Source organism: Actinomadura meridiana (assembly GCF_039537545.1).
In the GTDB taxonomy this organism is placed as follows: Bacteria; Actinomycetota; Actinomycetes; order Streptosporangiales; family Streptosporangiaceae; genus Spirillospora; species Spirillospora meridiana.
In genome coordinates this window covers 1-56,726 of record NZ_BAABAS010000005.1, presented here as the reverse complement: position 1 = coordinate 56,726, position 56,726 = coordinate 1, and the positions used below count along the sequence as shown (strand labels likewise).

Annotated in this window: 51 protein-coding genes and 1 pseudogene; 15 read left to right on the top strand and 37 right to left on the bottom strand. The window is 70.8% G+C overall.

The genetic code is table 11. The features are described 5' to 3' along the window. Nucleotides 1–185 precede the first annotated feature (185 nt). A complete protein-coding gene (locus ABD808_RS09460) occupies nucleotides 186–1,721 on the bottom strand; it encodes a DUF2079 domain-containing protein (RefSeq protein ID WP_344893104.1) in 1,536 nt (511 codons plus the stop codon). Between the two features lie 229 nt (nucleotides 1,722–1,950). Between ABD808_RS09460 and ABD808_RS09455 the strand changes: the two genes are divergently transcribed. Continuing rightward, nucleotides 1,951–2,289: a hypothetical protein gene (locus ABD808_RS09455; RefSeq protein WP_344893101.1), complete on the top strand. Its 339-nt coding sequence runs from the start codon at nucleotides 1,951–1,953 to the stop codon at nucleotides 2,287–2,289. On the opposite strand, the gene ABD808_RS09450 is transcribed toward ABD808_RS09455, so the two are convergent. From ABD808_RS09450 to ABD808_RS09425, 6 genes are all read right to left on the bottom strand, one after another. Next, on the bottom strand, nucleotides 2,286–3,437 hold the full coding sequence (locus ABD808_RS09450; protein WP_344893098.1) for an RNA-guided endonuclease InsQ/TnpB family protein: 1,152 nt from the start codon (nucleotides 3,435–3,437) through the stop codon (nucleotides 2,286–2,288). The two genes, ABD808_RS09455 and ABD808_RS09450, sit on opposite strands and share 4 nt — an antisense overlap. A 117-nt stretch (nucleotides 3,438–3,554) precedes the next feature. Beyond that, the gene (locus ABD808_RS09445; protein WP_344893096.1) at nucleotides 3,555–4,157 is read right to left on the bottom strand and encodes a PadR family transcriptional regulator; all 603 of its coding nucleotides are present in this window, start codon (nucleotides 4,155–4,157) and stop codon (nucleotides 3,555–3,557) included. A gap of 132 nt (nucleotides 4,158–4,289) precedes the next feature. Further along, entirely contained in the window at nucleotides 4,290–5,273 is a 984-nt protein-coding gene (gene ilvC / locus ABD808_RS09440) for a ketol-acid reductoisomerase (protein WP_344893093.1), read from the bottom strand. Nucleotides 5,274–5,351: 78 nt separating this feature from the next. Continuing rightward, complete coding sequence (gene ilvN / locus ABD808_RS09435; RefSeq protein WP_344893090.1) at nucleotides 5,352–5,876, bottom strand: acetolactate synthase small subunit; 525 nt, start codon at nucleotides 5,874–5,876, stop codon at nucleotides 5,352–5,354. Between the two features lie 5 nt (nucleotides 5,877–5,881). Further along, nucleotides 5,882–7,648: an acetolactate synthase large subunit gene (locus tag ABD808_RS09430; protein ID WP_344895334.1), complete on the bottom strand. Its 1,767-nt coding sequence runs from the start codon at nucleotides 7,646–7,648 to the stop codon at nucleotides 5,882–5,884. Between the two features lie 252 nt (nucleotides 7,649–7,900). Next, nucleotides 7,901–10,744, bottom strand: coding sequence for a putative bifunctional diguanylate cyclase/phosphodiesterase (locus ABD808_RS09425; RefSeq protein ID WP_344893087.1), 2,844 nt, complete (start codon nucleotides 10,742–10,744; stop codon nucleotides 7,901–7,903). Nucleotides 10,745–11,164: 420 nt separating this feature from the next. Here ABD808_RS09425 and ABD808_RS09420 point away from each other — a divergent pair, with 420 nt between their 5' ends. Further along, nucleotides 11,165–12,244, top strand: a complete 1,080-nt coding sequence (locus tag ABD808_RS09420; protein ID WP_344893084.1) for a PQQ-dependent sugar dehydrogenase — start codon at nucleotides 11,165–11,167, stop codon at nucleotides 12,242–12,244. 4 nt (nucleotides 12,245–12,248) lie between these two features. Here the strand turns inward: ABD808_RS09420 and gatB are convergent, their stop codons facing one another. The 11 genes from gatB to mnmA all read right to left on the bottom strand — a co-directional run bounded on the left by gatB (nucleotide 12,249) and on the right by mnmA (nucleotide 25,435). Continuing rightward, nucleotides 12,249–13,727: an Asp-tRNA(Asn)/Glu-tRNA(Gln) amidotransferase subunit GatB gene (gene gatB / locus ABD808_RS09415; protein WP_344895331.1), complete on the bottom strand. Its 1,479-nt coding sequence runs from the start codon at nucleotides 13,725–13,727 to the stop codon at nucleotides 12,249–12,251. Nucleotides 13,728–13,741: 14 nt separating this feature from the next. Continuing rightward, nucleotides 13,742–14,341 carry a hypothetical protein gene (locus ABD808_RS09410; RefSeq protein WP_344893082.1) on the bottom strand — a complete coding sequence of 200 codons (600 nt, stop codon included), beginning with the start codon at nucleotides 14,339–14,341 and terminating at the stop codon, nucleotides 13,742–13,744. Continuing rightward, nucleotides 14,326–15,549, bottom strand: a complete 1,224-nt coding sequence (locus ABD808_RS09405) for an AAA family ATPase (protein ID WP_344893079.1) — start codon at nucleotides 15,547–15,549, stop codon at nucleotides 14,326–14,328. The genes ABD808_RS09410 and ABD808_RS09405 overlap by 16 nt, the downstream gene beginning before the upstream one ends. Before the next feature lie 24 nt (nucleotides 15,550–15,573). Further along, nucleotides 15,574–17,058 (bottom strand): Asp-tRNA(Asn)/Glu-tRNA(Gln) amidotransferase subunit GatA, encoded by a 1,485-nt coding sequence (gene gatA / locus ABD808_RS09400; protein WP_344893077.1) that lies wholly within the window; start codon nucleotides 17,056–17,058, stop codon nucleotides 15,574–15,576. Further along, entirely contained in the window at nucleotides 17,058–17,357 is a 300-nt protein-coding gene (gene gatC / locus ABD808_RS09395; protein ID WP_344893073.1) for an Asp-tRNA(Asn)/Glu-tRNA(Gln) amidotransferase subunit GatC, read from the bottom strand. Before gatC ends, gatA begins: the two co-directional genes overlap by 1 nt. Before the next feature lie 103 nt (nucleotides 17,358–17,460). Then, on the bottom strand, nucleotides 17,461–17,808 hold the full coding sequence (locus ABD808_RS09390; protein ID WP_344893070.1) for a hypothetical protein: 348 nt from the start codon (nucleotides 17,806–17,808) through the stop codon (nucleotides 17,461–17,463). Between the two features lie 42 nt (nucleotides 17,809–17,850). Beyond that, nucleotides 17,851–19,986: a putative bifunctional diguanylate cyclase/phosphodiesterase gene (locus tag ABD808_RS09385; RefSeq protein ID WP_344893068.1), complete on the bottom strand. Its 2,136-nt coding sequence runs from the start codon at nucleotides 19,984–19,986 to the stop codon at nucleotides 17,851–17,853. Nucleotides 19,987–20,242: 256 nt separating this feature from the next. After that, the gene (gene ligA, locus ABD808_RS09380) at nucleotides 20,243–22,414 is read right to left on the bottom strand and encodes an NAD-dependent DNA ligase LigA (protein WP_344893065.1); all 2,172 of its coding nucleotides are present in this window, start codon (nucleotides 22,412–22,414) and stop codon (nucleotides 20,243–20,245) included. 50 nt (nucleotides 22,415–22,464) lie between these two features. Beyond that, the gene (locus tag ABD808_RS09375; protein ID WP_344893062.1) at nucleotides 22,465–23,481 is read right to left on the bottom strand and encodes a methionine synthase; all 1,017 of its coding nucleotides are present in this window, start codon (nucleotides 23,479–23,481) and stop codon (nucleotides 22,465–22,467) included. 25 nt (nucleotides 23,482–23,506) lie between these two features. Continuing rightward, nucleotides 23,507–24,322 carry an LLM class F420-dependent oxidoreductase gene (locus ABD808_RS09370; RefSeq protein ID WP_344893060.1) on the bottom strand — a complete coding sequence of 272 codons (816 nt, stop codon included), beginning with the start codon at nucleotides 24,320–24,322 and terminating at the stop codon, nucleotides 23,507–23,509. Between the two features lie 36 nt (nucleotides 24,323–24,358). Then, nucleotides 24,359–25,435: a tRNA 2-thiouridine(34) synthase MnmA gene (gene mnmA / locus ABD808_RS09365; protein WP_344893057.1), complete on the bottom strand. Its 1,077-nt coding sequence runs from the start codon at nucleotides 25,433–25,435 to the stop codon at nucleotides 24,359–24,361. Nucleotides 25,436–25,679: 244 nt separating this feature from the next. On the opposite strand from mnmA, the gene ABD808_RS09360 reads away from it, so the two are divergent. After that, nucleotides 25,680–26,837: a DUF695 domain-containing protein gene (locus tag ABD808_RS09360; RefSeq protein WP_344893054.1), complete on the top strand. Its 1,158-nt coding sequence runs from the start codon at nucleotides 25,680–25,682 to the stop codon at nucleotides 26,835–26,837. 249 nt (nucleotides 26,838–27,086) lie between these two features. Here the strand turns inward: ABD808_RS09360 and ABD808_RS09355 are convergent, their stop codons facing one another. Both ABD808_RS09355 and ABD808_RS09350 read right to left on the bottom strand, forming a co-directional pair. Further along, nucleotides 27,087–27,923, bottom strand: a complete 837-nt coding sequence (locus tag ABD808_RS09355; RefSeq protein ID WP_344893051.1) for a DUF1206 domain-containing protein — start codon at nucleotides 27,921–27,923, stop codon at nucleotides 27,087–27,089. Nucleotides 27,924–27,967: 44 nt separating this feature from the next. Continuing rightward, nucleotides 27,968–29,143: a cysteine desulfurase family protein gene (locus ABD808_RS09350; protein ID WP_344895328.1), complete on the bottom strand. Its 1,176-nt coding sequence runs from the start codon at nucleotides 29,141–29,143 to the stop codon at nucleotides 27,968–27,970. A 125-nt stretch (nucleotides 29,144–29,268) separates the two neighbouring features. Here ABD808_RS09350 and ABD808_RS09345 point away from each other — a divergent pair, with 125 nt between their 5' ends. Both ABD808_RS09345 and ABD808_RS09340 read left to right on the top strand, forming a co-directional pair. Beyond that, complete coding sequence (locus tag ABD808_RS09345; protein ID WP_344893048.1) at nucleotides 29,269–29,802, top strand: TetR/AcrR family transcriptional regulator; 534 nt, start codon at nucleotides 29,269–29,271, stop codon at nucleotides 29,800–29,802. 45 nt (nucleotides 29,803–29,847) lie between these two features. Next, nucleotides 29,848–31,059: an MFS transporter gene (locus ABD808_RS09340; protein WP_344893045.1), complete on the top strand. Its 1,212-nt coding sequence runs from the start codon at nucleotides 29,848–29,850 to the stop codon at nucleotides 31,057–31,059. 40 nt (nucleotides 31,060–31,099) lie between these two features. Here ABD808_RS09340 and ABD808_RS09335 read toward each other — a convergent pair whose 3' ends face one another. From ABD808_RS09335 to ABD808_RS09300, 8 genes are all read right to left on the bottom strand, one after another. After that, nucleotides 31,100–32,050 (bottom strand): electron transfer flavoprotein subunit alpha/FixB family protein, encoded by a 951-nt coding sequence (locus ABD808_RS09335; RefSeq protein WP_344893042.1) that lies wholly within the window; start codon nucleotides 32,048–32,050, stop codon nucleotides 31,100–31,102. A gap of 23 nt (nucleotides 32,051–32,073) precedes the next feature. After that, nucleotides 32,074–32,853, bottom strand: a complete 780-nt coding sequence (locus tag ABD808_RS09330) for an electron transfer flavoprotein subunit beta/FixA family protein (protein WP_344893039.1) — start codon at nucleotides 32,851–32,853, stop codon at nucleotides 32,074–32,076. Between the two features lie 159 nt (nucleotides 32,854–33,012). Continuing rightward, nucleotides 33,013–34,323 (bottom strand): protein kinase domain-containing protein, encoded by a 1,311-nt coding sequence (locus ABD808_RS09325; protein ID WP_344893036.1) that lies wholly within the window; start codon nucleotides 34,321–34,323, stop codon nucleotides 33,013–33,015. Between the two features lie 25 nt (nucleotides 34,324–34,348). Further along, entirely contained in the window at nucleotides 34,349–36,283 is a 1,935-nt protein-coding gene (locus ABD808_RS09320; protein ID WP_344893032.1) for a serine/threonine-protein kinase, read from the bottom strand. Between the two features lie 50 nt (nucleotides 36,284–36,333). Beyond that, the gene (locus ABD808_RS09315; protein ID WP_344893029.1) at nucleotides 36,334–37,176 is read right to left on the bottom strand and encodes a serine/threonine-protein kinase; all 843 of its coding nucleotides are present in this window, start codon (nucleotides 37,174–37,176) and stop codon (nucleotides 36,334–36,336) included. A 40-nt stretch (nucleotides 37,177–37,216) separates the two neighbouring features. Continuing rightward, entirely contained in the window at nucleotides 37,217–38,167 is a 951-nt protein-coding gene (locus ABD808_RS09310) for an acyl-ACP desaturase (protein WP_344893026.1), read from the bottom strand. A 212-nt stretch (nucleotides 38,168–38,379) separates the two neighbouring features. Then, nucleotides 38,380–39,147 (bottom strand): SDR family NAD(P)-dependent oxidoreductase, encoded by a 768-nt coding sequence (locus ABD808_RS09305; protein WP_344893023.1) that lies wholly within the window; start codon nucleotides 39,145–39,147, stop codon nucleotides 38,380–38,382. A 64-nt stretch (nucleotides 39,148–39,211) separates the two neighbouring features. Next, nucleotides 39,212–39,655, bottom strand: a complete 444-nt coding sequence (locus ABD808_RS09300; RefSeq protein ID WP_344893020.1) for an NADPH-dependent F420 reductase — start codon at nucleotides 39,653–39,655, stop codon at nucleotides 39,212–39,214. Nucleotides 39,656–39,670: 15 nt separating this feature from the next. Here ABD808_RS09300 and ABD808_RS09295 point away from each other — a divergent pair, with 15 nt between their 5' ends. Beyond that, nucleotides 39,671–39,805 carry a winged helix-turn-helix transcriptional regulator gene (locus ABD808_RS09295; protein WP_344893017.1) on the top strand — a complete coding sequence of 45 codons (135 nt, stop codon included), beginning with the start codon at nucleotides 39,671–39,673 and terminating at the stop codon, nucleotides 39,803–39,805. On the opposite strand, the gene ABD808_RS09290 is transcribed toward ABD808_RS09295, so the two are convergent. Then, a complete protein-coding gene (locus ABD808_RS09290; RefSeq protein WP_344893014.1) occupies nucleotides 39,792–40,574 on the bottom strand; it encodes an enoyl-CoA hydratase/isomerase family protein in 783 nt (260 codons plus the stop codon). The two genes, ABD808_RS09295 and ABD808_RS09290, sit on opposite strands and share 14 nt — an antisense overlap. Nucleotides 40,575–40,698: 124 nt before the next feature. Between ABD808_RS09290 and ABD808_RS09285 the strand changes: the two genes are divergently transcribed. From ABD808_RS09285 to ABD808_RS09275, 3 genes are all read left to right on the top strand, one after another. Continuing rightward, nucleotides 40,699–43,668, top strand: coding sequence for a DEAD/DEAH box helicase (locus ABD808_RS09285; RefSeq protein ID WP_344893011.1), 2,970 nt, complete (start codon nucleotides 40,699–40,701; stop codon nucleotides 43,666–43,668). Further along, the gene (locus tag ABD808_RS09280; protein ID WP_344893008.1) at nucleotides 43,668–44,444 is read left to right on the top strand and encodes an SWIM zinc finger family protein; all 777 of its coding nucleotides are present in this window, start codon (nucleotides 43,668–43,670) and stop codon (nucleotides 44,442–44,444) included. Before ABD808_RS09285 ends, ABD808_RS09280 begins: the two co-directional genes overlap by 1 nt. Nucleotides 44,445–44,563: 119 nt before the next feature. Next, complete coding sequence (locus ABD808_RS09275) at nucleotides 44,564–45,034, top strand: carboxymuconolactone decarboxylase family protein (RefSeq protein ID WP_344893005.1); 471 nt, start codon at nucleotides 44,564–44,566, stop codon at nucleotides 45,032–45,034. Between the two features lie 42 nt (nucleotides 45,035–45,076). Here the strand turns inward: ABD808_RS09275 and ABD808_RS09270 are convergent, their stop codons facing one another. Together ABD808_RS09270 and ABD808_RS09265 are read right to left on the bottom strand one after the other, a co-directional pair. Then, entirely contained in the window at nucleotides 45,077–45,961 is an 885-nt protein-coding gene (locus ABD808_RS09270) for an MFS transporter (protein ID WP_344893002.1), read from the bottom strand. After that, the gene (locus tag ABD808_RS09265; protein WP_425548906.1) at nucleotides 45,958–46,239 is read right to left on the bottom strand and encodes an FAD-dependent oxidoreductase; all 282 of its coding nucleotides are present in this window, start codon (nucleotides 46,237–46,239) and stop codon (nucleotides 45,958–45,960) included. Before ABD808_RS09265 ends, ABD808_RS09270 begins: the two co-directional genes overlap by 4 nt. A 132-nt stretch (nucleotides 46,240–46,371) precedes the next feature. Between ABD808_RS09265 and ABD808_RS09260 the strand changes: the two are divergent. Next, nucleotides 46,372–46,713: pseudogene (locus tag ABD808_RS09260) on the top strand (cupin domain-containing protein); the annotation flags it as partial. An 11-nt stretch (nucleotides 46,714–46,724) separates the two neighbouring features. Here ABD808_RS09260 and ABD808_RS09255 read toward each other — a convergent pair. Continuing rightward, the gene (locus ABD808_RS09255; RefSeq protein ID WP_344892999.1) at nucleotides 46,725–47,171 is read right to left on the bottom strand and encodes a VOC family protein; all 447 of its coding nucleotides are present in this window, start codon (nucleotides 47,169–47,171) and stop codon (nucleotides 46,725–46,727) included. 75 nt (nucleotides 47,172–47,246) lie between these two features. Between ABD808_RS09255 and ABD808_RS09250 the strand changes: the two genes are divergently transcribed. Next, nucleotides 47,247–47,924 carry a TetR/AcrR family transcriptional regulator gene (locus ABD808_RS09250; protein ID WP_344892996.1) on the top strand — a complete coding sequence of 226 codons (678 nt, stop codon included), beginning with the start codon at nucleotides 47,247–47,249 and terminating at the stop codon, nucleotides 47,922–47,924. 142 nt (nucleotides 47,925–48,066) lie between these two features. On the opposite strand, the gene ABD808_RS09245 is transcribed toward ABD808_RS09250, so the two are convergent. From ABD808_RS09245 to ABD808_RS09235, 3 genes are all read right to left on the bottom strand, one after another. After that, a complete protein-coding gene (locus ABD808_RS09245; RefSeq protein WP_344892993.1) occupies nucleotides 48,067–48,333 on the bottom strand; it encodes a Txe/YoeB family addiction module toxin in 267 nt (88 codons plus the stop codon). Beyond that, nucleotides 48,330–48,602, bottom strand: coding sequence for a type II toxin-antitoxin system Phd/YefM family antitoxin (locus ABD808_RS09240; protein ID WP_344892990.1), 273 nt, complete (start codon nucleotides 48,600–48,602; stop codon nucleotides 48,330–48,332). The genes ABD808_RS09245 and ABD808_RS09240 overlap by 4 nt, the downstream gene beginning before the upstream one ends. Nucleotides 48,603–48,896: 294 nt before the next feature. Next, nucleotides 48,897–49,331 carry a helix-turn-helix domain-containing protein gene (locus ABD808_RS09235; RefSeq protein ID WP_344892985.1) on the bottom strand — a complete coding sequence of 145 codons (435 nt, stop codon included), beginning with the start codon at nucleotides 49,329–49,331 and terminating at the stop codon, nucleotides 48,897–48,899. A gap of 343 nt (nucleotides 49,332–49,674) precedes the next feature. On the opposite strand from ABD808_RS09235, the gene ABD808_RS09230 reads away from it, so the two are divergent. Further along, entirely contained in the window at nucleotides 49,675–49,854 is a 180-nt protein-coding gene (locus ABD808_RS09230) for an ATP-binding protein (RefSeq protein ID WP_344892981.1), read from the top strand. Between the two features lie 52 nt (nucleotides 49,855–49,906). Here the strand turns inward: ABD808_RS09230 and ABD808_RS09225 are convergent, their stop codons facing one another. Further along, complete coding sequence (locus ABD808_RS09225; protein ID WP_344892976.1) at nucleotides 49,907–50,650, bottom strand: SDR family NAD(P)-dependent oxidoreductase; 744 nt, start codon at nucleotides 50,648–50,650, stop codon at nucleotides 49,907–49,909. A 96-nt stretch (nucleotides 50,651–50,746) separates the two neighbouring features. On the opposite strand from ABD808_RS09225, the gene ABD808_RS09220 reads away from it, so the two are divergent. Further along, on the top strand, nucleotides 50,747–51,355 hold the full coding sequence (locus ABD808_RS09220) for a TetR/AcrR family transcriptional regulator (RefSeq protein ID WP_344892972.1): 609 nt from the start codon (nucleotides 50,747–50,749) through the stop codon (nucleotides 51,353–51,355). Nucleotides 51,356–51,436: 81 nt separating this feature from the next. On the opposite strand, the gene glgP is transcribed toward ABD808_RS09220, so the two are convergent. Beyond that, a complete protein-coding gene (gene glgP, locus ABD808_RS09215; RefSeq protein WP_344892967.1) occupies nucleotides 51,437–54,031 on the bottom strand; it encodes an alpha-glucan family phosphorylase in 2,595 nt (864 codons plus the stop codon). Between the two features lie 111 nt (nucleotides 54,032–54,142). On the opposite strand from glgP, the gene ABD808_RS09210 reads away from it, so the two are divergent. Together ABD808_RS09210 and ABD808_RS09205 are read left to right on the top strand one after the other, a co-directional pair. Next, entirely contained in the window at nucleotides 54,143–56,161 is a 2,019-nt protein-coding gene (locus ABD808_RS09210) for an alpha-1,4-glucan--maltose-1-phosphate maltosyltransferase (protein ID WP_344892962.1), read from the top strand. Between the two features lie 80 nt (nucleotides 56,162–56,241). Beyond that, nucleotides 56,242–56,726 (top strand): alpha-amylase family glycosyl hydrolase (locus ABD808_RS09205; protein WP_344895326.1); only part of this gene is annotated, 485 nt, incomplete at its 3' end.

Below are 56,726 nucleotides of genomic sequence, written 5' to 3'. Positions count from 1 at the left end.
GGCGGCGGTCGCACGGTGTGATCGCGCGGGGTTCCCGCGCCGGCCACGGCCGTCACGGCTTTCTTCAAGTATCAGGCAAAGAGCGCCAAAAAGACAGAGGAATTTCGCCACAAGCTGCCTTCACCGGCATTCTGACCTCTGTTGCGATGATCGGTCACTTGGACAATGCGTCCAAAGATCGATGATTATGGTCGGGGCCGGTCCCGGGACGTGCGGTGCAGCACGACATAGCCGTCCCGCCGGAAGACCTCGCGGTATCCCCCGGCGGCCAGTTCCTCGACCCGCCGCCGCTGGACGGCGACGCTCGGGAACGGGAACTCCAGCCGTCCGACATAGGCGACGACCCAGGGCGCGCCGCGCGCCCGCTCGTCCCACAGCAGGACGCGGGCGCGTGCCGTCAGCGCCGGGCCGACGCCGTTGGCGGCCTCGACGAGGGCACCGTCCGGGATCGTGGCGGCGGCGGCGGACGCCGCGCGGGCCCGTTCGTTCGGCGCCCACAGCGCGGGGTCGGCCAGGTGCCGGTACGCGAAGAACGGCACACAGACGACCATCGCGACCAGGACCGCGGCGACGGGCAGGGCCGACGGTCTGCGTTTCAGGGCGGAGACCTTGCCGCGCAGCCGGGTCGCCCCGTCCACGGCCCCGAGGATCAGGACGGCGATGATGAACGCGTTGTAGTGGTAGTGCGGCTCCCACCAGTTGCTGAAACGGCTGTTCAGCATCCGTTCGGTCAGCAGAGGCAGCGCGGTCAGGGTCAGCGGCGACGCCAACGGCAGGAGCAGCAGCGGCAGGACGACGAGCGCCATCGTCAGGACCTTCTGCGGCGGGGTGCCGAGGACGGCCACGGCGTCCCACGGATGGGTCAGCGCGTGCACCGCCGCGTGCGGCAGGTCGGGGCCGAGCGACCCGTAGGCCCAGTAGTAGTCCTTGTCGCCGCCGAACGCCGCGATCACCATGCGGGAGCACACCCAGGTCGCGACGAGGCCGACCACGATGTAGGCGAGCCCGGCCCGCCGGTCGCCCCTCGGGAGCAGTTCCCGCGGCCTGCGCGGCCATCCGTGCCCGCCACGGGTGAGCAGGTACAGGCCGAAGCCCGCGAGCAGCAGCCCCATGTCCTCCTTGACCAGCAGAAGGAGGAAGGCCGCCACGGCCGCCTGGCCGCGCCGTCCCGCGTCGTAGCGCTCCACCGTGAGTGCCGACAGCAGTGGCACGAACGCGGCCTCGTGGAAGTCGAACGCCAGGGCCTCGGCGACCGGCCACGATAGGGCGTAGGCACCGGCGGCGCAGTACGCGGCGGACGCGCCGAGCCTGCGTTCGGTGAACCGCCAGATCGGCACGATCGCGAGCGCGAGCAGCACCGCCTGCGCGAGCAACAGCGTCGCCGGACCGTCGTGAATCCAGTACAGCGGCGCCAACAGAGCGAGAATCGGGGAGAAATGGTCGCCGAGGATGGAGAAACCGGGCCCGAACCCGTTGTGGACGCCCTTGACCATGGCGACCGGCAACTCGAACCGGCTGTAGGAGCGGACCGCCTGGTCGAAGATGACCAGGTCGTAACTTCCCGTCCGGAACGCGCGCAGCCGCATCAACGAGTACGCCGCGAATAGCGCGGCGCTCAGCGTGATCATCGCCGCGAGCGCCGTCCGGCGGCGTCCGGACCGTTCCCAGCGGCCGGCCGGAACGCGTTCGGCGCGCTCCTCGTCCGCAACCGCCTCAGCCACGCGCCGGACGCTACCACCGGCAACGGCGCGTGGCTGAGCCGACGCGGCCGACGCGGCCGATCCGGGCGGAGGGACCGGCCGCGCCGCGTCCGCTACCCGACCGCGCGGCGGGTCATCGGCAGCCGGCCCGAGGTGAAGATCCCGTGGGCGACGACCTCCACCTCGGGACACCCGGTGTCACCCCCGGCGTCGCATCTCCCCCAGGCATAAGGGCAAGACCTTGAGGGTGATGACGGGCACGCCGGGCAGGTCGGCGCGGACGGCCCGGCCCATCGCGTCCGGGTTCTGTATCGGCGTGCGGATGAGGGTCGTCCCCATGGGCAGCCGCGGCCGGTACTCGACCTGGTCCTGCCGGAAGTCGCTGGCGCCCCCGAGGGCCAGCGCGGTGATCCCGGCGACGGCGGCGGTGATCGCCGCGATCGCCGGGGCGGTGCGGGCGCGGTTGCGGGATGTTGAGGTCCTGGAAGACTCGACGTGCTCCCCGGCCTGGAGGCCGGGGATTCAGCCTGTGCCACATAGTGTGGCGCGTCTGTGGCTTCCTGTTTCGCTGGGTCCCGCCCTCCGCTAGGCGGCGGGTCTTAAGGTCCCTCCGCAGGCGTTTTGTCTCTCCGCCCGTCCGGCGGCGAGAATGTTGAGCGCAGCGTTCACATCACGGTCGTGGACCGCCCCACACGCGCACGTCCATGCGCGGACGTGCAGCGGCATCGACCCAGTGACCGTCCCGCACACCGAACACCGTTTCGAGGAAGGAAACCACCGGTCCACCCTGGCGAAGACCCGCCCGTACCGGGCCGCTTTGTACTCCAGCATCGCGGTGAACTGGGCCCACCCCGCGTCGTGCACGGACTTGGCCAGTCTTGTGCGGGCCAGACCAGACACCGCCAGGTCCTCCACGTAGACCGCTTGGTTGTCGCGGATCAGCCGTGTGGACACCCGGTGGTGATGGTCCCGCCGCGCGTCCGCCACGCGAGCGTGGATCCTGGCCGCCCGCGCGGCGGCCTTGCGCCGGTTGTTCGACCCTGCGGTCTTGCGGGACAGCGCCTGCTGGGCTTTGCGGAGCTTGCGTTCGGCGCGGCGCAGGAACCCGGAACTGGTGATCTTCCGGCCGTCCGACAGCACCGCGAAGTGCGTGAGCCCCAGGTCGATCCCGACCTCGTCAGCCGTCTCCGGCAACGGCTCGTCTGCCGTCTCCACGGCGAAGGACGCGAAGTACCGTCCGGCCGCGTCCTTGATCACGGTGACCGAGGACGGGTCGGATGGCAGGTCCCGTGACCACCGCACCGGCACGTCCCCGATCCTCGGCAGGCGCGGTCTCCCGCTCGGCGTGACCCTGAAGCGGGCGTTGCGGGTGAACCGGACCGCCTGCCGCCGATCCTTACGCGACCGGAACCGGGGCGCGGCGACCTTACGTCCCTTGCGCTCGCCCGACAGCGACGCGAACCAGTTGCGGTACGCGGCGGTCAGGTCCGCCAATGCCTGCTGCGAGACGACGGCCGACACCTCCGCGAGCCACGCCCGTTCGCTGGTCTTCTTCGCCTCCGTGATCACCAGCTTCGACAACTCCCCATCCGACAGGAACGGCAACCCAGCCTCGTACGCCTGACGGCGGGCGCGCAGGGCGTCGTTGAACACCACCCGCGCACACCCGAACGCCCGCGCCAACGACCGCTGCTGATCGGGGGTCGGGTAGAGACGGAACTGGTACCGGAGCCGCACACCCGCGACCCTACCAACAGTCAACAATCGGTTACGGACAATCACCGAATCGTCTGCCCTGAACCGAGTAGGTGCCGCCGCCGTGGTCGCGGGAGACGTCGCGGAGCGCGAGCAGGCTCATCGCCGCGCCTCCCCGTCGGCCCGCGCCGGGTGGGGCGCGGAGGCGGGTGGCGGGGGAACGGGCGGTGAGCCCGGTTCGGCCCGCGCGACGAACGACTCGCAGTGGTCCAGCCAGCGCACCTCGGCCTCGGCCTGGAAGATCATGGACTCCAGCACGAGTCGCCACGCGAGGTCCTCGGGACCGTCCGGCGCGGCGGGCGCGTCGGCCTTGAGCCGGGTGAGGTCCTGGAGGGCGCGCAGCGTGGCGGCGCGCTGGGCCTGGACAACGCCCGCGACGTCCACGCCCGGTGTGGTGACGGCCAACGCCAGCTTGATCGCGAGCTCGTCGCGGGGCCGGTCGGTGCGCGCGATCGGCGTGCCGAACCAGCGAAGGACGTCCGCCTCCCCCGCCGGGGTGATCCGGTAGACGAAGCGGCCCTCGTCGTCGGCGCCGACGCGGGTGACGAGGTCGTCGCGTTCGAGCCGGGACAGCGTGGAGTACACCTGCCCGATGTTGAGCGGCCAGGTGGCGCCCGTCGACGCCTCGAACTCGGCGCGAAGCTGGTAGCCGTAGCGCGGCCCCTGTGACAGCAGGGCGAGCAGGCCATGACGAATCGACATGCCTACCAAGTATGCATACCGAGCATGCTCCAGGCAATACCGCGTATGCACCAACGAGGAACGGCGTGCCGCCCCAGAGGGACGACACGCCGCGTGACCTCGGAGTCCGGGAATCGCCCCGGACGGAAGGGATCAGTCGTTGAGCCAGCTCATCATGGGCCGAAGCTCCGCACCGGTCTTCTCGATCGGGTGCTCGGCGAGCTCCTCGCGGTACTTGCCGAACTGCTTCTGACCGCCCTCGAACTCGTCCACGAGTTCCTTGGCGTACTGCCCGGACTGGATCTCGCCGAGGATCTTCTTCATCGCGGCCTTGGTCTCCGGCGTGATCACGCGCGGGCCGCGGCTGTAGCCGCCGTACTCGGCGTTGTCCGACACCGACCAGTACATCTTGGAGATGCCGCCCTCGTAGATCAGGTCGATGATCAGCTTCAGCTCGTGCAGCACCTCGAAGTAGGCGACCTCCGGCTGGTAGCCCGCCTCGGTCAGCACCTCGAACCCCGTCTTGATCAGCTCGGAGACGCCGCCGCACAGCACCGTCTGCTCGCCGAACAGGTCGGTCTCGGTCTCCTCGGTGAACGTGGTCCTGATCCCGCCCGCGCGCAGGCCGCCGATGGCCTTGGCGTACGACAGGGCCAGTGGCCAGGCGTTGCCGGACGGGTCCTTCTCCACGGCCACGATCACCGGCACGCCGCGTCCGGCGACGAACTGGCGGCGGACGAGGTGACCCGGGCCCTTCGGCGCGACCATCGCCACGTCCACGCCCTCCGGCGGCTGGACGAGCCCGTACCGGATGCTGAACCCGTGACCGAAGAACAGCGCGTCGCCCTCGACGAGCGCGGGCCGGATGTCCTTCTCGAAGATCTCCCGGTGGTGGTGGTCCGGGGCCAGCAGCATGATCAGGTCGGCCTCCTCGGCCGCCTCCGCCGGGGTGACGACGCGCAGCCCCTCGGCCTCGGCGGCCTCCCGGCTCGCCGATCCCTCGCGGAGCCCGACCCGCATGTCGACGCCGGAGTCGCGCAGGGAGAGCGCGTGCGCGTGCCCCTGGCTGCCGTAACCGATGATCGCCACGTGCCGGTCCTGGATCACGCTCAGGTCGGCGGCGTCGTCGTAGAACATCTCAGCCACAGTGCTGTTGCCTTTCGTTGGTTTCTGTGGGTTTGCCCGGGGGGCCGCGGGGGTCGTTCCCCGCACCGGCTACGCGCTGCGCTCGATGGCGCGCAGCGACCGGTCGGTGATGGACCGGGCGCCGCGGCCGATGGCCACCATGCCCGACTGCACCAGTTCCTTGATGCCGAACGGCTCCAGGACCTTGATGAAGGCGTCCAGCTTGTCGCGGTTGCCGGTGGCCTCGATGGTCACCGCGTCCGGCGCGACGTCCACGACCTTCGCGCGGAACAGCTGGACGATCTCCAGCACCTGCGAGCGCGTCTCGGCGTCGGCGCGCACCTTGACCAGCACGAGCTCGCGCTGCACGGACGCCGAATGATCCAGCTCGACGATCTTCAGGACGTTGATCAGCTTGTTGAGCTGCTTGGTGACCTGTTCGAGCGGCAGTTCCTCGACGTTCACGACGATCGTCATCCGGGAGATCTCCGGATGCTCGGTGACGCCGACCGCGAGGGACTCGATGTTGAAGCCGCGCCGGGAGAACAGCGCCGCGACCCGTGCCAGTATGCCGGGCTTGTTCTCCACCAGCACCGACAGTGTGTGCAGGCTCATCGGGGTCAGTCTCCGTTCTCCCACTCGGGCGCCATGTCCCGCGCGATCTTGATGTCGTCGTTGGTGGTGCCGGCCGCGACCATCGGCCAGACCATGGCGTCCTCGTGCACGACGAAGTCGATCACGACGGGCGCGTCGTTGATCTCCATGGCCTTGGCGATGACGTCGTCCACGTCAGCGGCGTTCTCGCAGCGCAGGCCGACACAACCGTACGCCTCGGCGAGCTTCACGAAGTCGGGGATCCGCTTGGCCGCGTGCCCGGCCTGGGGCTGGAGCTGCGTGTTGGAGTAGCGCGCGTTGTAGAACAGCGTCTGCCACTGCCGGACCATCCCCAGGTTGCCGTTGTTGATCACGGCGATCTTGACGGGAATGCCCTCGATCGCGCAGGTCGCGAGCTCCTGGTTGGTCATCTGGAAGCAGCCGTCGCCGTCGATCGCCCACACCGTGGTGCCGGGCGCGCCGACCTTGGCGCCCATCGCCGCCGGGACGGCGTAGCCCATCGTCCCGGCCCCGCCGGAGTTCAGGAACGCGCCGGGCCGCTCGTACTTGACGAACTGCGCGGCCCACATCTGGTGCTGGCCGACGCCCGCGACGTAGTAGGCGTCCGGACCGGCGATCTGCCCGATGCGCTCGATGACGTACTGCGGCGACAACGAACCGTCGTCGGGCGTGTCGTAGCCCAGCGGATACGTGTCGCGCCACGCGTCGAGCTGCCGCCACCAGTCGGTGTAGTCGCCCTTGTGTCCCGCCGCGTGCTCGTTCTGCACCGCGACGATCAGGTCGGCGATGACCTCACGGGCGTCCCCGACGATCGGGACGTCGGCGTGCCGGTTCTTGGAGATCTCCGCCGGGTCGATGTCGGCGTGCACGACCTTGGCGCGGGGCGCGAACCCGTCCAGCTTGCCGGTGACGCGGTCGTCGAACCGGGCGCCGAGCGCGACCAGCAGGTCGGACCGCTGCAACGCGCCGACCGCGCCGACCGCGCCGTGCATGCCGGGCATGCCCATGTGCAGCGGGTGGCTGTCGGGCAGCGCCCCCTTCGCCATCAGCGTCGTGACGACGGGCGCCCCGGTCAGCTCCGCCAGCACCTTCAGCTCCGCGGCCGCGCCCGCCTTCAGCACGCCGCCGCCGACGTACAGGACGGGCCGGTCGGCCTGGACGATCAGCCGCGCCGCCTCCCTGACCTGCTTGGAGTGCGGGCGGGTCACGGGCCGGTATCCGGGAAGCTGGAGCTGGACGGGCCACTCGAAGTCGACGGTGGCCTGGAACGCGTCCTTGGCGATGTCGACGAGGACCGGCCCCGGACGGCCGGTGCCCGCGATGTGGAACGCCTCGGCGATCGTCCGCGCGATGTCGTTGGCCTGGGTGATCAGGAAGTTGTGCTTGGTGATGGGCATCGTGATGCCCGCGATGTCGGCCTCCTGGAACCCGTCGGTCCCGATCAGCGAGGACGCGACCTGCCCGGTGATCGCCACGATCGGCACCGAGTCCATGTAGGCGTCGGAGATCGCGGTGACGAGGTTGGTCGCGCCGGGGCCGCTGGTCGCCATGCAGACGCCCACCTTGCCGGTCACCATCGCGTAGCCCTGGGCGGCGTGCCCCGCGCCCTGTTCGTGCCGGACGAGGATGTGCCGCAGCTTCGCCGAGTCGAAGAGCGGATCGTACGCCGGGAGGATCGCGCCGCCCGGAATGCCGAACACGGTATCGACGCCGACGTTCTCCAGCGCGCGGACCAGCGCCTGGGCTCCCGTCATCTGTTCGGTCGTCATGATGTGCGTTTCCTTGTGGGGAGAGATCTATGAGGAGGCTCGCCGGGCAACAAAAAACCCCCGCCGCCGTGAGGCGATCGAGGGGAGGCGCGCAGGTCGGAGAGCTTGGTCAGCCTGCGCGCCGACCAAGTACTACGAGAATGGCAAGGATGCTCTGCACGAGCCCCACTTTCGCCGATGTCGGGCCGCCGGTCAAATCCTTGGACACTTTGTCCCAGCATGTGAGACAGTGACGGCCGTGGCGGCGGCGGCCGGTCAGCCCGGGAGTGGCAGCGGGACGTCGCCGGACAGCGTGCGCCCCTTCAGGTTCGTGCGGACCAGCGACTCGACCCGCTCCGCCTCCATCGGACGCGCCACGAGGAACCCCTGGCCACGCGGGCAGCCCATCTCCCGCAGCAACTGGAGCTGCTCGGGCCGCTCGATGCCCTCGGCCACCACGGTCAGCCCGAGGTCGCTGCCGAGCCGCACGATCGTCCGGGTGAGCAGGGTCAGCGTCTCGTCCGAGCCGAGACCCGCCACGAACGACGGGTCGATCTTGATGATGTCGACGGGGAGCTGCCCCAGGTAGGCGAGCGAGGCGTAGCCGGTGCCGAAGTCGTCGATCGCGAGCCGGACGCCGAGGTCGCGCAGCTCCACCAGGCGCTCCACGTTCTGGCCCGCGTCCTCGACGAGGACCTCCTCGCGCACCTCCAGCGTCAGCGCGTGCGGCGGCAGCCCCGTCTCCTCCAGCGCCGCCGCGACCGACTCCACGAACCGGGGCGCGGCGATCTGCCGGGCGGTGAAGTTCACCGACAGGCCCACCGCCCACGAGTCGCCGCGCCACCGGGCGACCTCCCGGCACGCCTCCCGCAGCACCCAGCCGCCGAGCGGGATCATCAGCCCCGACTCCTCGGCCGGGCCGATGAACTCCTCCGGCGGCACCGACTCGGTGCCGCGCCGCCAGCGCAGCAGCGCCTCCACGCCCGTCACGCGGGACGTCGCGAGGTCGACCACCGGCTGGAACTCGATCGCGAACTGCTCCTCCGCCATCGCGCGTTGCAGGTCGCTGCCGAGTTCGAGCCGCCGGACGACGTCGGCGTGCATGTGCGGCGCGTACACCTCGACGCGGCCGCCGCCCAGCTCCTTCGCGCGGGCCATCGCCAGGTCGCCGTTGCGCATCAGGTCGGCGGCGGTCTGCCGGAGCCTGCGTCCCGCCTCGGGGCCCGCGCCGTCCGGCCGCTCCTCGTCGCCCGCGAACGCGATCCCGACACTCGCCGTCAACACGATCTGTTTGTCACCGACCTGATAAGGGTCGGCCGAAAGCACCCGCAGCAGGCGACCGGCGAGCTCGACTGTGGCGCGAGTCTCACGGTCGTCCGGCGGGATCTGGACGAGGACGGCGAACTCGTCGCCGCCCCACCGCGCCACCGTGTCGTCGGCCTGGACGTTCCCGCGCAGCCGCCGCGCCGCCTGCGCCAGCACCTGGTCACCGGCCGCGTGTCCGGACGAGTCGTTCACCGCCGTGAAGCCGTCGAGATCGACGAACACGACCGCGACCTCACCGGCGGACGGGTGCCGCGACAGCACCTCCCTGGTGCGTTCCTCGAAGTAGGACCGGTTCGGCAGGCCCGTCAGGCCGTCATGGAACGTCAGGTGCGCGACCTGCCGTTGCAACGCCGCCTGTTCGCTCAGGTCCCGCGTGGTGATCAGCAGGCGGGCCGAGGCGTCGTCCGAGCCGCTGTACCGGGAGATCGTGGACTCGGTCGGCAGCCAGGTGCCGTCCGCCGCCCGGACCCGGCACGACACGCGCAGGGCGTCCTGGAAGCCGTCCAGGCCCGCCTGGTCGTCGTCGAGGAACCCGGTGAAGACGTCCTGGACGCGCGGCAGGTCCTCCGGGTGGATGAGGTCGCCCAGCGGACGCCCGAGCAGCTCGTCCGGCGTGTAGTGGTAGGTGTGCAGGGCCCCGGCGCTGGCGTACTGGACTGTGGCGTCGAGGTCACAGATAAGGACCGCGTCATTAATGCTCTCGGTCAGGGCCCGGAAGTGCTCCTCGCCCGTCCGTACCGCGCGGCGCAGCGCGTCGTTCTCCCGCAGCAGGCCCGCGAGCCGCGCGATCAGCACCAGCGCCGCCGAGCCCGCCGTGATCGAGATGGCGGGTTCGAGGCCGTTCTCCCCCGTCACCGAGTGGCCCGCGATGAACATTCCGGCCGCGGCGGCGACCGCGGCGGGCGCGAGGCCCGGCCCGATCATGCGGCCGCACGGCTCGTCGGCCGCGTCGGGGGCGGTCTCGTCCTCGGGGATGTCGTCGACGGGCTGTTCGGGCTCGGCGGCCGGGCCCGTCCACGGCACCAGCAGCAGGAGCAGCAGCCCGGCGAGCCGCAGGATGTCGGACGGGTCGTCGGCCGGGCCGCCGCCGTCCAGCCGCACGAACGTCGCGACGATGTCGGCGACCGCGACGGCACTCAGCGCGCCGTAGCCCATCCACGCGAGGCGGCGGTGCCCACGCGCCGCGCCGAGGACGAACGGCAGCGCCCCGCAGATGAACACGATGTCGATCAGCGGATACAGCAGCTCAAGCAGGAACTCGTACGGCGACTCGCCCGACCGGTGGTAGAGCGCGCCGAACAACGCGACCCAGCCGAGCACGAAGAACGCGCTGGCGCAGACGTAGGTGTCGGCGGCGTACCGCAGCCACGCGCCCGCGTCGCGGGGCAGCCGGATCGGCGCGACCAGGCCGACGACCAGCGCCATCAGCGCGAACAGGTAGAAGACGTCGGGGACCGAGAGGGACAGCGCGCTGCGGGAGTGCCCGTCCGTCAGGGCGCTGCCGAGGGCGCCCAGGAACCAGGACGCGGCGGCGATCCCGTACCACCGCCATGACGCGCGCCAGACGCGGGTGGGCCTCGGGTCGTGGCCCGTGTCGGCGACGCCGTCCGGCAACCGGGCCGACAGCAGCAGGGACACCGCGGCGGCGCCCGCGGCGCCCACCTCCGCCCACGCGATGAAGGCGCGCCCGCCCCAGCCCAGCAACGAACCGGTGGCGTACAGCACGCCGACGACCGCGGCCATGGCGACCGGCAGCACGCGCGGCGGCACCCGCCTGGCGTTCTCGCCGCTCATCGCGCCGTGTCCCTTCCTGCCCCGGTGGAGCGCTCGGTCCCTGCATGCGCGGCCACGCGCCAGGGGAGATGACGGGTTCACGACCCTCACCGCACGGATAACGGTCGGAAGGCCCTGAATGGTGCCCCGCGCAGGGTCCGCGCGAAGCGGGGCGAATCACAGGGAGATTCGCCCGTTGGGAGCTCAGCTACGTTGCTGCGGTACGGGATCACCGTGACGCTCAATGTACGTTCGGTAGGTCACGGAGCGATTGAGGCTGAGCGTCCTCCCGGCGACAAACGACCTCGTCGAATACCGGTTTGGGTCGTCCGAAAGCGGATTCTCCCCGTTGCGCCACCTGCCCGGCATTACGCTGAGTGACCGCATCCGGGGGCGGGAACGGCGGGCCCCGCGGATCCGTATGATCAACCGGAGGCGCTCATGCGAAAGCACACCATCGTCCTCGCCGCGGTCGCGGTGCTCCTGGCGGCCTGCTCGTCGGACTCGTCCGACGGCGAGGGGCGCACACCGCCGCCGCCGACCACGACGTCCAAGTCGCAGGCCCCTGGTGAGACGAAGAACATAGCCACCGGGTTGAAGGTTCCCTGGGCGATCGCGTTCCTGCCCGGCGGGGACGCGCTCGTGACCGAACGGGACACCGCCCAACTGGTGCGCGTCAAACCGTCCGGGGAGTGGGAGCAGGTCGGCACGGTGCCGGGCGTCAAACCCGACGGTGAGGCCGGGCTGCTCGGCGTCGCCGTCTCCCCCGCCTACGCCACCGACCACCTCATCTACCTGTACTTTTCGACCGCGACGGACAACCGTGTCGTCCGCGCCACGTTCGACGGGCGTCTCGGCACGCCGCAGCCCATCGTCACCGGCATCCCGAACGGCCCGAACCACAACGGCGGACGCCTGGCGTTCGGCCCCGACAAGATGCTGTACATCACGACCGGCGAATCCGGAAACGGGAACCTTTCGCAGGACAAGAAGTCGCTCGGCGGCAAGATCCTGCGTGCCACGCCCGACGGGAAACCCGCCCCCGGCAACCCGTTCGGCACCCTCGTCTGGACGTACGGGCACCGCAACGTACAGGGCCTCGCCTGGGACGACAAGGGCCGCCTGTTCGCCACCGAGTTCGGCCAGAACACCTACGACGAGATCAACCTCATCGAGAAGGGCAAGAACTACGGCTGGCCCGAGGTCGAGGGCGTCGAGCACCGCGAAGGGTTCACCGACCCGCTGCTGACCTGGTCGACCGACGAGGCGTCCCCGTCCGGCCTCGCCTACGCGAACGGCTCCCTGTGGGCCGCCGCCCTCGCCGGGCGACGGCTCTGGCAGATCCCCCTCGACAACGGCGAGGTCGGCCGCCCCGTCGCGCGTCTCACCTCCGGCTACGGCCGCCTGCGCGCCGTCGTCCCCGCGCCCGACGGCACCCTCTGGATCAGCACCAGCAACCAGGACGGCCGCGGCGAACCCGCCAAGGGCGACGACCGGATCGTCAGCCTCCCCGTCCGCTGACCCGTCAGGTCAACTTCTCCAGGATCAGCTCGCGCGCCCGCCCCGCGTCGGCCTGCCCCCGCGTCGCCTTCATGACGGCGCCGACCAGGGCACCCGCCGCCGCGACCTTCCCGGCACGGACCTTGTCGGCCACACCCGCGTTCTCGGCGATCACCTGGTCGACAACGGACGCGAGTTCGCCCTCGTCGCTGACGACCTTCAGGCCCCGCTTGGCGACGACCTCGTCCGGCGTGCCCTCCCCCGCGAGGACGCCCTCGAACACCGAGCGGGCCAGCTTGTCGTTCAGCTCCCCCGCGGTGATCATCGCCTGGACGCGGGCGACCTGCTCGGGCGTGACGGGCAGCTCCGCCAGCTCCACACCCTGCTCGGTCGCGTGCCGCGACAGCTGGTTCATCCACCACTTCCGGGCGGACGTCGCGTCGGTGCCGTGCGCGATCGTCGCCTCGATGAGATCGACGGCACCGGCGTTGACGACGTCCCGCAGCTCCAGATCGGACAGCCCCCACTCCCCCTGGATGCGGCGACGACGCGCGGCCGGAAGCTCCGGCAGCGACGCGCGCACCTCGTCCACCCACTCCCGCGACGGCGCCATCGGCACCAGGTCGGGCTCGGGGAAGTACCGGTAGTCCTGCGCCTCTTCCTTGCTGCGCCCGCTCGTCGTCCTGCCGGTTTCCTCGTGGAAGTGCCGCGTCTCCTGGACGATACGGCCACCGTCCGACAGCACACCCGCCTGCCGCTCGATCTCCGACCGGACGGCCCGCTCCACGGACCGCAGCGAGTTGACGTTCTTCGTCTCCGTCCGCGTCCCCCACTCGCTCGCACCACGCGGCATCAGCGAGACGTTCACGTCACAGCGCATCGACCCCTGCTCCATGCGCACATCGGACACGTCCAGCGACCGCACCAACTCCCGCAACTCCGTCGCGTAAGCACGAGCCACGAACGGCGCCTTGTCCCCCGTCGCGACAATCGGCCGGGTCACGATCTCAACCAGCGGAATACCCGCCCGGTTGTAGTCGACCAGCGAGTACTCGGCCCCATGAATACGCCCGGTAGCGCCCCCAACGTGCAGCGACTTACCGGTGTCCTCCTCCATGTGAACCCGCTCGATCTCGACCCGATAGGTCTCCCCATCGACATCAACATCGAGATACCCGTCCACGCACAACGGCTCGTCGTACTGCGAGATCTGGAAGTTCTTCGGCATGTCCGGATAGAAGTAGTTCTTCCGAGCGAACCGACACCACTCCACGATGTCGCAGTTCAACGCGAGCCCGATCTTCACGATCCCCTCGATCGCCGCCCGGTTGGTCACCGGCAACGACCCGGGCAACCCCAAACACACAGGACAAACCTGAGTGTTCGGCTCAGCCCCGAACCCGGTCGGACACCCGCAGAACATCTTCGACGCGGTCCCCAACTCGATATGCGTCTCGATCCCCAACACCGGCTCAAACCGCGCCAGCGCCTCGTCGTACGCCATCACCGTCTCGACACTCACAGGTAATGCAGTCCTTTCAACGCGTCCGCCGTCCTGTCGTACCACCGCTTGTAGGCGGGGACGGTCTTCAGAACGTCCAGGCTGATGTCTTGTCCGAGCAACTCGAAGTAGTCAGCGGGCCTGTCCACCCCAGCCGGGCCCATGACCTTCTTCAGAAGCGCTTTCGGATCCTGTTCCTTCTCAACGTCATCCGGCAGGATGCCGATCTCGGCGCCCCGCACGCGGCGAAAAGCCTCCGCGTCGGCAAGCAACCAGGCCTCGGTCTCCCGTTTGGGGACGAGAACCACGGCGTGGTGCGGATTCTGCCCGATGTCGGCGGCCATCTCTTCCGCCTCATGAACCTCATGATGATCCGCGTGGACGAAAACGAGCTGGCATTGGCGGGCGAGCCTCGCGGCCGCCTCCCGGAATCTCTGCTTACCGTGCTTCTTCACGCAGACGGACCTGCGCGAGGGGAACACGTCGCAGTCGGCCGACGGGTTGGCGAGCAGGATCTCGTTGAGCTGCCGATCGATGACCGGAAGGAGGAAGTCGCAGTCGCTGTCACCCTCGGCGATCAAGCCTGGGCGTAGCGGTCGGCTCATGGCTCGCTCCACTCCACCACCGACAAGAACTCCTCCACGTCCCACGGACTCGTGAAGGTGCCAGGCTCCCCGTTCTCAGCCACCGGGAGCGCCCTCGTGACCTTCGATCGTCGTTGCCGTGCTCCCTCTACGTGCGTCACCGACTCGGTGAACACCAGGCCCTCTGCTTGCTCGGGCCAAAGCGCAGAGACCAGCGCGGGTGAGTGAGTAGTCAGCAAAACCTGGTGCGGCGATCGGAGAGATTCGTCCGCTCGAAAGTCCGGCAAGTCTCGGGTCAGGCGCCGCACCAGTTCCGCCACGCGACTCGGATGCAGGCCGTTCTCGACCTCCTCGATCGCCAGCGTTCCCATCTGTAGCGGATCGTGACGGGCCGCCAGCAAGCCCATGGCACGCAGCGTTCCATCCGAGAGCAGGCGGGGTTGGACCAACCCGGAACTCGCGAAGACGACATCGAAGTCGTACTCCTGGCGCCGCTCATCGAACAGCGGCTTGATCTCAGTCGCGCCTGGAATCACAGCCGCGAGATCGGCCTCGACCCGCCACAGCTCGTCCCACTCTCCTAGCCGGTGGAGGACCGCCGCAAGATTCCGCCCATCCGTCTCCAGCGGCAGCATGTCCGGACCTTCCGCCGGGCGCCGCATGTGCTTGGGCTCCAGGCTGAACGGGTGCCACCATCGCACTTCCAGAAGCAAATGTCGCCAGAACTGGCCCATACGCGGAAGTCCGTCTCCCGGCACCATCTGGATGAACGCCGGTTCACCGTACCGCTCGAGCGTGCGGCGCCCTTCCCTTAGTTCTCCAGCGGAGTTGACGGACACGCCACGTCGTTCCAGCCATGACAGCTCCTCAGGTGTGCTCACCCACGCGACCGATTCGCTGACTTCCGGCACTCCTGCGTTCTTCCTCAGGACCACGCGGGAACGAATGGGCACCGGCCCGAAACCTTGGACCCCTCCTATGATCATGTCGACAGTGATGGTGACGGTATTGACGGAGTCTCCATCGGCGAAGCGGTGGAACAAATCTGCGGCGCCCCCGCGGTCCTGGGCGATCAAGCCACGCTCGGGGCCGAACATCATGATGTTCGCGACGAGTTTGATGGCGTCGAGGAGGTTGGATTTGCCGCTGGCGTTGGGGCCGACCAGGGCCAGGAACGGCGGGACGTCGAGCTGGAAGTCCAGGAAGGACTTGAAGCCGTCTATCTCGATGCGGGTGATCACTGACGTTCCGCCGTTCCTGGTCGGCTAGAGGGCCGGGGCCTGGGACAGGAGGGGGGCGCCCCAGCGGTCTTCGAGGGCGCGTTCGACGGCGGCGCCCACGCGGTAGACGCGGTCGTCGCCGAGGACGGGGGCCATGATCTGGAAGCCGACCGGGAGGCCGTCGGAGAGGCCGCAGGGGACGGAGATCGCGGCGTTGCCCGTCATGTTGGCCGGGATCGTGCACAGGTCGGCCAGGTACATCGCGATCGGGTCGTCGGCGCGTTCGCCGATCGGGAAGGCGGTGGTCGGGGTGGTGGGCGAGACGAGGACGTCGACCTGTTCGAAGGCGGCCTCGAAGTCGCGCTTGATGAGGGTGCGGACCTGCTGGGCCTTGCCGTAGTAGGCGTCATAGTAGCCCGAGGAGAGCGCGTACGTGCCCAGCATGATGCGGCGTTTGACCTCGGGGCCGAAGCCCTCGGCGCGGGTCAGTGCCATGACCTCCTCGGCGCTGCGGGTGCCGTCGTCGCCGACGCGCAGGCCGTAGCGCATCGCGTCGAAGCGGGCCAGGTTGGACGAGCACTCCGACGGCGCCACCAGGTAGTAGGCGGGCAGCGCGTAGGTGAAGTGCGGGCAGGAGACCTCGATGACCTTCGCGCCGAGGGATTCGAGGAGGTCGACCGTTTCGGTGAAGCGGGCGGAGACGCCTGACTCGTAGCCGTCGCCCGCGAACTCCTTGACCACACCGATGCGCATTCCGTTGACGTCGGCGCGGCGGGCGGCGTCCACGACCGGGGGGACGGGCTCGTTGATCGAGGTGGAGTCCATCGGGTCGTGGCCGCTGAACGTCTCGTGCAGGAGGGCCGCGTCCAGGACGGTGCGGGCGAACGGGCCCGGCGTGTCGAGGGACGAGGCGAACGCGATCACGCCGTAGCGGGACGAGCCGCCGTAGGTGGGCTTCATCCCGACGATGCCGGTGACGGACGCGGGCTGCCGGATCGAGCCGCCGGTGTCGGTGCCGGTGGACAGGGGCGCCTCGTAGGCGGCGACGGCGGCGGACGAGCCGCCGGACGAGCCGCCGGGGACGCGGCCCAGGTCCCACGGGTTATGGGAGGTGCCGTAGGCGCTGTTCTCCGTGGACGACCCCATGGCGAACTCGTCCATGTTGGTCTTGCCCAGGATGACCAGGCCCGCCTCGCGGAGCCGGGCCGTCACGGTCGCGTCGTACGGCGGCCGCCACCCCTCAAGGATCTTCGATCCGGCGGTGGTGGGCATGTCCTTGGTGGTGAACACGTCCTTGTGCGCGACGGGGACGCCTGCCAACGGGCCGAGTGCCTCGCCCGCGGCGCGGCGTTCGTCCACCCGGCGGGCCTGCGCGAGGGTCGTGTCGCCGTCGACGTGCAGGAAGGCGTTCACGCGGTCGTCGACGGCGGCGATGCGGTCGAGGTGCGCCTGCGCGACCTCGACGGCGGAGACGTCGCCGGAGGCGAGCATTTTCCCGAGTTCCGCGGCGGTCTTGCCGACCAGTTCCATCACGCCTCCTCGTCCAGGATCCGCGGGACGCGGAAGCGCTGCTCCTCGGCGGCGGGCGCGCCGGCGAGGGCCTGTTCGGGCGACAGGCACGGGCGGATCTCGTCCGTCCGGTACACGTTGGTCAGCGGTAGGGCGTGCGAGGTGGGCGGGATGTCCTCCGCCGCGACCTCCTGCACCCGCGCGACCGCGGAGATGATCTGGTCGAGCTGGGCCGCGAGATGGTCGAGCTCGTCGTCGCGCAGCGCCAGCCGGGAAAGCCGGGCGAGGTGCGACACCTCGTCACGGGTGATGGCGGACATGAGAGAAACCGTTCCTGCGATGTCTGTGGGTTCACGGGCCATCCTATGGGCCACGCTCGCCTCCACCCGACCGGTTTTGCTTGGGCGCGCCGCCCGGCGGGCGTCACTCCTGCGGCGGTGCCTGCTGCCCGTACTGCTGCTGGCCGTACTGCTGGGGCTGGCCGTACTGCTGCGGGTACGGCTGTCCCTGCTGGGGGACGGCGCCCTGCTGGTACGGGAAGGTGACCTGCTTCGGCTTCGAGTCCGACAGTTTCAGGCCGGTCAGCGCGGCCCCGCCCATGACCGCGCAGGAGAGCATGATGAAACCGGCGCCGATCACCGTGGCCATGTCCTCGGACGTGATCTCCTCCCCGGAGTCCGCGGACCCCGAGTCGATGATCATCAGGAGCATCAGGCCCATTCCGACGAGCGAGACGCCGAACACCACAAAGCGAAGGGTGTTGTTGTTCATGGCCCGGAATCGTAGTGCTCGCGGGGGTTTCGCGGGTATGGGTCAGGCGGCCGGTTCGGGGGCGCGTTGGACGTGGCGGCGGAGCCAGTCGGTGGCGGTCTCGGCGTCCATCGGGCGGCCGAAGTGCCAGCCCTGGGCGGCGTCGCAGCCGATCTCGCGGAGCATTCCCGCGGTGGCCGGGTCCTCGACGCCCTCGGCGACCGAGCGCAGGCCGAGGGTGCGGGCGAGGTCGACGATGGAGCGGACGATGACGGCGTCCTCGGGCGACTCGACGAGCCGTCCCACGAACGAGGAGTCGATCTTGATCTCCTCGACCGGCAGCCGGTTCAGCCGGACGAGGGAGGAGTAGCCGGTGCCGAAGTCGTCCAGGCTGAGGGGGATGCCGAGTTCGGCGAGCGCGCCGACGGTGTCGGAGGCGTAGGCGGGCTCGTTCATCAGGATCCGCTCGGTGATCTCCAACTGGAGAGCGGCGGCGGGCAGGCCGCGGGCGAGCAGGCCCTCCTCGATGGTCTCGGTGAGGCCGGTGTCGAACAGGTCGCGTCCGGACGCGTTCACCGCGACCTGGACGGTGAGGTCCTCCCGCCACCAGGCGGCGGCCTGCGTGAGGGCGGCCTCCACGACATGGCGGGTGATCGAGCGCATCAGGTACGTCTGCTCGGCGACCGACAGGAACGACGCGGGTTCGAGGATGCCCCTGTCAGGATGGCGCCAGCGCAGTAGCGCCTCCATGCCGACGAGCTGGCCGTCCCGCAGCGCCACCTTCGGCTGGTAGAAGAGTTCGAGTTCGGAGCGGTCGACGGCGCGGCGCAGGTCGCCGAGCATGCGCAGCCGGGCCGGGGAGTTGCGGTCCTTGCGGGCGGAGTAGATCGCGACGCCGGAGCGGGCCTCCTTGGCGTTGTACATGGCGACGTCGGCGCGTTGCAGGAGCAGCTCGAAGTCGGGCGCGTGGTCGGGGAACAGCGCGATGCCGACGCTGGCCTCCAGATCGAACGACATGCCGTCGAGCCGGACGGGTTCGCTGAGCGCGGCGCGCAGCCGGGCGGCGACCTCGCGGGCGTTGGCCTCGTCGCGGACGGACGGCAGCAGCACCGCGAACTCGTCGCCGCCGAGCCGCGCCACGAGGTCGCCGGGACGGACGCTGTGCGTCAGGCGGTGCGCGACGATCTGGAGGAGGCGGTCGCCGGTGGGATGCCCGAGCGTGTCGTTGACCTCCTTGAAACGGTCGAGGTCGAGCAGGAACAGCCCGCAGCGGTGCTTCGGATCGTCGGTGGTCTTGCGCAGCCGCGACCCGATCCCGGCGCGACCGCCGCGCCGGGGGGCGGTCCGTTTCTCCGTGTCGCGTTTCTCGGCGCCGCGCGCTTCGGCGAGGGCCTCCTCGGTCCGGACGATCAGCAGCTTGCGGTTCGGGAGGCCGGTCAGCCCGTCGTGCAGGGCCTGGTGTTCGCGCCGGACCGACACCGAGGCGTTCAGGTAGACGGCGATGAACGGCAGCACGATCAGCGGGAGGAAGACGGCGGAGCGGTCCATGGCCACGACCATCAGCGGGGCCAGGCCGAGCAGCGCCAGGTGCACGAGGACCTGGTAGCCGAGGTCCCAGCGGAGCGCCTTGACCAGGGAGATCCGCTCGTGCAGCGCGATGGCGGAGCCGACGAGCGTGTCGTTGCAGAGGAAGTAGACGGTCCCGGCGAGCGCGACCGCGGGGAGGTCGGCGCCGTCCGGCACCCACGGGTCGGTGGGGGTCGCGACGTCGCCGAACAGCGCGAGGACGAGTTCGGCGGCGGCGAAGCTGAGGACGTACTGCGCGACGTTGAACGCGATGCGGTGCGGGGTGCGGCCGCGGAAGATGCCGCAGGTGATGACGGCGACGGCCTGGAGGGCGGCGGCGATCGGCAGCCCCGCGTACAGCAGCGCGGCGAACGAGAACGTGGTGGACGTCGTCGCCCCGTTGTGCCCGGTGGAGCCGGGCGTGACGATCGGCCGCAGCTCGCCGAAGATGATGAAGCAGGCGAGGATCCAGAACACCGGCATGCGGACGAGCGCGTCCAGGTCGGCGCCCGTCAGCCCGGTGAACGCGACGGCGCAGGCGACGCCGCCGAGCAGGATGACGGCGACGAAGTAGATCCACAACGGGGAGCCGCGGCGCGGTGCCGTGTTCCGCGTGTTGTTCGGGTCCTTCATCACATCCTCGGGGGGTTCGGGGGGCCGTTCCCCCGGCACCGGGCGTCCCCGCCCCCGGGGGACTCCCCCCGGGTGTCACGTCCGGAGATTCAGGTGTGGGTCGTGATGAGAGGGAGAGTACGACCTTCGCTCAACTTCGCGAAACCGTTTGGGCACGTTCCGTTATGCCCGGCCCCCGCCCGCTCCTCACCGTTGGGTAGTTAAAGTGTACCCCTGAGTAACGCGAACCTGGTGGCGACGTTTTGACCACGCGGGGTTATTCGTCGGCGCTCACGGTCACGTTTTTGGCCGCATCCGGCCCCTCGGCGAGCAGCACCCGGAACCCGTCCTCCGCCAGGACCGGTACGCCCAGCTTGACCGCTTTGTCGTATTTAGAGCCGGGGCTGTCGCCGACGACCACGAAGCCCGTTTTCTTGGACACCGACCCGGACACCTTGCCGCCGAGCCGCTGCACCGCCTCGGTCGCCGAGTCGCGACTGAAGCCCTCCAGCGACCCGGTGATCACCACGCTGACGCCCTCCAACGGACGCGGGCCCTGCGCGCCCTCGTCCTCCATCCGGACGCCCGCGGTCCGCCACTTCTCGACGATCTCGCGGTGCCAGTCGACCTCGAACCACGCCCTGATCGAGGCCGCGATCGTCGGGCCGACGCCGTCGACCGCCGCCAGCTCCTCCTCGGAGGCGGTCGAGATCGCGTCCATCGACCGCATCTCGCGGGCCAGGTCCTGCGCGGCCGAGGGCCCGACGTGCCGGATCGACAGCGCCACCAGCACCCGCCACAGCGGCTGCTGCTTCGCCTTCTCCAGCTCGTCGAAGAGGATCTCGACGGTCTTCTTCGGCTCGCCCTCCTTGTTGGCGAAGAAGGACACGACCTTCGGCTCGTCGGTCTTCGGGTCGATCTTGGACGTGCCCGTCCGCTGGTCGAGCACGAGGCTCCTGATCGGCAGCAGTTGCTCCACGGTCAGGTGGAACAGGTCTCCCTCGTTCTTCACCGGCGGGTCGGACGGCTCCAGCGGCTGCGTCAGCGCCGTCGCGCCGACATAGCCGAGCGCCTCGATGTCGAGCGCGTTGCGTCCGGCCATGAAGAACAGCCGCTCACGCAGTTGCGCGGGACAGTAGCGGGCGTTCGGGCAGCGGATGTCGGCGTCGCCCTCCTTCTCGTACGCCAGTTCGGTGCCGCACTCGGGGCAGGTGGCGGGCATCTGGAACTCGCGCTCGGACCCGTCCCGCAGCGCGGCCACCGGCGCCACGATCTCGGGGATCACGTCACCGGCCTTGCGCAGCACGACCGTGTCGCCGATCAGCACGCCCTTGCGCTTCACCTCGCTCGCGTTGTGCAGCGTGGCGCGCTCGACGGTGGACCCGGCGACCTTCACCGCCTCCATCACGCCGTAGGGGGTGACGCGGCCCGTCCGCCCGACGCCGACCTTGATGTCGAGGAGCTTGGTGTTGACCTCTTCCGGGGGGTACTTCCACGCGATCGCCCAGCGCGGCGCGCGGCTCGTCGACCCGAGCCGACGCTGCAACGAGAACTGGTCGACCTTGACGACCACGCCGTCGATCTCGTAGGCGGTGCCGTGCCGGTCGTCGCCGTACTCGGCGATGTACGCGCGGACGGCGTCCATCCCGTCGAGCACCCGGTAGCGGTCGCTGACCGGCAGGCCCCAGCCGCGCATCAGCTCGTAGGCGCCGGACTGGCTCTCGGGCTGCGTCCCGCCGCGCCACGCGCCGAACCCGTGGACGAGCATGCCGAGCGGCCGGTGCGCGGTGACGCGCGGGTCCTTCTGGCGCAGCGAGCCCGCCGCCGCGTTGCGCGGGTTGGCGAACGGCTCCTTGCCCTCCTCGACCTGCGCGGCGTTCACCTGCTCGAACCCCTCGACGGGCAGGAACACCTCGCCGCGGACCTCCAGCACGTCCGGCCAGCCCTCGCCCGCCAGCACGTCGGGGATGTCGGCGATGGTGCGGACGTTGTTGGTGACGTCCTCGCCGGTGCGGCCGTCGCCGCGGGTGACGCCCCGGACGAGCCGCCCCTTCTCGTAGGTCAGCGCGATCGCGAGTCCGTCGATCTTCAGCTCGCACAGGTAACCGGCGACCTCGCCGACCTCCCGGACGACGCGGTCGTCCCACGCCTGCAACTCGTCGCCGGTCATCGCGTTGTCGAGGCTCTGCATCCGCTCCAGATGCCGGACGGTCGCGAAGTCGGTGATGATCGGCGCGCCGACCCGCTGCGTCGGCGAGTCGGGCGTGACCAGTTCCGGATGGCGCGCCTCCAGGTCGTGGAGCTCGCGCATGCGGGCGTCGTACTCGGCGTCGGTGAGCGTCGGCTGATCGAGGACGTAGTAACGGTAGTTGGCCTCGTCGATCTCCCGGCTCAGCTCAAGATGCCGCTGCCGTGCCTGGCTGGGAACACCGTCGTCGCTCATGCTCATGCCCCCATTGTGGCCGCCACCACCGACAATATGGCCTGCGCCGCGCCTGGTCAGGCCGCCGCCTCATAGATCATCCGGGCGGTCTCGCGGCACCGTCTCAGCGCGGCCCTGACGTGCCGGGGCGACGCGCCCGCCAGCCCGCAGGACGGGGTGATCACGACCTGTTCGGCCAGCCGCGCGGGCGGGAACCCGAGCCGCCGCCACAGCTCCCGTACCGGATGGGCGGTCGTCTGGAGGGACGGCAGGACGGCGTCGGTCGCGGGCACCGCGCCAAGGAGAAGGCCCGTCCCCGCGTCGATCGTCTCCCCCATCGCGTCGTCGTCGCGTCTCGGGACCACGCTCAGATCGACCGAGATCGCCTTGGCTCCGGCGCCGCGCAGCAGCGCGTACGGGACGTTCCGCGCGCAGCAGTGGACGATCGGATAGGCCGCGTCGTCCGCCGAGACCGTCTCGATCACCGTCCGGAGCGTGTCCTCCGCGACGGGCGCCTCGACGGCGCGCAGGCGCGAGAAGCCACTGGCGGTCGGGACCGTCCCGGCAAGGACGGCGGGCAGGCTCGGCTCGTCGAGCTGGAGCAGGATCCGCGCGGCGGGCAGGCGGCGGCGGACGTCCGCGACATGCGCGGCGACGCCCTCGGCGAGCGAGGCGGCCAGGTCGCGGACGGCGCCCGGATCCTTCAGCGCCCGGTCGCCGTGCCGCAGCTCGATCGTCGCGGCCAGCGTCCACGGCCCGCACACCTGGATCTTGAACGGCCCGTCGTGGCCGCCCGCCTGCTCCTCCAGCGCGTCCAGGTCGCGGGCCAGATGGTCGTGGGACCGGAGTGTGTCGCGGCCCGGACGGTCGGAGAACCGCCAGCCGGACGGTTGCAGGTGCACTGGCATGTCGAGCAGCAGCCCGGCCGTCCGTCCGGTGAGGTCGGCGCCGGGGCCGCGCGCGGGCAGTTCCGGCAGATGCGGCAGCTCGGGCAGTTCACCCAGAACGACCCGCAGCGCCTCCGCCGGGTCATCGCCCGGATAGGACCCGACCCCGGTCGCCGTCCCCGTCTGCCAGGGGTAACTCGTCGTCACGGGTGGCACCCTACCGGCGCGGCGATCACGTCAGCTCGGCGAACCGGTCCAGGATGCGGAGGGACTCGTCCTCGGGTTCGGTGGGGAGCTGGAACAGCACCTCGTCGACGCCCGCGGCCTCCAGCTCGGCGACGATCTCACGCCTGTCGGGCGTCGCGAACACGGTGACCGGCACCGCGCGGCCCGCCCCTTCCCGCAGCTCCGCGATGTTCGCGACGAGATCGCCCGCGGCGCCGTAGATCGGCATCCACCCGTCGCCGAACTCCAGGACGCGGTCGAACGTCGTCGGCCCCGCGCCGCCGATCAGGACGGGCGGGTGCGGCTCCTGCACCGGCTTCGGATAGGAGAACACCGGGTCGAAGTCGACGAACTCGCCGTGGAACTCCGCCTCGTCCTTCGTCCACAACTCCTTCACGGCGAGCACCCGCTCGCGCAGCAGCCGCATCCGGGTCGTCGGGTCGGTGCCGTGGTTGCGCATCTCCTCCCGGTTCCAACCCGCGCCGATGCCGAGCGCGGCCCGTCCATCGGAGACCAGGTCGAGCGACGCGACCTCCTTGGCCAGCGTGATCGGGTCCCGCTGGATGATCAACGCGATGCCCGTGGCGACCCGCAGCCGCTCCGTCGCCGTCGCGGCGGCGGTCAGCGCGACGAACGGGTCGAGCGTCCGGTGGTAGTGGCGCGGCAGCTCGTCGCCGCCCGGCCACGGCGTCTCGCGCTTCACCGGGATGTGCGTGTGCTCCGCGACGTAGAGCGACGCGAACCCGCGCTCCTCAAGCGCCCGCCCGAGGGCCGCGGGCCGGATCCCGTCGTCGGTCACGAACGTCGACACACCGAATTCCACAACACCCTCCAACGTAAAGATCGTCCGATCGAAACCCTAGGCGGGGACTCGGACGGTGTCGGCGATCGTGGCCGAGCCCAGCACGCGGTCGCCGTCGTACAGGACGGCTGCCTGCCCCGCCGCGACACCACGGGCCGGGGCCGCGAGGCTGACGCGCAGCACGTCGCCGTCGACCTCGGCCGTGCAGGCGTGGACCTCACCGTGCGCGCGGAGCTGGACGTGGCACCCGAACGGCCCGTCCGGGACGTCGCTCAGCCACACCGGACGCTCGCCGGTGATCTCCCGCACGTCCAGGGACTCGCGCGGACCCACGGTCACCGTGTTCGTCACCGGAGAGATGTCCAGGACGTAGCGGGGGCGCCCGTCGGACGCGGGCGTCCCGATCCGCAGCCCCTTGCGCTGCCCGATCGTGTAGGCGTAGGCGCCGTCGTGCTGGCCCACCTCGGTGCCGTCGGCGTCGACAATCGGGCCGGGCGCCGTGCCGAGCCGCTCGGCGAGGAAGCCGCGCGTGTCGCCGTCGGCGATGAAGCAGATGTCGTGGCTGTCGGGCTTGTCGGCCACCTGGAGGCCGCGCCGCTCCGCCTCCCGGCGGATGTCGGCCTTGGCGGTGTCGCCGAGCGGGAACAGCGCGTGCGCGAGCTGCTCCGGCGTGCAGACCGCGAGAACGTACGACTGGTCCTTGGACTCGTCGACGCCGCGCCGCAGGACGCCGCCGTCCAGCCGCGCGTAGTGGCCGGTGCAGACGGCGTCGAACCCGAGCGCCATGGCGCGGTCCAGCAGCGCCGCGAACTTGATCTTCTCGTTGCAGCGCAGGCACGGGTTCGGGGTACGTCCCGCCGCGTACTCGCTGACGAAATCTTCCACGACGTCCTGGTGGAAGCGTTCGGCGAGATCCCACACGTAGAAGGGGATGCCGATCGCGTCGGCGGCGCGGCGGGCGTCCCTGGAGTCCTCCAGGGTGCAGCAGCCGCGCGCGCCCGTCCGGTACGACTGCGGATTGCTGGACAGGGCCATATGCACGCCGGTGACGTCGTGCCCGGCCTCGGCGGCACGGGCGGCGGCCACGGCGGAGTCGACGCCGCCCGACATGGCGGCAAGTACACGCAGAGCCATAACTCTTCGAGGGTACGCGCCATGGCCCGCGTCCCCGACACTATTTCCGGACGCGGGCGGACGCCATCGGAGGGGGCGGCCTTCCACGGGAAGAGCGGCGGCTCACGTAGGGTTTACGCAACGGGCATGGCCTCGCCGGATCTCCCGCCGAGCCCCCGCCATGCCGGCACATCCTCCAGCGACCTCATCGGCCCCGGTCATGAGGCGGTTCGGCCGCTTGACCACGACAAGGAAGAGACGACAGTTGGGAATCTTCCGTCGTCCGCGGGACACGTCCGCCGTGACGCCGCCCGCGATCAGCGAGTTCTGGGACTGGTGGGCGCAGGCCCGCCCGACGATCGAAGCGTCCCTGGCGTCCGGGCCCGACCGGCCCGAACCGGACCCGGCCGAGTTCGACACGGCCGACATCGACATGTCCGAACTCGACTCCGTCGACGTCGACGCCGCCGAGGCGGACGCGTCCGAACCCGGCGGCGGGCTGTCCGCGGAGGCGATGGAGGAGCTGTCGCGCCGCATCCACAAGATCAACCCGGGGCTGCTGTGGGAGATCGGCGGCGCGGAGGACCGCGCCCCGTCCCTCACCGTCACCGGCGGCGGGAACCCCGAGCTGCGCGGCATCACCGAACGCTGGGTGCGCGCCGCGCCGACCGGCCCGGCCGCCGCCGGATGGACGTTCCACCCCGCGCGCCAGCCCGACCCGGAGATGCTCGGCCAGGACCTCATCCTCGGCGACCACGAGTTCGACCTGGAGTACGTCCGGCTCGGCATGCGCGCCGACGCCGACCGGGCCCGCGTGCACCTCACCGCCTACCACCCCGACTTCCTGTTCGTCGCCGACGAGCAGCGGATCCAGGTCGCGCTGAACGTCCTGCACTGGGCCCTCGGCGAGGACGACGTCGCCCGCTGGGTCGGCGAGGTCTCGATCGCCACCGAGGCGCCGATCGACTCGCTGCCGCCGTCGATGCTGCCCTCGGTCGTCGAGCAGATCTCCGAACCGTTCTCCGAGCCCGCCTGGCTGACCGGAGAGGGCCGCACGCCGCGCGGCCACCCCGCCCGCCTCGGCGCCCGGTTCCCACTGCACCGCCAGGACTACCCGCTCTGCGACCTGCACGTGGCGATCAGCGTCCCGTACGCCAACAGCAACCCCGACCGGCTACCCGTCGAACCGTCGTCGGGCGCGCTGCGCGCCTTCGAGAAGAAACTCGGCAAACTCGGCGACCGCGCCGTCCTCGCCGTCCGCGAAACCGGCGACGGCCTACGCGTCTTCCACCTGTACGTCGACCCCGACTCAGGCGTCATCTCCGAACTCGACCAACTCACCGCAGGATGGGCCGAAGGCAAAGCAAAACTAGCCTCCACAAGCGACCCAGGCTGGAAAGCCCTAGCCCCCTACCAGCCCTAATCTCCCAGGGGGCTGTGTCTTCCCAGGGGGGCGACCCCCTGGAACCCCCGTTGGCGGGCGGTGGGCCCTTTTCGTGCGCCGCTGGGGCGGCTTACGAAAACGGCCCACCGCCCGTCGGGTCGCGCGACCTACGGCGCTGGGGCGCCTCCGGCCACGCGACCCGTGGACTCGATCTTGCGGTCATCAGACGCGATGGGGCGTGTTCGGTCACGCGACCCGTGGTTCGGTCCTGCGGTCATCGGACGCGCGTCAGGTTGGGCGGGTTGTGGGGTTGAGTTTGCGGTAGTGGGCTTCGCTCAGGCTGTAGAGGCCGAAGGTGAGGACTCCGGCGGCCAGGGCGGCCAGGCCCCAGGGGCCTGCGGGGGTTGTGGCGAATTCGCGGAGGGCGCCGTCCAGGCCCTTGGCCTTGTCTGGTTGGAAGGTCAGGGCGGCGTAGGCGAGGAAGGCGCCGACTGCGGCGGCGACCAGGCCACGGGACGTGTTGCCTATGACGCCGAACGGCTGGACGGCGCGTTGGGCGAGGCGGCCCATTCGGGCGGTTTCGAGTTCGTCCATGAAGGTGCGGCGGGCCGCGTTGACGATCACTACGGCGCCCCAGACCACGACCGCTGCGGCGATTGCCAGGACCAGCCAGCGGCCGCCTGGCTGCCCCATCAGGCGTGCGGTCAGGGTCTTCGACTGCTGGTCGCTGGATTTGCCCTGGTAGCCGAACTGGAACGCCAGCGTCGCCGCGCAGCCGGCCGCGTAGACGAGGGCGCGTCCGGCGGAGGCCAGGCGCTTGGTGGGGGCGTCGCCGTCTGGCACGGGACGGCCGTAGGCCGCTTCCGCGCACTGCCAGAGGGCCAGGGCGGCGAAACCGGCGACCATCAGCGCGAGGATCAGTTGGCCGCCGGGTTTGTCGGCGACGATCTGTAGCGCGCCCTTTCGGTCGGCCTCCGGGCCGCTGCCGCCGAAGGCGACCCGGAGGGCCAGCCAGCCGATGAGTAGGTAGAGGAATCCTCGCGCGATCAAGCCGACGCGGGACATGGCGTGAAACCAGGGGTGTCCCGCCGCTTGTTCGAGTCCGTTGCTCGTGTCCGTCGCCACGGACACGCCGTCCCCGTTCAAGGGACGGTCAAACACGGACAAAGTCAGCTGAGGCCCGCGCGGCGGGCGCGGTCCACGGCCGGGCCCAGGGCGTCGGCGAGGGTTTTGATGTCGGCCTCGGTGGAGGTGTGGCCGAGGGTGAAGCGCAGCGAGCCGCGGGCGTGGTCGGCGGGCGTGCCCATCGCGGTCAGGACGTGGCTGGGCTGCGCCACTCCGGCCGAGCAGGCCGAGCCGGTCGAGCAGGCGATGCCGCGGGCGTCCAGCAACATCAGCAGCGCGTCGCCCTCGCAGCCGGGGAAGGAGAAGTGCGCGTTGCCGGGGAGCCGGTCGGTGGGGTCGCCGTTCAGGATCGCGTCCGGGACGGTGGCGCGGACGGCGTCGACCAGCCGGTCGCGCAGTTCGGCGAGGCGGCGGGCCTCGGCGTCGCGGCGGGCCACCATGGCTTGGACGGCGGCGGCGAACCCGGCGACGGCGGGCGTGTCGAGCGTCCCGGAGCGGACGTCGCGTTCCTGGCCGCCTCCGTGCAGCAGCGGCACCGGGTCGAGGAAGACGGGCTCCTTGGGCTTGGCGAGCAGGAGCGCGCCGACGCCGATGGGTCCGCCCAGCTTGTGGCCGGTTATGGACAGCGCCTGCGCGCCGCTCGCCTCGAACGAGACGGGCAGCGCCCCGGCGGCCTGGACGGCGTCGGTGTGCAGCGGCACCCCGGCCGCGCGGGCGACGGCGGCCAGTTCGGCGACCGGCTGGACCGTGCCGACCTCGTTGTTGGCCCACATCACGGTGACGAGCGCCACGTCGTCGCCCGAGCCAAGCACGTCGCGAAGCGCCTCGGGGCGGACGCGGCCCACCGAGTCGACGGGCACCCAGTCGACGCGGGCGCCCTCGTGGTCGGCGAGCCACCGCGCGGAGTCGAGGACGGCGTGGTGCTCCACGGCGCTCGCCAGCACCCGGACGCGGGCGGGGTCGGCGGCGCGGCGGGCCCAGTAGAGGCCCTTGACGGCGAGGTTGTCGGCCTCGGTGCCGCCGGAGGTGAACACGACCTCGCTCGGCCGGGCGTCGAACGCCTCCGCGATGATCTCGCGGGACTCCTCGACGATCCGGCGGGCCCGGCGCCCCGCCGCGTGCAGCGAGGACGGATTCCCCAGTTCGCGCAACTCCGCCGTCATGGCCTCGACGGCCTCGGGGAGCATCGGGGTGGTCGCCGCGTGATCGAGGTAGGTCACCACGCCCACAACAGTATCCGCGCCCTTGCTGTTCCGTTCCGGGCGCCCGCCCGTACCGGGGGAATACGGCGGACCGGTACCGGGTTAGCGGCTCTGAACCGTCCAGCCGGTACAGTGAGCCGACCATGAAGAGAGATGTCCTCCTGGACGCCGCCGAGGCCGTCCTGTCCGAGCAGGGCACGCAGGCGCTGACCCTCAACGCCGTCGCCGAGCGGGCGGGTGTCAGCAAGGGCGGGCTGCTCTACCACTTCCCCACGAAGGAGTCGCTCGTCCGGGCCATGGTGGCGCGGACCATCGACGAGTTCGACGACCTGATCGCCTCCTACATCGACTCCTACGGCGACGGCGCCCCGGACGCCTACACCCGCGCATACGTCGAGGCCACGTTCGAGATCCTGACCGGCGACGCCCGCACGCACCGGCGCTGGTCGGCCATCACGGCCGCCGCGACCGGCCCGGAGCAGGCCGAGCCGTTGAACGAGGCGATGCGGCGCTGGCACACCCGCGATCCGGCGGGCGACTCCGACCCGTCCGCGGCGACGGTCGTCCGGCTCGCGGCCGAGGGTCTCTGGGAGGTCATGGGCCACGCGCCCGGCCTGTACGGCGAGGAACAGCTCGAAACACTGAAGCAGCGGCTCCTGGCGCTGCTGGACCGATAGCCCCCGATCTCCGTCCTGGAGCGTTCCACGAGAAAGAGGTGAGCCGTGCTGTTCCGCGCCCGTTCGGGGTCGTTCCTGACCTTCGCGGTGGCGGGGTTGATGACCGGGGTCTGGGTGTCCCGGATGCCCGCGCTGGCCGACAAGTTCGGGGCGAACGAGAGCGAGATCGGCATCGTCGTCCTCGTCTGGGGGCTCGGCGCGATCACGGCCATGCAGGCGCTGCGCGGCGTGATGGCCCGCGCCGGGAGCCGCGCCACCCTGCGGGTCGCGCTGCCGCTGACGGCGCTGTCGTACGCGGTGGTCGCGCTCGCCCCCACCTACGGCGTGCTGCTCGGCGCCGTCGTGGTGTTCGGCATGACGTTCGGCGTCACCGACATCGCGATGAACGCGCAGGGCACCGCTGTCGAGCGGGCGTACAAACGGCCGATCATGAGCGGCATGCACGCCGGGTGGTGTACCGGCGCGATGAGCGGCGGCCTGCTCGGCGTCGTGACGGCGGCGGTCGGGCTCGGGTTCACCACGACGATCCTGGCCGCGGCCCTGCTGACACTGCCCGCCAGCCTCGCGCTCGGCCGCACCTACCTGCCCGAGCCACCGGTCTCGGCGGCGACCGGGACGGGACGCGGATCGCACCGCCTGCCCGCCGCCGTGTACCTGATCGGCGCCCTCTGTTTCATCGCGTTCATGACCGAGGGGGCCATCGCCGACTGGAGCGGGCTGCTGCTGCACGACGGGATGGGCGCGAGCGAGGCCTTCGCGGCGGCGGGCCTTCCGACGTTCGAGCTGGCGATGCTGCTCGGACGGATCTTCGGCGACCGCGTCCGGACGCGCCTCGGCACCCGCAGGATGCTGGCCGGGGCGGGCGTCGGCACCGCGATCGGGATGTCCATCGTCGTGCTGGCACCCGTGCCCGCCGTCGCCATCGCCGGGTTCTTCGTCACGGGCGTGATGGTCTGCACGGTCGTCCCCACGACGATCTCGCTGGCGGGCACCGCGGCGCCGGACCGTCCTGCCGCCGCCGTCGCCCAGGTCGGCGCGATCGGCTACGGCGGACTGCTGCTCGGCCCCGTCGTGGTCGGGTTCCTGTCGGACGCCACGTCGCTGCGGCTGGGCGTCGGCACGGTCGTCGTGCTGGCCCTGCTCATCGCCGCCGGGGCCCGGTTCGTCCCGCTGCGGGAGGTCGCCGACGTCGCCGCGCTCGACGTGCCCGCACGGGCCGACGAGGGCGACACCCGGCCCGAGCCCTCGGCCGCCTGACCGCCCCGGCGACCTCGGTCGCCGGGGCCGAGCCTGACGGTCACTTCCGCTTGGTGATCTCCTCGGTGAGCTGCGGCGCGACGTTGAACAGGTCGCCCACGACGCCGTAGTCGACGAGCTCGAAGATCGGCGCCTCCGGGTCCTTGTTGATGGCGATGATGGTCTTCGAGGTCTGCATCCCGGCCCGGTGCTGGATGGCGCCGGAGATGCCGACCGCGATGTACAGCTGCGGCGACACGGTCTTGCCGGTCTGGCCGACCTGGAAGGAGTGCGGGTACCAGCCCGCGTCGGTCGCCGCGCGGGACGCCCCGACGGCGCCGCCGAGCGAGTCGGCCAGGCCCTCGATGATCGAGAAGTTGTCGGCGCCACCGACGCCGCGTCCACCGGACACCACGATCGCGGCCTCGGTCAGGTCGGGGCGCTCGCCCTTCTCCTGGACGACCTTCTCCACGACCTTCGCGGCCTTGTCGGCGTCCGAGAGCGTGACGCTGACCTGCTCCTCCGCCGGGGTCGCCGGGGCGGCCTCGGGGGCGACGGAGTTGGGCCGGACGGCGATGATCGGCGTGCCGGTCCGCACCCTTGCGTGCGCGACGACGCCGCCGCCGAAGATGGAGTGCTCGGCGACGAAGCCGTCGGTGACGTCCACGACGTCGGTGAGCACGCCGGACCCGGTCCGCACCGCGAGCCGTCCGGCGACCTCCTTGCCCTCGGCGGTCGCGGCGACCAGCACCGCCGCCGGGGACGACGCGGCCACGAGCTGCGCGAGGAGCGCGGCCTTCGGCGCGACGACGTAGGAGGTCAGCTCCTCGTCGGCGGCCACGTACACCTTGCCCGCGCCGTACTCGGCGAGCCTGTCCCTGCCGCTGTCGTAGCCGGGGCCTACCCAGACCGCGGCGGCCTCGCCAAGCCGGTTGGCCAGCGTCAGCAGTTCGAGCGTGACCTTCTTGACCTCACCGTCGACATGGTCGACGAGGACGAGAATCTCCGCCATCGTTCGCTAATCCCCTTCCCCGGTCAGACGAACTTCTTCGACGCGAGGAACTCGGCGATCTTCACTCCGCCGTCGCCCTCGTCGGTGACGATCTGGCCCTTCTCGCGCGGCGGGGCCTCGGCGAAGTCGACCACCTCGGTGGCCGCGTTCGCCAGGCCGACCTGGCCCGCGTCGATCCCCGCGTCGGCCAGACCGAGCGTCTCCACCGGCTTCTTCTTGGCCGCCATGATCCCCTTGAAGGAGGGGTAGCGCGGTTCGTTGATCTTCTCGATGACGCTGACGACCGCGGGCAGGCTGGCCTCGACCCGGTCGTAGCCGTAGTCGGTCTGCCGCTGCACTGTGACGGACGTCCCGTCGATCTCGACCTTGCCCGCGAGCGACAGCTGCGGGACGCCGAGCCGTTCGGCGAGCATCGCGGCGAGCAGCCCCGTCCGCGCGTCGGTGGACTCCGACCCGAGGATCACCAGGTCGAACCCGGTGCGGCCGAGCGCCTGCTGGATCGCGTAGGAGGTCTGGAGCGCGTCGGACCCGGCGAGCCCGTCGTCGATGAGGTGCACCGCCTTGTCGGCGCCCATCGCCAGGGACTTGCGGATGGAGTCGGTGGCCTTGTCGGGGCCCATGGTCAGGACGGTCACCTCGCCGCCGTGCGCCTCCTTGACGCGCAGCGCCTCCTCGATCGCGTACTCGTCGAGTTCGTTGATGACGCCGTCCGCGGCGGCGCGGTCGAGGGTGCTGTCATCGGACTTCAGCTTGCGCGGGCTCTCCGTGTCGGGAACCTGCTTCACCAGGACGACGATGTTCATGGCCGGTGGCCGACCTCCCCTGCATTCGGTTGGCCGCCGAGATCAGCGGCGTATTCGGTCTCACAGCCTGCCAAACATCCGAACGGGTTTCGGACTCGGGTCCCCGATTCGGCGTGCACCCCAGATGTTACTCGCGAGTAGGGGACGATCAAAACTCGTTCAGAACCGGTCGACGCTCGTCTGGAGCCGGTCCATCGTGCCCTCCAGCGAACTCTGCAACCCGTACATGGGCGAGAAGCTCGGGGTCAGCGTCAGCGCGCCGACCGCCGCCGCCAGCGCCAACGCGCCGAGGACCACGCCCGCGACCGCGATGTCGCGGGGCCGCCGCGCGACGGTCAGGAACATCCGCTCCAGTTGCCGACGGGGGCCGCTGACGCCGGGTGCCGTCCACAGCACCGCCGCGCCCGCCCCGGCGCCGAACGCGCAGGCGCTGAGCGAATCGATCTCGCCGCCGACCGCCGACACCGCGACGAGCCCGAGCGGCACGGCGACCGTGAACGCCGCCGCGTACGGGACGGTCAGCAGCGTCCGGCCGAGCGCCCACGCCCAGCCGCGCGCCGACGTCCCCGCGACCCGCAGCAACGTCACCGCGCCGACCGACAGCACCAGGCCCGCGATCGGGGCCATGATCACGATGCCGACCGCGATGACCACGACCAGGGCCGCGAGCAGCCGTGCCCATCCCCGCGCCACGGCCAGCCCGTGCGCCGCCGGTGCGAACGCGGGCGGCGGGACGGACTCCGACAAAGGCGGCATCGGTTGCGGCGCGGGCGGTTCCGGTGCGCGTGGCGCGGGTGGCACCGGGACCGGCGGACGCGGCGGCGCCTCGGGCAAGGTCAGGCGGGACGCGGCCTCGGCCAGATCGGCGGCCTCCGGGCGGGCGCCCGGATCGGCGGCTCGGGCCGCCTCGACCAGCGGGCGCAGCGCGGCGGGCAGAACGTCGACGGACGCCGCACGGTCGCCGGTGGCGGCGAACGTCACGGTCGCGGCCCAGGCGAGAACGTCTCCGGCGGCGTCGGCCCCGGCGGTCAGCGCGAAGTCGACGACGACGGGCGCGCCGTCCACGACCAGGACCGTCTCGGGGCCGAGGTCGCCGTGCGCGAGGCCGGTGCGGTGGATCGCGGCCAGCGCCTTGGCCAGCCCGGACGCCATCCGGCGCAGCGCGTCGCCCGCCATCGGCCCCTGCTCGGCGAGCGTCTCGGCCAGCGGCCGTCCTGGGACGAACCGGGACACGACATAGGGCGGGGACGCGGCGGCGTCGCCGTCCAGAACGTCCACCACGTAGGGGCTGAGCACCTCGCGCATCCGGTCGATGTCGGGGACGGCGCCGGGCGCGAGCAGCCGGATCGCCACGTCGCGGCCGTCGGGTCCGGCGGCCCGGTGGACGGCTCCGGGGCCCGTGTCGGCGCCGAGCCTGGACAGCAGCCGGTACCGGCCGAGGTGCGCCTGACCGTCGATCCTGCCGCTCATATCGGACGCCACCCTACCGACCGGGTCACCTTCCCGGCAGGTCGGACACGAGGTCGCGGACGTCGGCGCGCAGGCCCTCCAGGTCCTGGCTCATCCCGTCCAGCGGGGTCGTGTCGGGCGGCTGGTCCCGCGACAGCACGGCCAGCACGGCGGCGAAGACCCCGACGACCAGCACGCCCGCGATCGCCGCCCCGGTGCGCGGGAAGATCGCGCCCCAGATCCGGGCTAGTTGGCGCCGGGGCGCGCCGCTGCCCGGCGCGAGGCAGAGCAGCCCGATCACCGCCATGGCGGAGTACGCGATGGCGGACGAGGCGGTCATGTCCGACTTGGCGATGATCAGCACCCCGAGCATGATCAGCCCGGCGGCGACGCTGAGCGACGTCCACAGCACCGTGGACATCAGCGCGCCCGGCAGGTGCAGCGGCGTCCGGAACGCGGCGGCCACCGCGTCGCCGGTGCGCGGGCCGCGCCGCGTCTGCCGTCCCTCCATGCCCTTGGCGGCCTTGTCGGCCATGCGCAGGACGAACGCGCCCACGACCGTGACGCCGACGGAGAACAGTGGCGCGATGTCGGCGAAGGCGAGCAGCGCCACCAGGACGAGGAGGCTGAGCACCCGGTACCAGGCGTACGGCTTGCGGCGGTCGCGTTCCGCGCGGGCGCGGGCGTCGACGTCGGCGCGGGCCTGGTCGACGCGCCGCTGCCCCTGCTGGTCGTACGGTCCGGGGCCGCGCTGCACCGCGCCCGGCGGGGGCTGGTTGGGCGGGGGCGCGTAAGGCGGCGGGTATCCGGCGGACTGGTCGTAGGGGGCGGGCGGCGCGTAGCCGCGACCCTGGTACCGCTCGCCCGCCTTGTAGGGCGCGGGGCCCGGCGGCGGGACGGGCGGCGGCGCGGCGGGCGGAAGCTGCCCGACGAAGTCCCTCGGTTGCGCCGGCGCCGGAGGCAGCTGCGCGGGCGGAGGGCCGGGCACCGGGATCGCGTCCGAACCGGGCGTGGTGGGACGCGCCTCGGGCGGCGCCGGTGCGGGCGCCGGGAGCGGCATGGAGAACTGCCGGGAGTGGTCGGCCGCCGTCTCGTCGGGCGCGGGCGGCGTACTGACCGAGGGTGCGGCGGCGGACGGGTAGTGCCGGTCGACCCGCGTCTGGTCGGTGATGGTCGCTTCGATGTGGATGCGCCGGGCGAGCTGCACCAGGTTGACCGCGGTGGGACGTTCGGCCGGGTGGCGCGCCATCGCCGACCGCAGCACGGGCAGCAGCGGCTCGGGCACGCCGGCCAGGTCGGGCGTGCCCTGCATGATCTTGTAGAAGATCGACTCGAAGGTGCCGGAGCCGAACGGCGGGCGTCCGGTCGCGGCGTAGGCGACCGTCCCGGCCCAGGCGTGCACGTCCGACGGCGGGCCCGCGTCCTCACCCTCGATCAGCTCGGGGGCCAGGTAGCCGGGCGTGCCGATGACCATGCCGGTCGCGGTGAGCCGGGTCGCGTCGGCGGCCTGCGCGATGCCGAAGTCGATCACGATGGGCTCGCCGTCCACGAGCATCACGTTGCCGGGCTTCATGTCCCGGTGCACGATCCCGGCGCCGTGGATCGCCGACAGCGCCGCGCCGAGGCCGACCGCGAGCCGCTGGAGCGCGGGCCCGTAGATCGGGCCCGAATCCTCGACGACCTCCTCCAGCGTGCGTCCCGGCACGTACTGGGTGACGATGTAGGGCTGGTCGGCGGTCACGTCGGCGTCGAGGATCTCCGCGACGTTCGGGCTGTGCACCCGGCGCATCGAGTCGACCTCCCTGGCCAGCCGGCGGCGCGCGGTGGCGTCGCCCGCGACCGCGGGTCGCAGCACCTTGATGGCCACATCGCGCCCCTCGGGGTCGGCGCCGAGGTAGACGACGCCCATCCCCCCTTCCCCCAGGGTCTGGAGCACGCTGTAGTGGCCGATCTGGTCCCCGGACGTGACAGCTCCCCTCATCGTTTCCGAAACCCTACCTTCGCCGATCGTCCCCGAAATCGCATCGATCGTCAGGCCGCCGCACCGGATCGCCTGGTCACCGGGCCCCCGCCCACCGGTCCGCCCGAGGGTTTGTCGGCGAGCGCGCCCGCGAGCCACCGGGCGGTCGGACGCTGCGCCGGGTCGCGCCGGAACGCCGCCCGCAGCAGCCCCGCCAGCGGCTCGGGCACGCCGTCGAGGTCGGCCTGGCCGCGCAGGATGCGGAAGCACACCCCGTGCAGCGAGCCGCGCCCGAACGGCGGGCGTCCCGTCGCGGCGAACGCGACCGTCGACGCCCACGAGAACACGTCCGAGGCGGGCGCGGCGCGGCCGCCCTCGATCAGCTCGGGCGCCAGGTAGGCGGGCGTCCCCACGACCATCCCGCGCCTGGTGATCTGCTCGGCGCCCGCCTCGTGCGCGATCCCGAAGTCGATCAGCGTCGGCCGGTCGCCCAGCACGATCACGTTGCCGGGCGCGACGTCCCGGTGCAGGACGCCCGCGTCGTGGACGTCCCCGAGCGCGAGCGCGAGCCGCCGCGCGAACCGGACGAGCCGGTCATGGCGCAGCGGCCCGTACGCCTCGACGAGGTCGCCGAGCGGGCAGCCGGCCACGTACTGCATGACCACATACGGCCGCTCCGCCGTGATCGCCCCGTCCAGCAGGCGCGCGACGTAGGCGCTGCGCACCCGCGCCTGCGCCGACATCTCGCGGGCGAGCCGGCCGATCGCCTCCGGCTCCCCCGCCACCTCCGGGCTCAGCTCCTTCACCGCGACCTCGCGGCCGCTCGGATCGATCGCCAGGTGGACGATCGCCGTGCTCCCCCGGCCGATCTCGTCCAGCAACCGATACCCGCCCAGTCGCCGATGCGTCCCCATGCATCGTTTGACGCCACAAAACTGGCACTCGTTCCCGCCGTCAGCCCTTCCTGGCCTCCTGGCGGGCGCGGCGCTCCTCCCGGCGGGTCTCGAACTTGGTCGCCGAGGCGTCGAGCTGCGCCAGGAACTCGCCGAGTTCGTCGCGGGCCTTCGCGCCGTCGCCGGTGAACCCGCCGCGGTCGAAGATGTTCCAGTTGCGCAGCACGGGGATGAGGACGTCGTCGTGGTGCAGCCGCAGGTCGTAGATGCCCGAGTTGGCGATCAGGACGGACTTGCGGAGGAAGCCGTCGATGCTGTGACCGGGCATCTGGAACCCCTTGACGACGTCGGTGATCGCCCGCATCGTCGCGTCCGGCTCGGCCTCCAGCGCGGCCGCCATCAGGTTCCGGTAGAAGATCATGTGGAGGTTCTCGTCGGCGGCGACGCGGGCCAGCATCTGCTCGCACAGCGGGTCGCCGGACGCCCTGCCGGTGTTGCGGTGCGACACGCGGGTGGCGAGTTCCTGGAACGACACGTACGCCGCGCCGTGCAGGAACGAGTCGCCGTGGTCGGCGTCGTATCCGGCTTCCATGTGCTTCATGCGGGCGCGTTCCAGCGCGACCGGGTCGACCGCGCGGGTGGCGGTCAGGTAGTCGCGGATGACGATGCCGTGCCGGTTCTCCTCGGCCGTCCACCGGTTCACCCAGGTGCCCCAGGCGCCGTCACGGCTGAACGCGGTGGAGATGGCGTTGTGGTAGCCGGGCAGGTTGTCCTCGGTGAGCAGGTTGACGATGAGCGACTCGCGCGCTTCCGGGCTCAGCTTCGACTGCTCGAGCGACCACGGTTCGCCGTCCAGGGGCCCGTCGAAGTCGCTGCCCTGGCTCCACGGAACGTACTGGTGAGGGAACCATTCCTTGGCCATCGACAGGTGCCGGTTCAGTTCTTGCTCGACCACCGGCTCGAGGTCGATCAGGAGACCGTGCTTGAGCTTCTCTTCGGGGGTCAGGGACATGCGGTTCCTTCGCTGGACGAGGGCGGTCGTCTTGCCGGGCTCGCACCGCCGTGCTCGCGGCGCGAAAGGGGCTGCCAGCAGGTGGTACTTAACCTACGCAACCGTAGGTTCGATCGTCGCCAGTCCATGCGTGCCCCGTCAAGTCACCCCCGTAACAAGCGGGTGGCGCCGAGTTTTGTAGATCCGAGCAATAAACCGGGGTGAGTCGTTTGTCACCGACTGTCCGCTGCCTGCTGCCTCATCAGGTTCACCGCGGCCCGCAACAGCGGTCTCGGGACGAGCCGCAGCGCGGGAAACGCCGCCTTGTACTGCACGCCCGGGATGCACAGTGCGCGCCCGGCGGCCACCGCGTCCAGCCCGGCCCGCGCCACGTCGTCGCGGCGCAGCCACATCGGATGGGACGGGGCGTCGTCGTCGGTGCGCATGAACCCGGGGCACAGCGCGGTCACGTGGACGCCCGCGCCCGCGACCTCCGAGTGCAGGCTCTCGGAGAACGACGCCACGTACGCCTTCGTCGCCCCGAAGGTGGCGCAGCCGGGCGACGGCGCGAACCCCGCCATCGACGCCACGTTCAGCACCCCGCCGCGCCCGCGTCCGACCATCCCCGGCAGCGCGGCGTGGGTCAGCCGGACGAGCGCCGTCACGTTCAGTTCGACCTGGGCGAGATGGTCGTCGACGGGCGCGTCCGCGAACGCTCCAAAAGCGCCGTGACCGGCGTTGTTCACCAGAAGCTCGACCGGGTCCTCGCTCAGCCGCCCCTCGACCTCGGCGCGCTGGAAGGGGTCGGTGAGGTCGGCGGCCACCACCTCCACGGCGACGCCGTACCGCTCGACCAGTTCGCGGGCCAACTCGTCCAGCCGCGCGGGCCGCCGCGCCACGATCACCAGATCGGCGCCGCGGCCCGCGAGGAGGCGTGCGAAGCTCGCGCCGATCCCGCTGGTCGCACCCGTCACAAGGGCGGTGCGATACGCGTGTCGCATGGCCGGTGATGGTATCTGCCGATCTTTACGCACCCCGGCGGCTCGCCCAAGAAACTCCCGAAAGTCACCCGGATGTGACCTGCGGCTCGCTGCCGTCCCCGGCGTGCGCGGGCGGCGGCACCATGCGCGACGGGTCCTCGCCCGCGACCCACAGGCCGACCAGGAACGCCGTCGTCGCCTCCAGCAGCCCCGCCCGGTCGAGCCCGCCCCCGTCCATCGGCTCGCACCCGAGGTCGGCCACCAGGCCCCGGACGGTCGCGAGCGCCGCCGCGTCGTCCCCGCACAGCGGGACGCCGAGCGGCCGACCGCCGAACACCGGCGGCGTCATCCGCCACACGCTCTCGTGGCACAGGTTGAACGCCTTCACCACCCGGGCGCCGCTGGCGTCCGCCGCCCGCCGAGCGGCGGAGGGTCCGGTCCCAGTCTTCAGGTTTTCGAAGGGCGGTTCCATCGGATTGGTGCAGTCGATCAGCACCTTCCCGTCCAGGGGACCCGCCTGGCGCAGCACGTCCTGGACGCCCTCGTGCCGCGCGTCGAGTACGAGCTGACCGCGCCGGGCCGGGGTCTACTCGAACCGCTGTCCGCCCTTGGCGCCTGGACGGAACGCTACGCCGACGAGGTACTGGAAGCCCTGGACCAGCCGGTCAGCGGCCCGTGAACTTCGCCTTCCCCGGGCCCTCCTCCATGAAGCTGCGCATGCCCGCGGCCTGGTCCTCGGTGGCGAACAGCGCGGCGAACTGGGTGCGCTCGATCTCCAGGCCCGTCTCCAGGTCGACCTCAAGGCCCGCGTCGATGGCCTGCTTGGCGGCGCGCAGAGCGATCGCCGGGCCGCCCACGAACGTCGCCGCCCACTCCCTGGCGACCCGGTAGACGTCGGCGTCCGGGACGACCCGGTCGACGAGCCCCATCGCGAGGGCCTCGTCCGCGGCCACGTGCCGTCCGGAGAAGACCAGGTCCTTGGCCCTGGACGGGCCGATCAGCCGGGACAGCCGCTGCGTCCCTCCCGCGCCGGGCATGATGCCGAGCTGGATCTCCGGCTGCCCCACCTTCGCGCTCTCGCCCGCGACGCGGAAGTCGGCCGTCAGCGCCGTCTCCAATCCGCCGCCCAGCGCGTAGCCGGTGATCGCGGCGATCACGGGCTTGGGGATTCCGGCGAGCGCCCGCGCGAAGTCCTGGAGGAGCCGGGAATGGCCCGCCGACATCTGCGCGTACGACATCGGGGCCATCTCCTTGATGTCGGCGCCCGCCGCGAACACCTTCTCCCCGCCGTACAGGACGACCGCGCCGACGGCGTCGTCCTGCGTGACCTGCCGGGCCGCGTCGATCAGCTCCCGCTGCATCTGGGCGTTCAGGGCGTTCATCTTCGGACGGTCCAGCCTGATCGTCGCGATCCCGTCCTCGACCTCGACCCGTACGAACTCGCCCACGGCGACCCTCCTGCGCAATTCGGTGACGAACGCCACGAGCCTAGTCAGATGGGCACCCGGCGCCCATCCCCGGGACGGCCGTGGCGAGCCGTGACGTCAGAGGCTGCTGGTAGCTTCGGTGACCATGCTCGTCGCCCACGCCACCTGGCATGGCGGTGCGCTCTGCCTGTGGGCCGAACGCGCCGGTCCGCACGAGCTCTCACCGGACGTCCATCCCTTCGCGACATGTGATTTCGGCGGGACGTCGTATGAGCCACTGGTCCGTTCGGCGTTCCGGGTCGAGCTGACGTTGACGCTGCCGACCCTCGGCGACCATCCGTTGCCGTCCGCCGAACTGGGGCCCGAACCGGTCTCGCGGGAGCCGGAGCTGCGCCCGTGGCGGGTGCCCGCGCTCGTCTTGGAACCGTTCTCCGCCATGGCCCTGCTCCAGGCCGCCGAGGAGAGCGCGGACGTCGTCCCCGGCACCGACCTGCGTTTCCTGTGCCTGCTCGCGGGCGAGGCCGTCCATCTCACCGGGCGCGGCCAGGTGCTGCCCGCGCTGCTGCGCGAGGACGGCGACCTCGTGGCCCGCTGGCGTCCGGTGATCGACGACCCGGCCCGGTACCGGGCGCTGGCCCGCGCCATGCCCGCCGCCTGCCGCGCGGCCGACGGCGGGCGCCCCGCCGCCGAGGTGCTGCGCGAGGCCCTGTCCGGGCTGGTCGACACGGCGGTGCGCGGGGTGGTGCCGCATCCGCTGCTGCCGTCGCGGCGCAAGGAGGTCGACCGGGTTCCGCTCGCCGAACGGTGGGTGCTGGCGCTGACCGGCCCGTCCCCGCAGGTGGGGCGCGAACCGCTCGACGACCCGGACGACCTCATCGCCGAACTGGACGCCTGGTCCGCCGCCGCGCGCCGCCCGTCCGGCCCCCTGCGCGTCTGCTTCCGCCTCGCCGAACCAGAGGCCGACGCCGACTCCTGGCGGGTGGAGTTCGCGCTCCAGGGCACGGACGATCCGAGCCTGTACGTCCCGGCCGCGCTCGTCTGGGGCGGCGAGGTCACCTCGATCGCGAACGCCGAGGAGACACTGCTCACCGGCCTCGGCCGCGCCCTGCGCCTGTTCCCCGACCTGGCCTCCGCGCTCGACGGCCCCACACCCGGTGAACTGCCACTCGACACGGCAGGCGCGTTCCGTTTCCTCCGCGAGGCGGCCCCGATGCTTGCCGCCGCGGGGTTCGGCGTCCTGCTCCCCCAGTGGGCGGGCAAGACGAAGCTCGGCCTCAAACTGACGACGCGCAACGACGACCCCGAGGCGTCGTCCGGCGCGGCCGTGGGCTCGGGCCTCGATCTGAAGGCCATGGTCGACTTCCGCTGGGACCTCGCGATCGGCGACGACGACATCGACGAGGCCGAACTGGAGGAACTCGCCCGGCTCAAGACGCCGCTCGTCCGCCTGCGCGACCGTTGGGTCGAACTCGACGAAGAACAACTGGAAGCCGCCCTCGACTTCCTCCGCCACCCCCGGCGCGGCCGGATGACCGCCGCCGAGGCGATCCGCGCGGTCGTCCACGCGGGCGACGACGTCCTCCCTCTCACCAGCGTCGACGCAGGCGGCACCCTGGGCGACCTCCTGTCCGGCGAGGCCGACCGCCGCCTCACCCCCGTGCCCACCCCCGACGAACTCGACGCCGAGCTGCGCCCCTACCAGGAACGCGGGCTCGCCTGGCTGACCTTCATGGACGGTTTGGGGCTAGGTGCCCTACTTGCGGACGATATGGGCTTGGGGAAGACGATCTCCGTGCTCTCCCTCCTCGTCCACGAGCGAGAGCACGGCGCCCGGCCCGATCCGACGCTCGCGATCCTGCCGATGTCGTTGGTGGGGAATTGGCAGCGGGAGGCGGCGCGGTTCACGCCCAAGTTGCGCGTTTACGTCCATCACGGGACGGGGCGGCGTCGGGGGGACGATCTTGTTGAGGCGGTGGCGGGGGCCGATCTTGTGCTGACCACCTATGGGACGGCGACGCGGGACGCGGAGATGCTGGCGCGGATCGGGTGGGGGCGGGTCGTCTGCGATGAGGCGCAGGCGCTCAAGAACAGCGGGACGCGGCAGGCCAGGGCGGTGCGGAGCATCCCGGCGCGCAACCGGATCGCGCTCACGGGCACGCCGGTGGAGAACCATCTGACCGAGCTGTGGTCGATCATGGAGTTCGCGAATCCGGGGCTGCTCGGGCCGCGCGGCGTGTTCCGGCAGCGGTTCGCGATCCCGATCGAGCGGGACGGTGACGAGCGGGCGGCGGTGGCGCTCAGGCGGGCGACGCAGCCATTTGTGCTTCGCCGCCTCAAGACCGACACCTCGATCATCTCGGATCTGCCGGAGAAGCAGGAGATCAAGGTCTACTGCAACCTCACCACCGAGCAGGCGTCCCTCTACCAGGCGACCGTGGACGACATGCTGGCCCAGATCGCCGAGGCGGACGAGAAGCAGCGGCGCGGCCTCGTCCTCGCGACGATGGCGAAACTCAAACAGGTGTGCAACCATCCGGCGCAATTGTTGAAGGACGGCTCGCGTCTGCCCGGCCGTTCCGGAAAGCTCGAACGGCTCGAAGAGATTTGCGCCGAGGTGCTGGAGCAGGGTGAGAAGGCGCTTGTCTTCACGCAGTACGCCGAGTTCGGCTCGATGCTCCAGCCTTACCTCGCCGCTCGGTTGGAACGTCCTGTGCTGTGGCTGCACGGGGGGACGTCGAAGCAGGCGCGCGATGATCTTGTTCAGCGTTTCCAGAGCGATGACGAGCCCGCGATTTTTCTGCTTTCTCTCAAGGCCGCCGGGACGGGGTTGACCCTCACGGCCGCCAATCATGTCGTGCACGTCGATCGGTGGTGGAATCCGGCTGTGGAGGATCAGGCGACCGACCGCGCGTTCCGTATCGGGCAGACGCGCAACGTCCAGGTCCGCAAGTTCATCTGCGTCGGGACGATGGAGGAGCGCGTCGACGAGATGATCGAACGCAAGAAGGCGCTCGCCGACTCCATCGTCGGCACCGGCGAGGAATGGCTGACCGAACTGTCGGTGGCCGAACTCCGCGACGTCCTGCGCCTGTCCCCCGAGGCGGTGAGCGACTGATGGACGACGGCATCAGGGCCCGCACGAAACGCGGCTCGATCGGCGCCCAATGGTGGTCGCGCCGGTTCATCGACCTGGTCGAGTCGTTCGCCGACAAGGGCCGCCTTCAGCGCGGGCGCGCCTACGCCCGCCAGGGAAATGTCTTCGACCTGAAGGTCGACCCCTACGAGGTGACCGCGAAGGTGCGGGGGACGGCGCCCGTCCCGTACGAGGTGGCCCTCGGCATCGAGGCGATCGACTCCGACGGCTGGCGAGCGGCGGAGAAGGAACTGGCGTCCCGAGCGGTGTTCCGGGCCCGGCTGCTCGCCGGGGAAATGCCGCCGGAGATCGAGTGGGTCTTCGCCGAACTGGGCCTCTCGTTGTTTCCGGGGTCGGCGGGCGATCTGCATCTGATGTGCGACTGTCCCGACTGGGGCGACCCGTGCAAACACTCCGCCGCCGTCCTGTACCTGTTGGCTGAGGCGTTCGACGACGACCCGTTCCTCATCCTGCGATGGAACGGCCGGAGCAAGGAACAACTCCTCACGGCATTGCGACGCGGTACCGAAACCACCCCCGACCCTTTCGAGATGGATGACGAGCCCCTGACGGCCACCGGTTTCTGGACGCCTCCGTCCGGCCTGGGGCACCTTCGGGACCGTCCGCCCGCGCCGCCCGTCCCGCCGGGGTTCGTGCTCCAGCTGACGACGCCGCCGCCCATCAAGGTTCGCCGCCGCCCGCTTCACGACGTCCTCGCTCCCGCCTACAGGGCCCTCACCACCGATGATTCCGACTGACGTCCACAGAAACGGGTTCGATAGTGATGCCCGCCACATTGGTGGTTCACCGTCTTACATTCGGGGCGCGGGACTCGTCAGGGGGATGTACCTGAACGGCAGGAGAGAGGAACATCGCCATGACCAAGTCGCCCCGGATCATCGACCCCGCCTCACATGCCCCCGTGCTCAACGAGATCGCGGCGGCCGTGGGGAAGGCGAACGCCGACGGCGCGATCCCGAGCACGACCGCCGCCCTGGTGCACCTGCGCATCGGGCAGCTCCTCGGGAGCACCTACTTCACCGCCCGCATCCTGGGTGAGGCCGGTGACACCCCGGAGCGTCTCAACGCCGTCGCCACCTGGCGGGAGGCGCCCTACTTCACCGAGGCCGAGCGTGCCGCGCTCGCGCTGGCCGAGGCCGTCCACACCCCGAACCCGACCGGCGAGCGCGTCCCCGACGACCTGTTCGACGAGGTCGCGAAGCACTACGACACGCACCAGATCGTCACGCTCATCACCGTGATGGGACAGATCGGGTTCTTCATGCCGCTGGCCCTCATCGGCCGCCCGAAGCCGGGCGTCTCCTTCGCCGAGCAGTGGCAGGAGTAGGACCGAACAACGAGAAGGGCCCGCGGGAACGCGGGCCCTTCTTCACGCGCGGCACCGGTGGCCGATCGCCCGGTCCGCGAGGACCGTGGGGATCATGGCGACGGCCAGGGCGGCGCCGATCCAGCAGACGGCGGTGATGCTCGCACCGGCGTTCAGTGCGGTTCCGGCGAGCGCCGGGACGAGGCTGATGCCGAGCTGGAACGCCGACACGGTGGTGGCCCCGTTGAACGAGATCATGTAGGCGGCGGTGCTCAGGATGGTCGCGGCGTAGACGGCCCACAGCTGCGGCCGCCGCATGGTGGTGAGCTCGCGCCGCACGCTGGGCCGCCTGTCCCCGCCGGTCGTCGGCACCGCGACCAGGGTCAGCACGGCGCCGACGGCGGTCAGCGCGGCCACGCCCCAGAATCCTCCGCGCCAGCCGGTGAAGTAGCTGAGCAGCGCGCCCGCCGGGCCACCGGCGATCATCGCCAGGCTGAGCCCGCTGACGACGACGCCCGAGGCGCGCGCCGCGCGGTCCGGGGCGACCAGGCTGATCGCGGTGACGGCCGCGACCGCCCAGTACCCCGCGTAGGCGAGGCCGCAGACGAACCGGGTGACCAGCAGCGTCGCGTAGTCGTCGGTCACGAGGCCGACCGCCAGCGCGGCGGCGAAGATCGCTTGGGTGGTGATCAGCGTGGTGCGGCGCGGCCACCGCAGCGTCAGGATCGCCAGCGGCGGCCCACCGACCACGACACCGACGGCGAACGCCGAGATCAGCGCCCCGGCGGCGGACAGGCTGATGTCCAGGTCGTCGGCGATCGCCGGGAGGACCCCGGCGAGCAGGAACTCCGCGCTTCCCATCGCGAACAGGCTGAACGCGAGCAGGTAGACGCCGAGCGGCAGCCTGCCGGTGACCGTCGCGCGTGACGGCTCGGTCTCGACGCTCATCGGACGGCCGCCCGGCGCCGTCCGACGCCGTGGTCGATCCGCTCCACCCGGCCCCGGATGCTCCCGACGCCGTACCGTTCGATCTCGGCGCGGCCGAGTTCCAGCAGCCGCTCGGGCGGCAGACCGTCGCGGGACAGGAATCCGTGCATGTGCGCGGCGGGCGCGTTGCGCGGCTCTCCTGCGTCCAGCACCGCCACCGTGCGGCGGGCTCGTCCCAGCAACAGTGCCGCGTTCAGTCCGGCCGCCCCGGCCCCGACCACCACCACGTCGTAGTTCATGGCGATCACCTCCGCGGCCGATGCTGCGGTTCCCGGGCGCCGACCGACAACCTCCGTTGCCGTTTCCGGGACGCGGAGGTGGAATGGGGAGATGGACGAGGAATCCACGATCGCCACCGCGCTGGCCCAGGTCGCGCCAAGCCCCGCGTCCGCAACGGCCGCACGGTGATCCCGCTGACCCCGCACCCCGGCCCGATCCAGGCCTGGAAGTCGATCATCCCGGCCGACCAGAACACGCCGGAGCCGGGCACGCACGAGGGCTACGAGTGGATGTACGTCCTGTCCGGGAAGGTGCGGCTCGTCCTGGCCGACCACGACTTGGTCCTCGGGCCGGACGAGGCCGCCGAGTTCGACACCCGGCTGCCGCACTGGTTCGGCCCGGCGGGCGACTCCCCCGTCGAGGTCCTCAACCTGTTCGGCCGCCAGGGCGAACGCATGCACGTCCGCGCCAGGCCCAGCCCCCGACAGGACTGAGCGCGGACGTCTCAGGCTGTCGACGTCTCGCTGAACAACTCCGCGGCCTGGGCGACGACCTCATCGTGCGGCACGTCCCGCACATGCTGGTCCAAGGCCCAGCGATGCCCGAACGGGTCCAGTATCTGGCCGGTGCGGTCGCCCCAGAAGGCGTCGTGCAGCGGTTCGAAGACCTCGGCTCCCGCCTGAAGCGCCCGTGCCCAGGCCGCGTCGGCGTCGGGAACGGACACATGCAGCGCCGCGGACGTGCCGCCGAAGCTGGCCGGTGAACGCATGCCCAGCGCGGGCATCTCGCCCGCCACCGCCAGGACCGTGCCGTCGAGCGAAAGCTCCACGGTCAGCGTGCGGCCGTCGGGAAGCGTGATGCGGTTCGTCTCCTGCGCGCCCAGCGCCTCGGTGTACCAGGCGGCGGCCCGAACCGGGTCGGTGACCACCAGATGAATCGCCATGTGTGCCATGTCCAAGACCATACAGCTTGTCTGGACGTCATGTATAGACAGGGTGTCCGTACATGGCGTCGGTACTATGCCCGCATGCCGCCCAAGCGCACCGCGCGATCCGCCCGCCGATCAGACGCGTCGTCCACCTCCGCCGACCTGCGGAAGCGGATCCTGGCCGCGACGCGCGACCTGCTGCGCGAGCGGCGCTTCGACACCCTCAGCGTGGCCGACATCCTGACCGCCGCCGAGGTCTCCCGGGCCAGCTTCTACTTCTATTTCCCCAGCAAGCAGGCGGTCCTCGGCGAGCTGGTGCGCGAGGCCGTCGCGCAGGGGCAGCAGGCGGCACGACCCTGGATCGACCACGAAGACGACCCGCTCGCCGCGCTTCGTTCCGGTGTGCGGGACGGCGCCCGGCTGTGGCGCGCCAACGCGGGCGTCCTCATGGCGATCGTGGAGAGTTGGGCCTCCGACGAGGGCCTCCGCGCCCTGTGGCTCGAACAGATGAACCTGTTCACCGACGCCGCCGCCGACCGCGTCCGGTCCGACCCGCAGGTCCGCGAACGGCTCCGCGACGAGGACATCCGCCCCGTCGCCGCCTCACTGACCTGGCTCGGCGAACGGCTCTACTACCTCGCCGCCGCCGAGGTCCCCCCGTTCGACGACGAGGAGACGCTCGTCGACACCCTCACGAACGCGTGGACGTCCGTCCTCTACGGCCTTCCCGCCACCCACCCGGAAGACCCACCTGGCCCCGCCACCCCTACGACGTGACCTCGGTCCACCCAACGCTGACCAACCACAACCGGTCAGCGAAGGCAGACCAGACCTCTACGGATGGCGTTGCTGGTAGACAGCCCGCAGTCCGCCCACGCGGAACGCAGCGACCTCCGCCCCCACGCTGATCCCGCAGGGTTCAATTACGTTCGTAGCGGTAGCGGGCCTTGAGAATCTTCACTTCCTTCTCGTCCGCCCGGTACACCAAACGATGCTCGTCATCGATCCTGCGGGACCAGTACCCCGACAGGTCACCTTTCAGCGGCTCGGGCTTCCCGATACCCGCGAAGGGGTCGCGCTGGATCTCACCGATTAACCGGGTGATCCGCTTCGCCATTCTCCGATCCGCACCAAGCCAGAACAGGAAATCCTCCCAGGCGTCAGGATCGAAATGGACACTCCTCACACCTCACCGGCCAGGGATTCCAGCTCTTCCATGGTCTTCGTGATCGCCGGACGGCTTTCCTTGTCCCGGGCGATGGCCTCCATGAGGCGCTGGGCGTTGGCCGGCGAACGCAACAAGTAGATCGTCTCCTGCCAGGAGTCGTAGTCCTCGGCCGACATCAGGACGGCATCGCCGCCCCTGGAGGTGATCCGTACGGGGTCGTGGTCGTCGTTGACCTGCTGGATGAGGGGGAACAGACGCGAGCGCGCCTCGCTGGCACTGATGGCCATACTGGACTCACTCCCTTTATATGGTACAGGTTTACCGTACCATATACGTACCATATATGAGCCCGGGAGGCCCCAGAAGCCGCCCCGCCAGCCCGTGAAGTAGCTGAGCAGCGCGCCCGCCGGGCCACCGGCGATCATCGCCAGACCGAGCCCGCTGACGACGACCCCCGAGGCGCGCGCCGCACGGTCCGGGGCGACCAGACTGATCGCGGTGACCGCCGCTACCGCTCAGTACCCCGCATAGGCCAGGGCCGCAGACGAAACGGGCGGCCAGCAGCACCGCGTAGTCGTCGGTCACGAGAGACCTTCGAGGTTCGCCAGCACGGCGACCGGAGTCTTTGGGACGAGGTGGAAGCCGCCCACCACTGGTGGGACGACCTCGGTCGACCCGCCGCCGCGCGGTGGGGCATCACCGTGACACCGAGCGCAAGCGCGGCTACCTGTCGTAACGCCCGGCGCGGACCTCTTCCGGGCCTCCCTCGCGAGTTGGATGAGTCCTTCCTTCTCTGCGCCGGTGACACCGTAGAGGTCGAGCATCTCCCGGACGCTTCGGGGTAGCGGCCTGGTACGGGCGGTCTCAATGCGAAAGAGCGTCGAGTTCGCCCATTCCAGGCGGCGGGTCACCTCATCTCGGCTCATACCGGCAGCCTCGCGGCGCCTGGTCAGCTCCAGCGCGAGCCTTCGGGAACGGAGGATCGGGCTGTGGCTCCGATCTTGCCTGTGCGTCAAGATCTTCCTCCTGTGGGCAGGATTTCATGGGCAGCATTGCACAGAGTTGTATCCTAGTGCATGCTGTTGCACACAGTGTGCCACCGGATGCTCACGTGGCGCAGGGAAATGAGAAACGGCCCCGGGTCGGTGTCAGCAGCACCGGCCAGGGGCCTCAGCCCGACTGAAAAGGAGTCGGACCTGTGAGCAATCTATCGAACCCTCCGTCGTCGGGATCCGGGCATCGGGACGTGACGGGTGAGCGGTTCAACTTTCTCGTCCAGCTCATGTGGGCCTTGCGTGGGCTTGGGCGGGGGTCGGTGCTTTACCTGGACGCCAAGGCCGAGCCGGTTCGTCCGGGCGGATGCGCGTGGAGATCCAGGACGACGGCGGGGCGCGGACGCGACCGATGATCCCGGAGCAGCGGGAAGGGTCGGCCGAGTGCGGGCGCGGCCTGATGGTCGTGGACGGGTTGGCTGACGGGTGGGGCTCGTTCACGGGAGTGGCGGGGCGGACGACGGTCTGGTTCGAGGTGACCGGGTGAGACGCGGGCAGGTGATCGGTGCTCTGGAAGCGCGAAGCGCCAGGCGGTGAGGTCAGATCTGGTTCTCGCCGCCGTCGACGTACAGGTTGGCGCCGATGACGTAGCTGCTCTGGTCAGAGGCCAGGAAGGCCACGACGGCGGCGACCTCGTCCGGGCGTCCCATCCGGCCGATCGGGACCCCCGCGACGAGGCTCGCCCTGAAGGCGTCCGCCTGCCCCTCGCCGACCAGGCCGGTGATCCCGGGCGTGTCGATCGGGCCCGGCGAGATCGCGTTGACCCGGACGCCACGGTCCTTGAGTTCGTTGGCCCAGGTCCGCGCGAAGGAACGGACGGCCGCCTTGGACGCCGCGTACGTCCCGAACGCCGCGGCGCCGTTGTCGGCGGCGGTGGATGCGTTCAGGATCACCGAGGCGCCCTCGTTGAGCAGCGGCAACGCCTTCTGGACAGTGAACAGTGTGCCTCGGGTGTTGACGCCGAACGTCTCGTCGAAGTGCTCCTCGGTGGTCTGCTCCAGCCTCACGAATGATGCCGTGGCCGCGTTGGCGAACAGCACGTCCAGGCCCCGGCCGCGGGTGCGGACCGCGTCGTACAGGCGGTCCAAGTCGGCCGGGTCGGAGATGTCACCCGGGACCGCGGTGGCCGAGCCGATGGCCTCGACGGCGGCGGCGAGCTCGGTCTCGCGCCGCCCGGTGACGAACACATGTGCTCCTTCGGCGGCGAGCCGTACGGCGCTGGCCCGGCCGATCCCGGTGCCGCCGCCGGTGACGACGGCGGTCTTACCTTCCAGCTGTCCCATGCGAATGACCTCCGAGAACTTCAGTATCGACCAGTACAGAAAGAAACCGTAGCGCACTTCAAGACCGATCGGTACGGAAGAGGTAGGCTCAGATGCGTGGGCAAGAGGGAGAAGGCGCCGATCGGCCGACCGAGAGGGTTCGACACCGACGAGGCGCTCGAACGTGCCCTGCTGGTCTTCTGGGAACAGGGCTACGAAGGGGCCACCCTCACCGACCTGACCAGCGCCATGGGCATCACTCGCACCAGCATGTACGCGGCCTTCGGGAACAAGGAGGAACTGTTCCGCAAGGCCCTGGGCCGCTACACCGAGGGCTTCGCCGTCTACGTCGCCCATGCCCTGCTGGAGTCGACCGCTCGGGACGTCGCCGCCGCGGTCCTCAGCGGCGCGGTCCGGACCACCACCCGGCCCGGGTACCCCACCGGATGCCTGGGCGTCCAGGGAGCCCTGGCCGCCGGTGCCGCCGGTCGACCGGCCCGCGACACCCTGACCGCCTGGCGCGACGACGGCCGCTTCCGCCTCCGCGACCGGTTCCAGCGGGCCGTCGACGAGGGCGACCTGCCCCCGGACACCGATCCGGGGCTGCTCGCCCGGTACATCATGACCGTGGCGAACGGCATCGCCGTCCAGGCCGCGGGCGGCGCCGGCCGCGACGAACTCCAGCGGGTGGCCGACGCGGCCCTGCGAAACTGGCCGCCCGCCTGACGACCACCGCTTCCTCGCACGGCGGACCGTGCGCCGCCCGGCGTTCGCGACCGCGCACCGGGCCTTCGGCCTGGCGCGGGGCTAGCGGAGGTCGCCGTTCGTCATGCCGTGCGGGGCGGGTGGTAGCGCGATCAGGCCCATCTCGGCGCGGCCCGACAGCATCGGGTGGCTCGGGACGACGCGGACGCTGTATCCGAACGCGCCGCTGCGGGACAGCGGGACGTCGCCGACATAGCGCACCCGCCCGTTCTCCAACCGTTCGCCGTCCACCAGTTCCAGGTAGGACTGGTCGACCAGCGCGTCGGCCTCGTCCACGCGGCCATAGACAACCTCGACGGCGACGTCGTCCGGGCCCAGGCCGCCGAGGTCGGCGACGACCCGGACCGAGAGGCGCGCCCCCACCTGCGGGCTCTCCGCCCCGTTCGACTCGACGTGCTCGACGGTCACGTCCGGCCATGCCTTCCTGACCCGCTGTTTCCACGCGGCCAGCGCGCGGGCACCGGCGTAGTCGTCGGCGACCATGGCGCGCTCGGACACGGCGGCGGGCGTGTACAGCTTCTCGACGTAGTCGCGCATCATCCGGGACGCCAGCACTTTCGGACCGAGGGTGGCGACGGTGTGCTTGACCATCTCCAGCCAGCGGCGCGGCAGCCCGGCCGAGTCGCGGTCGTAGAACGTGACGGCCACGTGGTCCTCGATCAGCTCGTACAGCGCGGCGGCCTCCAGCTCGTCGCGCCGGTCGGGGGCGGCGAGGCCGTCGGCGGACGGGATCGCCCAGCCGTTCTGGCCGTCGTACCACTCGTCCCACCAGCCGTCGCGGATCGACAGGTTCAGCGCGCCGTTCAGCGCCGCCTTCATCCCGGACGTGCCGCACGCCTCCAGCGGGCGCAGCGGGTTGTTCATCCACACGTCGCAGCCCTGCACCATGAGCTGGCCGAGCGCCATGTCGTAGTCGGGCAGGAACACGATCCGGTGCCGGACGTCCTCCTCCCCGGTGAACCGCACGATGTCCTGGATGAGGCGTTTGCCACCCTCATCCGCCGGGTGCGCCTTTCCGGCGATCACGATCTGCACGGGGCGTTCGGGGTTCAGCAGGATCGCGCGGAGCCGGTCCGGGTCGCTGGTCATCAGCGTGAGCCGCTTGTAGGACGGGACGCGCCGCGCGAACCCGATCGTCAGCACGTCCGGGTCGAGGGCCCGGTCGATCCAGGAGGTCTCCGCCTCGCTCGCGCCGCGCTGCCGCCACGACTCGCGGAGCCTGCGCCGCGCCTCCAGCACGAGCCGCCGCCGCAGTTTGCCGCGGATCCGCCACAGCTCGGTGCCCGGACGGGCCCGGATCTCCTCCCAGCCCTGCCCGGACTCGATGATCGACGGCAGCTCCCGCGCGGCGAGCTCCAGGATCTCCCGCGCCACCCAGGTGCCCGCGTGCACCCCGTTGGTGATCGACCCGACGGGGACCTCGGCGGTGTCGAACCCGCCCCACAGCCCGCCGAACATCTCGCGGCTGACCCGTCCGTGCAGTTCGCTGACGCCGTTGACGCGCTGTCCCAGCCGCATCCCCATCACGGCCATGTTGAACACGGTGCGGTCGCCGCCGGGGTAGTCCTCGGTGCCGAGCGCGAGGATCCGTTCGACGGGGACCGCCTCCTCCTCGCCGACGCCGCCGAAGTACCGTCCGACCAGGTCGCGGGGGAAACGGTCGATTCCGGCGGGGACGGGCGTGTGCGTGGTGAAGACCGTCCCGGCGCGGGTCGCCTCCAAGGCCTCGTCGAACGTCAGGCCCTCACCGGCGACCAGTTCGCGGATGCGTTCCAGGCCGAGGAACCCGGCGTGGCCCTCGTTGGTGTGGAACACCTCCGGCTCCGGGTGCCCGGAGATGCGGCAGTACCGGCGGATGGCGCGGACGCCACCGATGCCGAGCAACATCTCCTGGAGCAACCGGTGGTCGCCGCCACCACCGTAGAGCCGGTCGGTGACGTCCCGCGCGGACCGGTCGTTCTCCTCCACGTCGGAGTCGAGCAGTAGTTGCGGGACGCGTCCGACCCGCGCGATCCACACCTGCGCGTGCAGCCCGCGGCCCTTCGGCAGGCCGACGCTGACGCGGACCGGTGACCCGTCCGGCTCGCGCAGCAGCGTCAGGGGCAGCCCGTTCGGGTCGATAGGCGGGTAGCGCTCCAGCTGCCAGCCGTCCGGCGACAGCGACTGCGAGAAATAGCCGTGCCGGTAGAGCAGCCCGACCGCGATGATCGGAACGCCGAGGTCACTGGCCGTCTTCAGATGGTCGCCCGCGAGGATGCCGAGCCCGCCGGAGTACTGCGGCAGCGCGGCGGCGATGCCGTACTCGGGCGAGAAGTAGGCGATCGACGAAGGGACCTCGGACCGCGACTGGTACCAGCGGGGAGCGGTCAGGTATTCGCGCAGGTCGTCGACGGTGTCCTGGAGGCGGCGCAGAAATCGCCGGTCCTTCGCGAGGCGCGCCAGCCGGTCCGGCGCGACCTCGCCGAGCAGCCGGACCGGGTCGTGGTGGACGGCCTTCCACAGCGCCGGATCCACGGCGCGGAACAGGTCGAGCGTCTCGTGGTGCCAGGACCAGCGCAGGTTGAGGACCAGCTCCTCCAACTGCCGAAGCTGCTCCGGGAGGACGGTGCGGACCGTGAAACGTCGGATTGCCTTCACATGGTCACGCTATGTGGTGAGGCCGGGTGGCGCGACAAGGGGGGAGGCACTTTGCGCCTCCCGTTCCCGCGCATGGACGTTTTGGAAGTTTCGCACGGGTAGGGACGGCACATGCACGTCGAGTCCGGGACGTCCAGAGATATAGGCAGCCCGCGGCTCGGTCGCATTCCGATCCTGGACGTGGCGCCGGTGGTGGGGTGCGGCCGGTGGCCCGCCAAGGCGGTGGTGGGCGAGACGGTCGAGGTGTCGGCGACGGTGTTTCGTGAGGGTCATGAACGGTTGGGTGCGGCGGTGGTGGTGCGGACGCCCGAGGGCGAGGAGTTGCCGGGTCAGCCGATGACCGAGGTCGGGGCGGGGTTGGACCGGTGGTCGGGTCGGGTGACGCCGACGGGGGTGGGGGCGTGGTCGTTTCGGGTGGAGGCGTGGGGTGATCCGATCACGCACTGGTGGGAGGACGCGCTGATCAAGGTGCCGCGCGGGCAGGACGTCGAACTCATGCTCACCGAGGGATCACTGCTGTTCCGGCGCGCGGCCGAGGCCGTACCCGGCAAGGATCGGCCCACCGTGGAGCGGCTGGCGAAGCGGCTCGGGGACCCGACCGTCCCGGTCGCCGACCGGATGGACGCGGTGACCGACCCGGACATTCAGAACATTCTGCACTGCCATCCGGTGCGGGAGTTGGTGACGGTCAGTGACTGGTATCCCCTGGTCGTCCACCGGCAACGCGCCCTGTACGGCGCCTGGTACGAATTCTTCCCCCGCTCCGAGGGCGCGACCATCGACCCGATGGGCCGCCGCGGGCCGGTCTCCGGCACCTTCCGCACCGCCATGAAACGACTCCCCGCCATCGCCGCCATGGGCTTCGACGTGGTGTACCTGCCGCCGATCCATCCCATCGGGATCTCGTTCCGCAAAGGCCCCAACAACACCCTGGACGCCGGGCCTTATGACCCCGGATCGCCGTGGGCGATCGGGTCGGACGAGGGCGGGCACGACGCGATCCACCCCGAGCTGGGGACCCTGGACGACTTCGACGCCCTCGTCGCACACGCCGCCGACCACGGCATGGAAATCGCCCTGGACCTGGCCCTGCAATGCTCCCCCGACCACCCCTGGGTCACCGACCACCCCGAATGGTTCACCACCCGCGCCGACGACACCATCGCCTACGCCGAAAACCCACCCAAGAAATACCAGGACATCTACCCCCTCAACTTCGACAACGACCCAGACGGCCTGTACACGGAGGTCCGCCGCGTCATCCACCACTGGATGAACCACGGCGTCCGCATCTTCCGCGTCGACAACCCGCACACCAAGCCTGTGGCGTTCTGGGAACGGCTGCTGGCCGACATCAACGACAGCGACCCCGATGTGTTGTTTCTGGCCGAGGCGTTCACGCGACCGGCGATGATGCACACGCTGGCCAAGATCGGGTTCCACCAGTCGTACACGTACTTCACCTGGCGTAATACCGCCGACGAGGTCCGGGACTACTTCACCGAGTTGGCCGGTTCGGCGGCGGCGTACATGCGGCCGAACTGCTTCGTCAACACCCCCGACATCCTGTCCGAGTACCTCCAGCATGGCGGACGGGCGGCGTTCAAGATTCGGGCGGTGCTGGCCGCGCTGCTGTCGCCGTCCTGGGGCGTCTACTCCGGGTACGAGCTGTGCGAGAACATCCCGGTGCGGCCCGGCAGCGAGGAATACCGCGACTCGGAGAAATACCAGTATCGGCCCCGCGACTGGGACGGCGCCGATCTCGCCGGGACCACCATCGCGCCGCTCCTCACGCTCCTCAACACCTTGCGGAACAGCCACCCGGCCCTGCAAGAACTCCGCAATCCGCATTTCCACTATGTCGACCAGCCCGAACTGGTCGCCTTCTCCAAACGGCATTTGGACGACGTCGTCCTGGCGGTGGTGAACCTCAACCCGCATCAGGCCCGCGAGGCCACCGTGCACTTGGATCTGCGTGCCCTCGGGCTGCCCGACGACCCCGACAACGCCTACACCGTCACCGACCAACTCGACGGCGCCACCTACACCTGGACCCGCTCCAACTACGTCCGTCTCGACCCGCACACCAAACCCGCGCACGTCTTCACAGTGGGGAGTGGAGAGATTTGAGCGAACCCCACGAGCCACGAGAATCCGCCACGCCAGATCCCGTACCGGGCGCGGTCTCGGGGGAAGAGCCCGTTCCCGAGATTCCGCCCGATGCCGTCCCGGCCTCGTCCGAGCCGCTCCCGGACGCGTTCAGCCCCGAAACGCCGCGTGATCCGCACTGGTTCAAGACGGCGGTGTTCTACGAGGTGTCGGTCCGCGGCTACGCCGACTCCAACAACGACGGGTACGGCGACCTGCGCGGCCTCATCTCCAAACTCGACCACCTGCAATGGCTCGGCATCGACTGCCTGTGGCTCCTGCCCATCTACCAGTCACCCCTCCGCGACGGCGGCTACGACATCGCGGAATACACAAAGGTGTTGCCCGATTTCGGTGACCTCGGCGACTTCGTGGAGTTGATCGAGGAAGCCCACGCGCGTGGTATTCGCGTGATCGCCGACTTGGTGATGAATCACACCTCTGATCAGCACCCCTGGTTCCAGGCGTCACGTACCGACCCCGACGGGCCCTACGGCGACTTCTACATGTGGGACGACACCGACACCAAATACCCCGACGCCCGCAT

Excerpts from the sequence above, each read along its gene's own strand:
- gatB (WP_344895331.1), bottom strand. The coding sequence starts at position 13,727 with ATGGCGTACGACGAGGCGCTGGCGCGGTTTGAGCCGGTGTTGGGGATC.
- gatC (WP_344893073.1), bottom strand. The coding sequence starts at position 17,357 with ATGTCCGCCATCACCCGTGACGAGGTGTCGCACCTCGCCCGGCTTTCC.
- ABD808_RS09445 (WP_344893096.1), bottom strand. The coding sequence starts at position 4,157 with ATGTCGATTCGTCATGGCCTGCTCGCCCTGCTGTCACAGGGGCCGCGC.
- ABD808_RS09275 (WP_344893005.1), top strand. The coding sequence starts at position 44,564 with ATGACCAAGTCGCCCCGGATCATCGACCCCGCCTCACATGCCCCCGTG.
- ABD808_RS09250 (WP_344892996.1), top strand. The coding sequence starts at position 47,247 with ATGCCGCCCAAGCGCACCGCGCGATCCGCCCGCCGATCAGACGCGTCG.
- ABD808_RS09225 (WP_344892976.1), bottom strand. The coding sequence starts at position 50,650 with ATGGGACAGCTGGAAGGTAAGACCGCCGTCGTCACCGGCGGCGGCACC.
- ABD808_RS09325 (WP_344893036.1), bottom strand. The coding sequence starts at position 34,323 with ATGAGCGGCAGGATCGACGGTCAGGCGCACCTCGGCCGGTACCGGCTG.
- ilvN (WP_344893090.1), bottom strand. The coding sequence starts at position 5,876 with ATGAGCCTGCACACACTGTCGGTGCTGGTGGAGAACAAGCCCGGCATA.
- ilvC (WP_344893093.1), bottom strand. The coding sequence starts at position 5,273 with ATGTTCTACGACGACGCCGCCGACCTGAGCGTGATCCAGGACCGGCAC.
- ABD808_RS09270 (WP_344893002.1), bottom strand. The coding sequence starts at position 45,961 with ATGAGCGTCGAGACCGAGCCGTCACGCGCGACGGTCACCGGCAGGCTG.
- ABD808_RS09425 (WP_344893087.1), bottom strand. The coding sequence starts at position 10,744 with ATGAGCGGCGAGAACGCCAGGCGGGTGCCGCCGCGCGTGCTGCCGGTC.
- gatA (WP_344893077.1), bottom strand. The coding sequence starts at position 17,058 with ATGGAACTGGTCGGCAAGACCGCCGCGGAACTCGGGAAAATGCTCGCC.
- ABD808_RS09345 (WP_344893048.1), top strand. The coding sequence starts at position 29,269 with ATGAAGAGAGATGTCCTCCTGGACGCCGCCGAGGCCGTCCTGTCCGAG.
- ABD808_RS09335 (WP_344893042.1), bottom strand. The coding sequence starts at position 32,050 with ATGGCGGAGATTCTCGTCCTCGTCGACCATGTCGACGGTGAGGTCAAG.
- ABD808_RS09455 (WP_344893101.1), top strand. The coding sequence starts at position 1,951 with ATGACGGGCACGCCGGGCAGGTCGGCGCGGACGGCCCGGCCCATCGCG.
- ABD808_RS09390 (WP_344893070.1), bottom strand. The coding sequence starts at position 17,808 with ATGAACAACAACACCCTTCGCTTTGTGGTGTTCGGCGTCTCGCTCGTC.
- ABD808_RS09305 (WP_344893023.1), bottom strand. The coding sequence starts at position 39,147 with ATGCGACACGCGTATCGCACCGCCCTTGTGACGGGTGCGACCAGCGGG.
- ABD808_RS09210 (WP_344892962.1), top strand. The coding sequence starts at position 54,143 with ATGCACGTCGAGTCCGGGACGTCCAGAGATATAGGCAGCCCGCGGCTC.
- ABD808_RS09315 (WP_344893029.1), bottom strand. The coding sequence starts at position 37,176 with ATGGGGACGCATCGGCGACTGGGCGGGTATCGGTTGCTGGACGAGATC.
- ABD808_RS09230 (WP_344892981.1), top strand. The coding sequence starts at position 49,675 with ATGCGCGTGGAGATCCAGGACGACGGCGGGGCGCGGACGCGACCGATG.
- ABD808_RS09330 (WP_344893039.1), bottom strand. The coding sequence starts at position 32,853 with ATGAACATCGTCGTCCTGGTGAAGCAGGTTCCCGACACGGAGAGCCCG.
- ABD808_RS09285 (WP_344893011.1), top strand. The coding sequence starts at position 40,699 with ATGCTCGTCGCCCACGCCACCTGGCATGGCGGTGCGCTCTGCCTGTGG.
- mnmA (WP_344893057.1), bottom strand. The coding sequence starts at position 25,435 with ATGGCTCTGCGTGTACTTGCCGCCATGTCGGGCGGCGTCGACTCCGCC.
- ABD808_RS09240 (WP_344892990.1), bottom strand. The coding sequence starts at position 48,602 with ATGGCCATCAGTGCCAGCGAGGCGCGCTCGCGTCTGTTCCCCCTCATC.
- ligA (WP_344893065.1), bottom strand. The coding sequence starts at position 22,414 with ATGAGCATGAGCGACGACGGTGTTCCCAGCCAGGCACGGCAGCGGCAT.
- ABD808_RS09420 (WP_344893084.1), top strand. The coding sequence starts at position 11,165 with ATGCGAAAGCACACCATCGTCCTCGCCGCGGTCGCGGTGCTCCTGGCG.
- ABD808_RS09320 (WP_344893032.1), bottom strand. The coding sequence starts at position 36,283 with ATGAGGGGAGCTGTCACGTCCGGGGACCAGATCGGCCACTACAGCGTG.
- ABD808_RS09280 (WP_344893008.1), top strand. The coding sequence starts at position 43,668 with ATGGACGACGGCATCAGGGCCCGCACGAAACGCGGCTCGATCGGCGCC.
- ABD808_RS09385 (WP_344893068.1), bottom strand. The coding sequence starts at position 19,986 with ATGAAGGACCCGAACAACACGCGGAACACGGCACCGCGCCGCGGCTCC.
- ABD808_RS09255 (WP_344892999.1), bottom strand. The coding sequence starts at position 47,171 with ATGGCACACATGGCGATTCATCTGGTGGTCACCGACCCGGTTCGGGCC.
- ABD808_RS09265 (WP_425548906.1), bottom strand. The coding sequence starts at position 46,239 with ATGAACTACGACGTGGTGGTGGTCGGGGCCGGGGCGGCCGGACTGAAC.
- ABD808_RS09310 (WP_344893026.1), bottom strand. The coding sequence starts at position 38,167 with ATGTCCCTGACCCCCGAAGAGAAGCTCAAGCACGGTCTCCTGATCGAC.